This window comes from Luteimonas yindakuii, from assembly GCF_004803715.2.
GTDB classification, from domain to species: domain Bacteria; phylum Pseudomonadota; class Gammaproteobacteria; order Xanthomonadales; family Xanthomonadaceae; genus Luteimonas; species Luteimonas yindakuii.
Window position 1 is genome coordinate 570,799 of record NZ_CP039383.2, and the last position, 57,269, is coordinate 628,067.

Here is a 57,269-nt window from a genome sequence, read left to right on the forward strand (position 1 = left end):
TGTGGCGGTCCATCGTCGAGCTCACTGACAAGTTGGGCAGCAGCAATGAGTACGTCAGCGTCGCGGACATGGAGCGCGATCGGTTGGCGAACCACCCGTGGAGTTTGCAGGGCGGAGTAGCGCCTTCAGTGCTTGAGCAGCTTGAATCCACGAGTCAGGCGGCACTAGGCAGTGCTGTTGAGAACCCGATCGGACGGGCTGTCAGAATTGCTGAGGAAGACGTGTTTATTTTCCCGTCTTCGCGAAGAAAGTGTTCGCCGATTCCTCAGCAGCAATTCCGCGAATACCTTGTCGGGGACTCCGTACGTGACTGGAGCGTAGGATCGCTGGACAGTGTTTGGTATCCCTACCATCGGCCCTCGGGCAGAGAGTTTTATTCTGAACTTTGGGTGTGGCGTACCACTTTGGCGCGCAGGAGAACATTTCAGGGAGAAATGGAAGATGCCGGCTTGGAGTGGTTTGAGTACATGCAGCACACGTCTTCTGCATATCGGACCAAGCTGTCCATCACCTTCGCCTTCGTTGCCACCCACAACCACTTCGTGCTGGATCGCGGCGGCAAGGTGTTCAAGCAGAGCGCGCCGGTCATCAAGCTGCCGGCCGAGGCCAGCGAGGATGAGCACCTGGGGCTGCTCGGGCTGTTGAACAGCGCGTCGGGGTGCTTCTGGATGAAGCAGGTGTTGCACAGCAAGGGCGGTGGTGGGATTGGGGGCGGCCTGGCGTCTGAGGAGTGGGAGAAGTTCTACGAGCACACCGGGACAGGAATGCTGTCGTTTCCGCTTCCGGAAGAGCGACCGCTTCACCTGGCACGCCAGCTCGACGCGCGCGCCGTTGAGCGCGAGACCCATCTTCCGGCTGGGCTTGCCGCGCAACTTCCGCTGTCGCGAGTCGAATTGGATGCGCACCGCAATCAAGCCGATGCGCTGCTAGCGCGCATGATCGCGCTGCAGGAGGAGCTCGACTGGTGGAGCTACCGCGCCTACGGCCTGCTAGAGGATGACCTCACGTTTGCCGGCGACCCGCCCGGCATCGCCTTGGGCGAGCGCGCCTTCGAGTTCGTGCTGGCGCGCCGTATCGAAGGGGGCGAGGTCGAGAGCACTTGGTTCGCCCGCCACGGCTCCTCCCCGGTTACAGAAATCCCCGCCCACTGGCCGGCCGACTACCGCGCCCTCATCAAGCGCCGCATCGCCCTGATCGAATCCCACCCGTGGATCGGCCTGCTCGAGCGCCCCGAGTACAAGCGCCGCTGGAACCAGCCCGGCTGGGCCGAACTGGAGCAGGCCGCCCTGCGCGGCTGGCTGCTGGACCGGCTGGAGAGCCCGCACTACTGGCCCGAACCTGCACTGCAGCGCGTGAACGATCTCGCCGCCCGCGCCGAGCGCGACGCCGACTTCATGGCCGTGGCCGCCCTGTTGACCGGCCAGCAGGCCTTCGACGTCGCCGCCCTGCTGCGCGATCTGCTGGACGGCGAATCTGTGCCCGGGCTAAAGGTGCTGCGCTACAAGCCCGCCGGCCTGCGCAAGCGCGCCGACTGGGAGCACACCTGGGACCAGCAGCGCCGCGAGGACGCCATCGACGCCGCCGTGGCCGCCGAACACCCGCGCCGTGACGATGAAGACGAGGCCCAGTGGCAGGCCCGTATCAAACCCGAGCAGGAGAAGCGCAAGCTGGCCGAGGTCGGCCGCCTGCCGGCCCCGCCCAAGTACACCAGCGCCGACTTCCTGCGCCCCGGCTACTGGCGCCTGCGCGGCGGCCTGGACGTGCCCAAGGAGCGCTGCTTCACCGTCCCCGACCCGCAGGCGCCCGGCGACTGGCTCTACGGCTGGGCCGGCTGGAACCCCGCCCAGCGCGTGCGCGCCCTGGCCGGCGCCTGGATCGACGGCGAAGAGCGCAGCGGCGCCGACCCCGCCCAGCTCCTGCCCCTGCTCATCGCCCTCGACGAGGAGCTGCCCTGGGTGCTGCAGTGGCACAACGCCATTGACCCCGACACCGACGTCCGCCCCGGCGACTACTTCCGCGACTGGCTCGCCCAGCAGCTTAACCGCCATCACTGGACCCGCCAGACCCTTGCCGAGTGGCAGCCGCCCGCCGCCTCACGCCGGGGGCGGCGGGCCAAAGCCGGGAGTTAAACCTATCATGGCCGTGGTAGTTACCGTGGCCGTGTTATATATCATGGCCGTGGTAGGATCGCTGGCATGAATTCAGCCCCGCCCCCGCAGATGGCTCGCGTAGAAGAGCAGCTGGCAGCCTTGTTGGAGGAGGGCGGCTGGTCGGTGGATGTGGAACCGGTGGGACCGCAGCGGTACCGCCCTGACCTGGTCGCCGGGCGTGGTCCGCACCGCTACGCCGTGGAACTCAAGGCCGAGCCCGAAGGCCGCCCGGACCGGGCGTTGGCCCTGCTGTCGCAAGCGATCCTGCAGGCCAGCCGTTATGCCGCAGACCTGGGTATGCGACCGCTGGCGGTGGTCGGGGTGGGCAATGCCTCGCCCTCGCTGAGGCGCCGGTTCGTCGACTTCCAGCGCGACTACGCACCCGATGTGGCCGTGGGTCTGGTATCGGAGGCCGGTGGCAGCCTGTTCATCGGTCCGGGGCTTGATGGGCTGGACCGGGAGGAGCCGAAGGCGCGCCGCAGCGGCAGGGTCGCGCAGCCGCGCAAGGCCTCCAATCTGTTTTCCGACCTCAACCAGTGGATGCTCAAGGTGCTGCTGGCGCCCGAGCTGCCCGAACGGCTGCTGCATGCGCCCAGGGGCGAGTACTTCTCCGGTTCGGACCTGGCGCAGGCCGCCGGGGTCTCGCCCATGAGCGCCTCCCGGTTCCTGCGGCGCATGCAGGAAGAGGGCTTTGTGGATGACTCCGGGGGGCCGCTGCGCCTGGTCAGGCGCGGCGAGCTGTTTCGCCGCTGGCAGTCGGCCGCTATGCGCTCTTCGCCCGAGTTGCGCATGTCCTACCTGATTCCCGCTGCAGGCCCGCGGCAGTTGCACAAGCTGGCCTCGCGGCTGGAAGCCTGCATCGGCCTATTCGAGGCCGCTGACATGCTGGGGGTGGGGCACGTGAGCGGCGCGGTACCGCATGTGTACGTGCGGCGTCTGTCTCCGCCACGGGGAGTGGAATGGCCCGGCGTCGTGCCCTGCGCGCCAGGTGAGCCGCCGCAGGTGATCATCAAGCAGAGCAATGCGCCCGAGTCCCTGTTTCGTGGCGCCATCCGCGCAGGCGACGTTCTGGTGGCCGACGTGCTGCAGGTCTGGCTGGATGTGTCCGCGCATCCGTCGCGTGGTGCCGAGCAGGAACAGTTGCTGCGTGAGGGCGCGCTGGCGGATGTGCTGGGGGAACGGCCATGAACGATCTCGCGCCGTTCGTCAGGCTGGTCCAGGCGTTGGCGCCGTGGGAGTCGCGGCTGCTGTTCGTGGGTGGCTGGGCACATCGGCTGTATCGGCTGCACGAACGCGCGACACCGCTGAAGTACCAGCCGCTCGCCACCCTGGATGCCGATGTCGCGTACGCACAGCGCGAACGCCTTGACGGGGATATCCGGGCAGCATTGGAAGCCGAGGGATTCCACCAGCAGCTGACCGGCAGCCACCAGCCGCCTGTGTCGCGCTACACCCTTGGGGAGGAGAGCACCGCAGGGTTCTATGCCGAGTTCCTGACGCCGCTGGTGGGGCGCGCTTACACGCGCGAGGGTGTGCCGATGGCGACCGAGGCGCAATCGGGCATCACAGCCCAGCGCCTGCGCTATCTGGACCTGCTGTTCCTCACGCCCTGGTCGGTGACCCTGGGGGCGGACTGGGGTGCGGACGTGCCACTGGCCGCGCGCATTCCGAATCCGGTGGCGTTCATCGTGCAGAAGCTGTTGATCCACCCGGACCGAGCGGCCGGGAAGCAGGCACAGGATCTGTTGTACATCCACGATACGCTTGAACTGTTCGCAGCCCGCCTGGACGAGCTGCATGCGCTGTGGGACGAAGACATCCGGCCAAGCATGGATCCCGCCTGGGTGCGACGGGTCCTGCAGGCGAGGACTGATGTGTTTGGCACCTTGAACGACCGGATCCGCGACGCGGCCCGGATTCCGCAGGACCGGGACTTGGATCCGGAACGGATGCGGGCGATGTGTCTGGAAGCTTTGGGGGAAATACTGGAATGACCACCACGATCGGCGACATCTTCACCATCCCGGAGGCTGTCCATCAGGGTGATTTCGTCCTGCGGCTTACAGAGGGTCTGCAGGCTGACAAGCGTAGGCAGACGCTGCAGCAGTACGTGGTGACGCCGCAGCTGGTGCAGTCGTTCAAGCAAGCGCTGTCGCTGATCGGCAGCGCGGTGAACGGCAACTCGTCCAAGGGCGCCTACCTGCACGGCAGCTTCGGCAGCGGCAAGAGCCATTTCATGGCGGTGCTGGACATGATCCTGGAGGGCGATGCCGATGCGCGCGCCATTCCCGAACTGGCTGGCGTGGTCCGCGAGGCCAATGCGTGGTGGGAGGGCGGCAGCTACCTGGTGGTGCCGTTCCACATGATCGGCGCGCGCAGCATGGAGCAGGCGATTCTGGGCGGCTACGCGGCCCATGTCCGTGAGAAGCATCCCGATGCACCCACGCCCGGCTTCTACCGCAGCGCCGAGCTGATCCAGAACGCCCACCGCCTGCGCGGACAGATGGGCGATGAGAGCTTTTTCAAGGCGCTCGGCGGCAGCGGTGGTGGCGACGGCGGCTGGGGCAGCCTGGGCGGTGGTTGGGATGCGATGGCCTATGAAGCAGCAGCTGCGGCCAATCCGGACGACGCCGAGCACCGGCGGTTGGTGGGCGATCTGGTGGATGCCTTCTTCAGCCACCTGCATGCCAATGCCGACACCGACAACTACGTGAGCCTGGACCGCGGGTTGGCGGTGATGTCGCAGCACGCGCGGGATCTCGGTTACAGGGCGGTGGTGCTGTTCCTGGACGAGTTGATCCTATGGCTGGCAAGCCATTCCCAGGATCAGGGCTTCCTCAATCGCGAAGGCCAGAAGGTGGCCAAGCTGGTGGAAGCCGAGGCGGCCGACCGGCCGATCCCGATCGTGAGCTTCATCGCCCGTCAGCGCGACCTGCGCGAGCTGGTGGGTGCCTCGGTGCCCGGCGCACAGCAGTTGGCCTTCGCCGATGTCTTGCAGTGGTGGGAGGCGCGCTTCGACGAGATCAAGCTGGAGGACCGCAACCTGCCGGCCATCATCGAGCGCCGCTTGCTGCAGCCCCGCGGCGAGGCCGAGAAACAGCAGTTGCACGAGGCGTTCGAGAAAACCGCGCGCGTTCGCCAGGAAGTGCTGGACATCCTGCTCACGCACGAAGGCGACAAGCAGATGTTCGAGCAGGTCTATCCGTTCAGCCCGGCGCTGGTGCAGGTGCTGGTGGCGCTGTCGGGGCTGCTGCAGCGCGAGCGCACTGCCCTGAAACTGATGCTGCAGCTCCTGGTTCAGAACAAGGACCGGTTGCAGCTTGGCGACGTGATTCCGGTGGGCGACCTGTTCGACGCCATCATCGACGGCGATGAGCCGTTCACCCCGGTGATCAAGAACCTGTTCGACCGCGCGCGTCAAGTGTGGAACCGCAAGCTTGTGCCACTGTTGGAGGCCGATCACGGCGTTTCCAACCAGGACATCCTGGACGGCAATGCCGATCCCCAGGTGATCCGCCGCTACCGCGCCGACGCTGGCATCCTCAAGACCCTGCTGCTGTCGACCCTGGCGCCGGAAGTCGAGGCGCTGCGCAACCTGACCCCGACCCGGCTGGCGGCGCTGAACCACGGCACCATCCGCTCGCCACTGCCCAATGGCGAGGCAGGCACCGTGCTGGCCAAGGTGCGCGGCTGGGCCAGCCATGCCGGCGAGATCCAGCTCAGCGCGGACGCGGTGCACCCGGTGATCAGCATGCAGCTGAGCGGCGTGGACGTGGAAGGCGTGCTGGAAAACGCGCGTGCCATGGACAACTTCGGCAACCGCGTGCGGCTGGTGAAGGATCTGCTGTTCGGCGAAATCGGGATCGATGCGTCCACGGCGCTGCTGGCGCCCGAATACAGCTGGCTGTGGCGCGGCACGCCGCGGCGTACCGAAGTGTTGCTCCAGAACGTTCGCGAGCTGACAGACGAAAGCATGCGCCCGGGCGATGGCGTGTGGCGGCTGTTGATCGACTATCCCTTTGACGAGGATCCGGCGCGCACGCCGGCCGACGACCGGGCGCGATTGCAGACCTTCCGCGAGCGCGCCGAGTCGGTGCGCACGATCGCCTGGATTCCATCCTTTCTTAATGAGCGCGCGCTCGATGACCTGGGGCGGCTGGTGATCCTCAACCACGTGCTGTCCGGGCCGCGGCTGGACGAGTACGGGGCTCACCTGCAGCCGGTGGAACGCACCGAAGCTCGGGCGACGCTCAAGAGCCAGCGTGACCAGTTGGAGCTGCGCGTGCGCGGTGCGCTCAAACAGGCCTATGGGATCGCCCAGGGCACCGGCAACGACGTGCACACCAGCCACACCCTTGACGAACACTTCCAGTCTTTGGCTGGCGGGCTGAGGCTGCAGCCGCCCCCGGGCGGCGGCTTCAAGGAGAGCGTGGAGCATCTGCTGGACCAGGCACTGGCCCACCAGTATCCGGCCCACCCGAAGTTCGAAGGTGAGGTGCGGCGTGCCGCGTTGAAGTGGTCCCTCGATGCGCTGCGCGAGGCGGTGGATTCGCCCAATGGACGCGCAGACCTGGAGCGAGGCCGGCGCGACGAGATACGTCGCATCGTGCAGCCGCTCAACCTGGCCAGGTGCGGTGAGGCGCAGCTGTCGCCGGAAGACCACTGGCGCACCCACTTCACCCGGAAGATGGCCGCAGAGGGGGTTAAGAACCCCACGGTACGCCAGCTCCGGCAGTGGATCGATGAGCCGCAGGCCATGGGCCTGCAGGACGACGTATCGGATCTGATCATCCTGGGCTGGGCAGCACAGGCCGGTCGCACGCCGTACCTTCACGGTGGACCGGTGCAGGCCGAGGTCGGCGGCTTGCAGCGCGAGTGTGAGCTGCGCGAACAGGCGCTCCCGGATGAGGCACTGTGGAAGGAAGCGGTTCGCCGTGCCTCGGACATCTTTGGCGAGGTTGGCACCGGTGCCGGCCGGAATCCCGGCAACGTAGCCAGCATGGTGCAGGCGCTCCGCAGGCATGCTGGCGAAAAGATGGGCGCCGTGCGTGACTACCGCGCGGCGCTGGAAACGCGCCTCGGGGATTGGGGCGTGAAGGGTGACTGCGCCCGCATGCGCACCGCGCAGGCGTCGCTCGATCTGCTGATCGCCCTGGCCGATGCCAGTGCGGACACAGTGGCGGTGCTGGCGCAGGGACGGGTGGATACCTCCAGTGCCGCGATGGGTGCCGTGATGGCGTCTGCGCCGACGCTGACGGCGACGCTGCGTTCACCGCAGTGGCAGGTGCTGGAGACGTTCCGCGGCCTGGGCCGGAGCGACGCACCTGCGGTGGCCGTGATTGAGGCGGCGGTGGCGGCGCTGGCATCCGACGAGCATGTCATCCGGCTGGATGCGGAGCTGTCCCGCCAGCACGGGGCTGCGCTGAAGCTGATGGTCGCGCCGCCACCTCCGCTCCCGCCACCTCCACCGCCGCGGCCATCCCCCTCAATCCGCAATATCGAGCGGCGCTCCGCCGATGCCGCGGCGGTGACTGAAGTGATGCAGACGCTGCAGCAGGCCCTGCAGGAAGATGCTTCCCTGCGCGTGGACATCGACTGCCGCGTGTATCGCGAAGGCGACGGTGGGGCGTGAGCCTGACCCTGTCCCAACTGGCCAGCCATGCGGCCAGGGTGTTGGAGGAAGGTTCGCCGCGGCAGGCCCTGGCCTATGCCTGGCCGCACCCGTGGGCGGGCGGTGAGTCGATCGAAGTCGCCGGGCGCACCCTGCCGCTGCGCTATTGCCAGTCGAGCCTGGAGGTGCGTGAGGCGCTGGCGGCCGAAGGCGAAACGCCTGCGGTGTTGCTGGTCGGCTTACCGGAAAACGCACTGGGCCAGGACATCCTGGGGCGCCTGGCGCGCCATCGCCTGCTGCACGTGGACCGCTGGCAGTTGGTGCAGGACGCGTACGGCGTGCGCCAGGTGGATCCGAGGCTGTTTCCCATGCAGTGGCTGCCCGCGGTGCTGATGGATGCGGTGGCCGTGCGGCCGACGGCAACGTCGCCGGTGCTGACCCTGGAAGACGCCATGGGCACCTGCCTGGCGTTCGTGTTCGGCCTGCCTGCGGAACAGCCGGGGCTGGATGACCTGGCCCATGCCTGTGAAGACAACCATGCGCGCTGGCTGGCGATCGCGCCTGACCACCGCGAGCACTACCGGCAGCACCTGGTGGAGCAGTTCGGGCCGCTGGCCGAAGCATTCGTGGCGGCCATGGAGAACGGCAACGGGCACGCGATTGCCGCCATCGGCCTGGCCTGCGACGTGCTGTATGCGGACGAGGCCGAGAAGCTCCCGGAGCTGCGTGACGCCCGCGTGCGCCTCGAATCGCGCCTGGGTGGCCATCGCCTGAAGGTGGCGGACGGCAAGAGCTGGGCCCGACTGGCGCGCGATCTGGCCGCTCGTCTGCCGGAGGCCGGGCGGCTTGCCGCGGAACGCAAGGCCTCCGAGCTGCTGCAGGCGATCGGTGCGAGCGATCATCTGGAACTCAGCGGCGTGCTCTCCCTTGGCCTGGACGCGCGTCTGGACCAGCTTGGCGAGTCCATCGAACGATTCCTACGCACGCCCGATGCGCTTCTTGAGGTTGAAGCTGCTGCAGCGTACGTATTGGCCCATCGGCTTGCCCGGGGCGACCACCCCGGGCCGGCGGCGGCGCGGATGGCGGCGCGACTTTGCCGTTCCCTGGCAGTCGGCGCCACGGGCACGACGGTCAACGACTCCGTCGCCCACTATCTGGAGCACGGCGCGTGGCAGGACTGGGCGCGCAGGGCGCTGCGCGGCGTCCGCCCGGAGCGGTTCGCGCGGGCGGTGACGAAGCTGCTCGACCAGGTGGCAGTCGCGCGCCGGCCGCAGGACGAAGCCTTTGCGAGCAGCCTGCTGGCTACGCTGCGCTTGGGCGAGGTACCAGGCGGGCTGACGCCGGTGGAGTCGGCGCTGGACCACGTGGTCGCGCCGCTGGCGTCGCAGTCGCCGGTGCTGCTGGTGGTGCTCGATGGCATGAGCGCAGATGTGTCGCTTGCGATGTCGCAGTCGCTGCTGTCCCGAGGCTGGGGTGCCTGGGCCCGCCGCGGCGAGCCGCAGGCCCTGCTGGCCACCGTGCCCTCAGTGACCGAGTGCAGCCGCACCAGCCTGCTGTCGGGAAGGCTTGCGCGCGGCGTCGCTCGTCAGGAGGCCCAGGCGTTCGCCGCGCACGAAGGTCTCCGGCGGGCAAGCCGCTCGGGCCATCCGCCGCGGTTGTTCCACAAGGCCGGCGTGGAGCAGAGCCACCAGCTGGGCACTGAGGTGGCGGCCGCGATTGCCGACGCCAGCTGCCAGGTGGTGGCCGTGGTCATCAATGCCATTGACGATGCGCTGGCCAAATCGGACCAGGTCCGCATCGACTGGGACATCGAAACCATCCCCTTGCTGGCTGAGGTGCTGGATCATGCCAGCCGTGCCGGCAGGGCCGTGGTCCTGACCAGTGATCACGGCCACGTGCTTGAGCGTGATTCGATACTGCGGCCCGGTGGCGCAGGAGAACGCTACCGCACGGCCGAAGCGCCGGTCGCCGAGGGTGAGTTGCTGGCCGACGGGCCGCGCGTGCGGGCGCTGATGGACAGCGCGATCGTGGTGCCCTGGCGCGAGGACATCCGCTATGCGGTGAAAAAGAACGGATATCACGGCGGCGTGTCCCGCCAGGAAATGATCGTGCCGCTGGGTATCTGGACGCCTCCGGGCATGGAGCTGCCGGATGCCGGGTACCTGCCGACGAACATTGCCAGCCCAGCGTGGTGGGAGTCCGACGGCCAGGTGCCACCACCCCGGTCCGTGCCCGCGCAACCGCCTGTCAGGCGAAGGGCGGCGGAGGCGTCCGGCGACCTGTTTGCACCGCGGCAGGCCAGCGGCTTGGCTGATGCGCTGTTGGCCAGCAGCGTCTTCGGTCACCAGCAGGCGCGGGTCGGACGTGTGGCCCTTGAGCCTCAGCGGCTGGCCACGCTGGTGCGGAAACTGGAGGATGGTGGCGGGCGCGCCCGGATCGAACAGCTTGCGCAAGCGATCGAGATGCCCGCGGTGCGGATGCGCGGCGTGGTGTCGATCCTCCAGCGCACGCTCAATATCGATGGTTTCCCGGTGGTCACCTTTGAGCAGGCGACCGGGACCGTCCTGCTTGACCTGCCACTACTGCGCACACAGTTCCAGCTATGACGACGATCTCACCCGCCCGTGCCGATGAAATCCTGGATGCGCTGCGACGCGGCACCGTGCCCGAGTCTGCGCTGGACGCGTTTGCGGTCGGGCTGGACCCCTACCGCGACACCCTGCTGGCGGAGCTGAGCCAGGGTTCGACAGGCCGAGGCCGGTTCAAGGCCGTGCGCGGCGACTACGGAACGGGCAAGACCTTTTTTGCCCGCTGGTTCCAGGGGCTGGCGCGTGCGGAAGGATTCGCCAGTTCGGAAGTGCAGATCTCGGAGGCGGAAACACCGCTGCACCGGCTCGAAACAGTGTACAGGCGCCTGATCGAGCACCTGATGACCGAAGGCGGCGAGCGTGGCGCCATGCGCGCGATCATCGACGGATGGTTCTATGCGCTGGAAGAGGAAGTGCTGGCGCGCGAAAGCGACTGCGCCGAGGACCGGCTGCTGCAGGCCACCGAGGCATTGATGACCGAGCGGCTGCGCCCGATCGAGCGCCAGGCGCCTGCGTTCGGTGCCTGCCTGCGCGCGTATCGCCGTGCCGTGGCGGCCGGCGACGAAGCCTTGGCCAGCGGCCTGATTGCCTGGATGTCGGGTCAGCCGAACGTGGCCGCTGCGACCAAGCGGGCGGCCGGGATCAAGGGCGACATCGACCACTTCGGTGCGCTGGGCTTCCTGCAAGGTTTGCTGCTGATCCTGCGCGACAGTGGGTTTTCCGGCCTGGTGCTGGTGCTGGACGAGGTGGAGACCCTGCAGCGCGTGCGCGGCGACATCCGCGAGAAGAGTCTCAATGCGCTGCGCCAGTTCATGGACGAGATCGATGCCGGCCGCTTCCCCGGCCTGTACCTGATGATCACCGGCACGCCGGCGTTCTTCGATGGCCCGCAGGGCGTTCAGCGGCTGCCGCCGTTGGCGCAGCGGCTGCACGTGGACTTCGGTACCGACGCGCGCTTCGACAATCCGCGTGCGGTCCAGATCCGCCTGCGTGCCTTCGACATGGAGCGCCTGGTCGAGGTGGGGCGGAACGTGAGGGCCGTGTTTGTTCAACGCAGCGCTGTCGCTGATCGCGTGCTGACGCTTGTCGACGATGCACTGCTCCGGGACCTGGCCACTGCCGTGACCGGCAAGCTGGGCGGGAAAGTGGGCGTTGCGCCGCGGATCTTCCTGAAGAAGCTGGTGGCCGAGGTGCTGGATCGGGTCGACCAGTTCCCTGACTTTGATCCACGGAAGGATTACCAGCTTGTGGTGCAGGCTGCGGAGCTGAGCCAGGACGAGCGGCGCGCGCTGTCGCCCGACGACATCCAGCTCGACCTGTGAGCAGCGATCACCCCGAAGCAAGCGCGTTCGAGCTGCTGCATCCGGCAGTCCAGTACCACGTGGTCAATTCGCTGGGGTGGCCGGGGCTGCGGCCGCTGCAGGAGCAGGCGGTGGCGCCGCTGGTGCAGGGGCATCATGCGCTGCTGATCGCTCCTACGGCCGGTGGCAAGACCGAAGCGGCAGTGCTGCCCGTGCTGTCACGGATGCTGACCGAGGAGTGGCGCGGCCTCAGCGTCCTGTACGTCTGCCCGACCAAGGCACTGCTGAACAACCTGGAGCCGCGCCTGTCGTCGCTGGCAGGCATGGTCGGGCGCAGGGTGGAGGTCTGGCATGGCGACGTGAGTGCATGCGGCAAGTCGCGTACCCAAGGCGATCCGCCCGACATCCTGCTGACCACGCCCGAGTCGCTGGAAGGCATCATGCTCGGCAGCCGCCGCGACCACCGCCGGCTGCTGGGCGGCGTGCGCTGCGTGATCGTGGACGAGCTGCATGCCTTCGCCGGCGACGACCGCGGCTGGCACTTGCTGGCGCTGCTCGAACGCCTGCGCACGCTGGGCGCGCCTGTGGAGCAGCGGATCGGACTGTCGGCCACGGTGGGTGATCCAGCGGCGCTGCTGGAATGGCTTGCGGGCCACGCAAGCGGAACGGCCACCCTGGTCCACGTGTCCGCACCACCCGCCGAGTCCGAGATCGCCATCGACTACGCAGGAAACATCGCCAATGCCGCCATCCTCATCGGCCGGTTGCATGCCGGCGAGAAGCGACTGGTGTTCTGCGATAGCCGCACCAAGGTGGAAGAGCTTGCGCTTGCCCTGCGCGCGCTGGAGGTCGATGTCTTCGTCTCCCATGCAGCCCTGTCGGCCGACATTCGCAGGCAGGCCGAGCAGGCCTTCGCCGAGCGCCAGAACTGCGTCATCGTGGCGACCAGCACACTGGAGCTGGGGCTGGATGTGGGTGACCTGGATCGCGTGATCCAGATCGATGCGCCGGGGTCGGTTGCGTCCTTCCTCCAGCGGCTGGGGCGTACGGGCAGGCGGCGGGGCAGTCATCGCAACATGCTGTTCATTGCGACCAGCGGTGAAGGGCTGCTGCAGGCCCTGGCGATCAAGCAGCTCTTTGGCGAGGGCTACGTGGAGCCGGTGCTGCCCCCGCCCCTGCCGTACCACGTGCTGGTGCAGCAGCTGTTCGCGCTGATCTTCGAGCACGGCGGCGAGATGGCTGAAGCCGACTTCCTGGCACTGTCCGGTCGCATTCCCGGGATGGCCGAAGCCCTCGATGCTGGCTGGCCGGAGATCAGGGCGCATCTGGTTGCGGACGGATGGCTGATCGGCATCGGCATGCAGTTGGCGCTGGGGCCGAAGGCGGAAGCCAGGTTCCGCGGCAAGGGCCTGGCCGAGCTGTGCGTCTCCTTTGATTCGCCCAACGCTTTTGCGGCCATGCATGGCAACGTGCTGGTGGGCCATGTCGATCCCTTGAGCCTGGCAGGCAAGCGGGATTCGCCGGTGATCCTCGCCCTTGGAGGGCGCTCGTGGCGTGTGGTGTCGACCGACTGGTCACGCGCGCGAGTCCATGTCGTTCCCAGCGAGGAGAAGGGCAGCAGTCGTTGGCTGGGTGCGGCGCGCGGCGCATCCCGGGTGCTGTCGCAGAAGGTGCGCGACATCCTTGACGGCGCCGGTGCGGATAATGAGCCCGGGCTTTCGGGCAGGGCGCGGGCGAAGCTTGCCGAGCTTCAGGAGGAACTGCAGGACACCCTGCGGACGGTTCCATTCGAGCGACCCGACGGGGGCTACGTCTGGTGGACGTATGCGGGGCTGGCCGCAAACCTTCTGCTGGCCGGTCGCATCACAACGGCTGGAGGCAGCTACGGCGTGGTGACCGCGTGGAGCGTGAAGTTCACGCTGAGCCCCGTGGCCCTGGAGCGTGTCGGCGGCTGGAAGAGCCTGGCGGCGCTGGAGCCGTTCTGGGAGCCGGCGGCGAAGCCCAAGTTCGCGGAACTGCTGCCTGCTAGCCGGGTTCACGAAATGACGCTGCGTCGCGTTCAGGCTGTTGCGTCGATCAGGTGTCCCCCGGAGTGATCCGCGCCAGGGCGCTGGGCACGAGATGCCAAGCTCACTTTTGGGTCAGAGGCGCGTTGGCGGCTGCAAGAATTGGGCACGGAACCGGGCACGAACCGGGGCACAGGCAGTTTTCGGGCCGCGGCGGCTTGGGCTCGATCAGCCCGAAAACGCGACCCTGGTTTTTTCGTCCCGGTGATCTGGGCACAAAGAAGCCCGCATCCAATGGCGGGCTTTCTTCGTCTAAAGCGTTGTTTTTGCTGGAAAATCTGGTGGCTATGGGTGGAATCGAACCACCGACCTCGGGATTATGAGTCTCGCGCTCTAACCGTCTGAGCTACATAGCCAAATTTTCAGATTTCGTTCCTATGACCCCGACATTATGAGTCTCGCGCTCTAACCGTCTGAGCTACATAGCCATCGGTGCCCGGCCTGGATGGCCCGGGGAACGCGGAATTGTCTAACGGGACGGCCCTTCCGTCAACGGCCCGCGGGCCATGCTTGTCGCTTCATGCGGGGCATGGCAGAGTCGATCGCAGTGAATCTGGAGTCCGCATCGTGATCGATCCGGACGGTTATCGACCGAATGTCGGCATCGTGCTGATGCATCCCGACGGTCGGGTCTTCTGGGCCCGGCGAACGCGCCACGACGGATGGCAGTTCCCGCAGGGCGGCATGAACACCGACGAGACGCCGCTCGAGGCGATGTACCGCGAGTTGCGCGAGGAAACCGGCCTGCTGCCGGAACACGTTGCCGTGCTGGGCGCCACGCCGGGCTGGCTGCGTTACCGCCTGCCGCCGCGCGCGGTCCGCCGCAACGACCGCCTGGTCTGCATCGGCCAGAAGCAGGTGTGGTTCCTGCTGCAGTTCGCGGGGCGGGAAAGCGACCTGCAGCTCGACCTCTGCGACAAGCCCGAGTTCGACCACTGGCGCTGGGTGGACTTCTGGTACCCGCTCGACCATGTGGTGACCTTCAAGCGCGGCGTGTACGTCAGTGCGCTGCGTCACCTGGCGCCATTCGCGCGGCAGGTGGCGGGGCCGCAGGCGGTCCCGCACATGAGCCTGTCGCCTCCGTCCCCTCGGCACGCGCCCAGGCGCAACAAGCAGCGGCCACGCACCCGCCCGGGCGTCAGTGGCGGACCCAGCCAGGGCCAGCGGGGTGGCGATGGCATCCGCTGAATGGGTCGGGTTCTCAATCGTCGATTGACAATCATTCTCGTTTGCGATCGAATATGCCCCAGTTCGCCGACCGAGTCATTGCTGTGTACGTGTGCATCTGCAACGGAGTCACCGACCGCGATATCGCCGCCGCCGCTTCGGCCGGATGTGCAGGCGTCCACGAACTGACCATGCGCACCGGCTGTGGCGCCACCTGCGGCAGCTGCGTGGAGATGGCGGGAGAACTGCTGGCGCAGGCGCACCGCCGCCACGAGGCCGAACTGCGTCCGTTGCCGGGCATCGCCCGCGCGGCCTGAGTCCCGCCGGCACCGTCTGACCGACCCCACACCCCGTCCCCGACGGGGTGTTCGCGTTGTGGCGGATGCATGTGATTCGCGTTCCGTCGCCCGCGCCGGCGCACGGCTAGAGTAGGCGCCGTCCCCGCGTCACGGAGCCCGGCATGAAAGGCGATCCCAAGGTCATCCAGTACCTCAACAAGGCGCTCTACAACGAGCTGACCGCGATCAACCAGTATTTCCTGCATGCCAAGATGGCGCGCCACTGGGGGTTTGCCCGGCTGGCCAAGCACGAATACGACGAGTCGATCGAGGAGATGAAGCACGCCGACAGGCTGTCGGAGCGCATCCTGTTCCTCGAAGGACTGCCCAACTTCCAGCACCTCGGCAAGCTGCGGGTCGGCGAGAACGTGCAGGAGATGCTCGAGTGCGACCTCGCGCTCGAGATGGACGGCATCCCGCTGCTGCGCGAGGCCATCGAGCATTGCGAGCAGGTGCAGGACTACGTGAGCCGCGAACTGCTGGTGGAGATCCTCGCGAACGAGGAGGAGCACGTCGACTGGCTCCAGACCCAGCTCGACCTGATCGGCCGCGTCGGCATCCAGAACTACCTGCAGGAACAGATGGACGACTGAGCCGCCTCAGGCGGTGGTGGCGCGTCCTGCACGCAGGCGTGCCCGTGCACGCGCGAACTCGTTGGCGACCATCGCCACCGCCACCGCCGGCCGCTCGAGGGTGCCGGTGCGTGCGCCGGCCTCGATCCGCCGCGCGCTGGCCGACAGCAGCATCGCGCCAAGGTTGGCGCTGGATGACTTGAGCGAGTGCGCGGTGTCGCGCAACGCGTCGTAGTCGGGGCCGTCGACCGCCGCTTCCAGCCGCGCGATCAGCCGCGGCGTGTCTTCCAGGAACACATCGATCAGGTGGTCGACCTCGTCGCCGAGCATGGTGCGCAGTTCCTCGAGCACCTCCTCGTCGATGACCGGCGGCAGGTCCGTGGGTGCGACAGGGGCCGTCGGGGTCGGTGTTTGCGGGGGTGTGACTGCGGGCGAGGGTGCAGGCGCTGGAGCCATCGGCGACGCGGACATTGCTGCCGGCGCCGGGGTCGTTGCTGGAGCCGGGCCGCTCGCTGGCGCTTGCGGCGTGGTCTTGTCCACCGCTGGCATTGGCGACGCTTCGTTCGTAGCTGCAAGTGCACCCGCACCCGCACCCGCACCCGCACCTGTAACTGTGGTTGCACCTGTGGGCGCGGGTGTCGCTGGGGCGAGGTGCGCGGAGCCTGCCGGGATCGGCGTCGCGTCGTCTGGTGGCGCGGGTGCCGTTGCCGCGGATACCGGTGCAGCAGGTGCAGCCGCCGTAGGCCTCAGCAATGTGGCAGCGGGCGACGGCTGCGCGACGACCGCGGGTTCGTCCGGCGTCCCGCCCGGTGCCGCCGGCTGCGAGGTCATCGCGGTGCCCGACGACGCGGCTTCCCCCGCGCCCGCTGCCATCCATTCCACGCCAGCCGTCGCCAGCGGTGGCGCTGGTCGTTCGACGGTTGCCGCCGGTCGCTCGACCAACGCGATGACACGGGGTTCCTCCACCGGTGCCGGGATTGCCTCGATCGTCACCACCGGAGGCCCCTGCGGCGCAACAGCTGCCGCGGCGTGCTCCGCTTCCGCCGTACCGGTCCCGTCCGCATCGTCCGCAGCGCCCATCGCGACGAACTCGCCGAGCCCGGCGCCCGGATCCATCGCCGGTTCCGGCTGGTTGGGATTCCACCAGTGGTAGAGGCAGCGCTCGAGTTCGCTGCGCGTCACCGGCTTGGGCAGGTAGTCGTCCATGCCAGCGTCGAGGCAGCGCTGGCGGTCGCCGGCCATCGCGTTGGCCGTCATCGCGATGATCGGCAGGTGGCGGCCATCGCCCTCGGCGGTTTCCACCTCGCGCCAGCGGCGCGTGGCCTCGTAGCCATCCATCACCGGCATCTGGCAGTCCATCAGCACCACGTCGTAGCGCGAGGTGCCCATGCGCATCAAGGCGGCTTCGCCATTGCCGGCGGTATCACAGGTGATGCCGAGCATCGCCAGCAGGCGCTGGCCGACCATCAGGTTCACCGGGTTGTCCTCGACCAGCAGCACGCGTGGCGTGCGCAGCGGCGCATCTGCCGGCCCGGGCGCGGCGGGTGCCGGCGTGCTGGAGGCAACGGCGGTGGCGGACATCGGGAGCGCCTGCGTACCGGATGTGCCGGCGTCCACGTCCATGCTTTCGCGTAGCGACGGGTTGCCGCGGCCGAGCAGGGCGGCGCGCAGGTCGGCATCCGGCGCCTGCCGGCTGAGCAGGGTGGCGCCGGCCTGCATCTCGTCGGGAACCACGTCGTCGCCGTACAGGGCGATCAGCTCGAGTTCGCCATAGACCGCCTGCCGATTGAGGTTGCGGTACAGCGCAAGCGCGGTGTTGCGCATGCCGGCGAGGTCGGCGAGCACCAGCGAATATGCCCACGGCGCGCCCTGCGAGGCGGCGGTGCGCAGGCGGTTCAGCGCTTCCTGCGTGGTCTCCACCGAGGTCACCCGCAGGCCCCAGTTGGGCAGCAGCATCGACAGGCGCAGGCGCAGGCGCGGGTCCGCGCTCAGCAGCAACAGGCGCTTGCCGTCGGCCATGCGCTCCTGCGACGGCAGGTCGCCATGCACCTTCAGCAGCGGCAGTTCGAACCAGAACGTGGTGCCCTGGCCGGGCACGCTGTCGACGCCGATGTGGCCGTCCATCAGCTCGACGATGCGCTTGGAGATCGCAAGCCCGAGGCCGGTGCCGCCGTACAGGCGGGTGGTCGAGGCATCGGCCTGGCTGAAGGCCTGGAACAGCCGCGACTGCGCGGCCTGGGCGATGCCGATGCCGGTATCGCGGACCTCGAAGCGGAGCTGGTGCTGGGCGCTGCTTTCGCCGAGGCGACGCACGGTCACCGACACAGAGCCGCGTTCGGTGAACTTCACCGCGTTGCTGAGCAGGTTGCCCAGCACCTGGCGCAGGCGCACCGGATCGCCGCGCACCGGCAGGCGCACGCCGCTGTCGATCTGCAGGTGCACGCGCAGCCCCTTGCTCTGCGCCGGGCGTTCCATCATCTGAATCACGCCTTCCAGCAGCTCGCGCAGGTTGAAGCTGGTGATCTCGAGCTCGAGCTTGGCCGCCTCGAGTTTCGAGTAGTCGAGGATGTCGTCGACGATGCGCAGCATCTGCTGCGAGGACGTGTACGCGGTGCGCACCAGCTCGGCATGCTCAGGGGCCAGTGGTGCGTGGATCAGCAGGTCGAGCATCGGCACGATGCCATTGAGCGGCGTGCGGATCTCGTGGCTCATCGTGGCCAGGAACTCGCCCTTGGCGAGCACCGCCGATTCCGCGGCCTGCTTGGCATGGCGCAGCTGCGATTCGAGCTGGGTGTGCAGTTCCAGCTGCGCCTGCAGTTCGGCGCGCTCGCTTTCGTGCTGGCGTGCCAGCGCATCGGCCTCGTCGAGCTCCTGCTCGCGCCGGCGCGCGCCGTAGATCACCGCGGCGGTGGCGAAGGCGCCCAGCAGCACCAGCACCAGCGCGATGCCCTGCCAGGGACCGGACATCCCCGACATCTCCAGCACCAGCATCGCGGCCGCGCCGACGGCGGCCCCCAGCGCCAGCCACCGCAACATCAGAAGGGAGGGGCGTGAGTGGATGACCATCCTGGGTCCTCAGAGCACCGAGTGCTGGAAATCGAAGTCGACCTCGCGGCCGGCCCCATGCACGAGATTGCCCTGGATGTAATCGATGCCGCTCATCCAGAGCGTCGCCGCGGCCTGCGGGTTCTCCACCTGCTGGCCGATGACCTGCAATCCATAGCGATGCGCGCGTTCGATCGCATCGCGCATCTCGTCGCGCACCGCCTGCTCGGCGGCGCCGGTCGAGTAGTGCGCGGACAGCCGCACGTGGCTCAGCGGCAGCTGCGCCAGCAACGCGTCGGACTCGTTACCGCATCGGTAGCCGGACAGGCACAGCTGCACACCGGAGTTCTGCACCGCCGCGCAGAACTCCTGCAGCGATACCGCATGCACCAGCGCGTCGTCCTGGCGCACGTCCACCACCAGCTGCGAACCATCGAGTTCGCGTGCGCCGAGTTCGGCCAGCAGCCATGGGGCGTAGCCGTCGCAGCCCAGGCTGCGCGGCGACTGCGACACGAACAGCCGCAGCGTGCGCCCACGCTGGCGCTGCTGTTGCAGCATCGACATCGCCAGGTCGAGCACGTGGCGGTCGATCTCCTCCAGCACGCCGGTTGATTCCGCCGCCGGAAGGATCTCGGCGGCGGTGTGCAGGGTGCCGTCGCTATCGCGCAGGCGCAGCAGGGTCTGGAATTGCGGATCGTTGCCGCCGGCCACCGCCACGATCGGCTGGTAGGCCAGTTCCAGACGTCCTTCGGCAATCGCATGCGAAACCAGTTCATCCAGCGAGGGATCCGCCGAGCGCGCATCGGAGGCGACATAGCGCGCGATGCCGATGGGGTCGAGTCGCGCCAGCCGCAATGCGTGCTCGGCGGCCGCCAGCGCGCTGCCGGCATCGTTGAAGCCGTCGGCCAGTGCCAGCGCACCGATGCGGCCGCGCAGGCGGATGGTTTCGCCGCCAGCGGAGAACTCCTGGCGCGCGAGCCCGTCGCGCAGCTGGCGCGCCCAGGCCAGCAGGTCGTCCGGGGCGGTGTCGGCGTGGACGAGGAAGGTGTTGTCGTTGAGTCGGGCGGCCGCCTGGCCATCGCTGAGCGTCGCGATATGGCGGCTGGCCTCTACCAGCACCGATTCGAGCGCCGCATAGCCGAGGCGGTCACGCAACGCCGCGGTGCCCTCGAGCTCGACGAAGAACAGCGCGCCGCTGCCATCGCCGGGAATCCCTGCGGCCAGCCGCTGCAGCATGCGGTTGCGGGTGAGCAGGCCGGTCAGCGGGTGGCGGCCCTCGGGCGCCGGCGCCTGCGCCTGGCGCGCGCGGCGGATGCGGTTCTGCACTGCCGCGATCAGGTGCCGCGGCCGCACCGGTTTGGTGAGGAAGTCGTCGGCGCCGAGTTCGAGCACCTCGAACTGGCGCTCCGGATCCGGATCGCCGGTCAGGAACACGATCGGCGTCTGTGCGAACGCGCCGTGGCTGCGGATCATGTGGGTCAGTTCGGTGCCGTCGATCGACGGCATATGCAGGTCCATCAGCACCAGGTCGGGCTGGAATACCTCCAGCGTGGCGATCGCCAGCCCCGGGTCGGGCACCACCTGCGCCTGCATGCCGGCGCCATTGAGGATGCTTTCCGCGAACAGCGCCTGGCTGGGATCGTCCTCGACGATCATCACCCGGTAGGGCGCTTCGGTCGCGTCCGACTGCCCGGCCCGCGCCGCGGCCGAGGCGATCTCCGCCTGCGTGCGTGCGGTCTCGCTGTCGTCGTCGGCGGGCATCTTCGCCGGCGGGGCATCGCCTGCCCACCGGCGCCAGAAACCGGCCGGCGGAAACTCGGCGCGTCGGATGTCGTCAGCCCTCTCCATCATGAGACTCTGCGGCCATTCCCCGTCGAAAGGCAAACGCGCGCCCGGTCCCCGGCGCGGCCGCCGATTATGCCCGAGCCGGTGGCCGCCGACCCGTGCAGGGGTCGCATCGTGTTACCGGCGCGCTCGCTTCCTGCCGAAGAGCTTCCGCCACAGCCACCACATGCCGCCGAACGCAAATGCGGCCAGGCTAAGCACCAGGGCCAGCGCCAACCACGGGTTGGTGATGGCAAGTGCAAGCGCACCGACGGTGACGGTGTCCTCTGTGGCCGATGCCGCCCAGTTGCTGACCGGCTCCGGCGAGGTGTTGATCAGGGCGCGCGACCCGCTCTTCAGCAGGTGGCTGGCCAGTGCGACGCCGGCGCCGGTGGCGAGCATGCCCGCGCCGAGTTCGCCATCGGGCGACAGCGTGGCCGCGGCCAGGAACGCACCCGCCGGCACGCGCGCAAGCGTGTGCACGAGGTCCCACACCGAATCCACGCCGGGGATCTTGTCGGCGAGGAATTCCACGACCGCCAGGACACCGGCCACGCCCAGCACCCACGGTGACTGCGCCGCTTCCAGCGCCGGTGGCAGATCCAGCCAGCCGAACACCCCGGCGATGCCCACGCCGAACACCGTGAGATACACCCGCACGCCGGCCAGCCAGGCCAGCAGGATGCCAATCGCGAACAGCTGGGCTTCCGACATCATGGTTCCCCGGTGGCGTCGTTGACGCGCAAGTGTAGGCAGCGCGGCACGATCGCGCGTGGCCGCGGCGCTCACCGGTTTGAACACGACCCCACCCGCGCGCGCGGCGTTTTCTTGACCCGTCCCGCCGGCGCCGCTATATCCATGAACATGAACGAGCCCGAGCGCACCTCGCCGGCGAAGCCGGTGCCGTCCCCGGCCTCCAGGCCCGCTGCAGGCGTCGATGCCGATGTCACCGTCATGCGCCTGCAACCGCGGATGCTGGCGGCAGCCGCCGTTGTCCTGATTTCGCTGTTGTTCGGTGCCTGGGGGCTATGGGCCGGGTTGCGCGGGGGCGGTGCGGTGGGCGTCGACAGCGAGCAGGTTGCCCGCCTCGAGCAGGAGGTCACCACGCTTGCCCGCTCCGACCAGATCAGCCGCGAGGCCAACCTGAAGCTGCAGGGCACGCTTGCCGAGCGCGACGAGGAGATCGCCGCGTTGCGTGCCGATGTCGCCTTCTATGAACGGTTCGTCGGCGCGACCGCGCAGCGTCGGGGACTCACCGTGCACGAGCTGCGGCTGGCGCCGGGCACCGGGAGCGTCTGGCATTACACCGCCACGCTGACCCAGAACCTCAATCGCGACGCCTCCAGCGAAGGCGAATTGCGGCTCACGGTGGAAGGCACACGCGACGGCCGGTTGCAGCAGCTGGACTGGGACGACCTGCGCCAGGGCGAGGACGCGCCGCCGCTGCCGTACTCGTTCCGCTTCTTCCAGCAGGTCCAGGGCGACATCGTGCTGCCGCCGGGCTTCACGCCCACGCGGGTGACCGTGCGCCTGCAGCCGCGCGGCGGTCGCGTGGTCGAACAGTCGTTCCCATGGACCGAGGCGACAGCGCGTTCCGCACCGGACGCTTGAACCACCTCCACGTGGCCCCCATCCTTGGGCACATGGAACCCATGTCGCTCCCCCAAGCTCCCGGTTATCAGTCGCTGTCGCGCCCGATCGATTTCACCACCGCCGCCGCCTCCAAGGTGCGTGAGCTGATCGATGGCGAGGGCAATCCCGCGCTGAAGCTGCGCGTCTACATCCAGGGCGGCGGCTGTTCCGGTTTCCAGTACGGCTTCGAGTTCGACGAGCAGCAGGCCGAGGACGATCTCGCCATCGCCACCGATGGCGTGACCCTGGTGGTCGACCCGCTGAGCCTGCAGTACCTGATGGGTGCTTCGGTGGATTACGTCGAGAGCCTGCATGGCGCGCAGTTCACCATCCGCAATCCGAACGCGAAATCCACCTGCGGCTGCGGCAGCAGCTTCACCGTCTGATCCACCGCGCCCGGTCGCCGCATGGCGACGCCTGCAGCCGGTTCGGGCCTAAACTCCGGCGGCGCGATATCGCGTGCCGCCGGATGTGCCGATGACCGCTGCTGTTGCCGCGCCAACACCCGACTATGCCTTCGTGGCCGCATCGCTGGATCGCGCCGAGCACCTGCGCCTGCAGCCCGCCGCGCTCGAAGCCCTGCGCGCGGCGGCCCGGTGCATCGTGGTCGACGATGACGGGCGCGCACCGGTCGGTGATGGCGATGGGCTGTGGATGCCCGACGCAGGCGCGCTGCCGCGCGACGCGTGGCAGCACGCGGTGTTCCTTGGCCTCGACGGTGACGGCCACGGCTGGTTTGCCTGCGATGCCGCGGACGTGCCCGACACGCCGGACGGCACATGGGTCGACCTGCGCAGCGCGGCCGCGCAGTGGCCCGCGCTGCAGGCGACCGCGTTCGCGCAGGCGCGCGCGGTGCTGCACTGGCGGCGCCGGCACCGGTACTGCGGCGCCTGCGGGGCGCGGCTGGAATACGTGCGCGCCGGCTGGCTCGGCGTGTGCACCGGCTGCAGCGCCGAACACTACCCGCGCACCGACCCGGCGGTGATCGTCGCCGTTTCGGATGGCCAACGCCTGTTGCTGGGCCGCCAGCCGGGCTGGCCGCCGCGGCGCTGGTCGGTGCTCGCCGGCTTCGTCGAGCCGGGCGAGACGCTGGAGCAGACCATCACCCGCGAAGTGTGGGAAGAATCCGGCGTGCGCGTGCGCCGCGCGCGCTACGTCGGCTCGCAGCCGTGGCCGTTCCCGTCGTCGCTGATGCTGGGCTTCGAGGCACTGGCCGAACCCGACGAGCCGCGCCCCAACGATGACGAGCTCGAGGACGCGCGCTGGTTCACGCGCGAGGAGATCGGCGCCGCGCTCGATGGCACCGGCGGCGACGACGGACTGCTGCTGTCGCCGGGCATCTCGATTTCGCGCTGGCTGATCACGCACTGGCATCGCGAGGGGGCGCTGCGGGAGTAGTGGTCCGCCGCGGATCAGTCCGCAGCAGATCCTGGCGTGCGCCTACGCCGCCGCCCCGCGCAGCTCCCGCACCCGCGCTTCCAGTGATGCCGCGCTTGCCTGCGCGCCCTCCACCGGCGCGGCGGCGACCACTTCGACACGCGCACGCAGGCGCCGTGGCAGGCGCATGCGCCGCATCCTTGAATCGTGCCGGCTCCACATGCTGGTCCACATGTTGCGCAGGGCCATCGGTACCACCGGCACCGGGCGTCGGGCCAGGATGCGCTCGATACCGCTGCGGAACGGTGCGATCTCACCGTCCGCGGTCAGCCGTCCTTCGGGAAACACCAGCACCAGCTCGCCATCGGCGAGTGCGGCGTCGATGGCATCGAAGGCGCGCAGCATCAGTGCGGGGTCCTCCTTTTCCGGGGCGATCGGAATCGCCTTGGCGGTGCCGAAGATCCACGACAGCACCGGGATGGCGAAGATGCGGTGGTACATCACGAAGCGCACCGGCCGCGGCACGCTGGCCGCCAGGATCAGCGCGTCCATGTAGCTGACGTGGTTGCACACCAGCAGGGCCGGGCCCTCGTCCGGCACGTGGGCTTCGATGCCGTGCAGGCGCAGCCGGTAGAGGGTGCGCACAAGCACCCAGCTCAGGAAGCGCATCAGGAACTCGGGGACGATGCTGAAGATCCACACCGCCACCAGCAGGTTGGCGATCGCCAGCGCCAGCAGCAGGTGCGGGATCGTCCAGCCGAGCACGCCCTGGGTCACCAGCCCGACCACCGCGGCCAGCACGATGAAGCCGGAATTCTGGATGTTGAGCGCGGCGAACACCCGCGACATCTCCGAGTTCGGCGTGCGGCTCTGGATCAGCGCGAACAGCGGCACCACGAACACGCCGGTGAACATGCCGATGCCGACGAGGTCGACGACCAGGCGCAGGCTGCCCGGCTGTTGCAGGAACCCCGCGAGATCGAGCCCGCCCACGGGGGCCAGCCCGGGGCGTGCGAAGTAGAGGTCGAGCACGAAGGCGGTCATGCCGAACGCGCCCACCGGCACCAGGCCGATCTCGACCGTGCGCGCCGACAGCTTCTCGCACAGCAGCGAGCCGACGCCCACGCCGATCGAGAACAGCGCCAGCGCGAACACGTACAGCGTCGCCGATCCGGCGGCGCCGCCCAGATGCACTTCGGCGTAGGCCGGCAACTGCGAGGTGATCAGGGTGCCGAAAAACCAGAACCACGACACCCCGAGCATCGCGTTGCGCACCGCCGGCTGCCGGCGCGCCATCCGCATGACCTCCAGCGACACCGGTACCGGATTCCAGCGCACCCGCAGCGTGGGGTCGCCGGCGTCGATGCGTGGAATCCGCCGCGCCATCAGGTTGCCGACGATCGCAAGCGCCACGATCGCGCCGGCCGCGGCCTGCGGGCCGTGGCTGCCCGCCAGCTGGAAGATCAGCCCGCCGGTGATCATGCCGAGCAGGATCGAGATCGACGTGCCCATCTCGACCAGGCCGTTGCCACCGGTCAGTTCCTCAGGTTTCAGGATCGACGGCAGCACCGAGTACTTCACCGGGCCGAACAAGGTGGACTGCACGCCGGTGCAGAACAGCGCCACCAGCAACAGCGGCATGTTCTGCAGCAGGAAGCCGACCGCCGCCAGCGACATGATCGCGATCTCCATCGTCGTGGTGATCACGATCAGCCGCTGTTTCTCGAGCTTTTCGGCGACCTGGCCGGCCAGCAGCGCCGAGAACAGGAAGTACGGCAGGATGAACACCGCCGGCGCCAGCATCGCGTACAGCGCGCGTTCCCGGGTGCTGGCGCCGAGGAAGATCAGCAGGCCGATGATGGCCTGGCGGTAGACGTTGTCGTTGAACGCCCCCAGCGCCTGCACGATGAAATAGGGCACGAAGCGCCGCTGCCGCAGCAGGTCGAACTGGCTATGGGCCATGCGGGCGTGCCTCAGCCGCGTTCGCGTTCGATCGCGCGCCAGCCGATGTCGTGGCGGTGGAACTCGCCATGCCAGGAAATGCCGGCGACCGCGGCGTAGGCGCGCTGCTGGGCATCGGCCACGGTGTCGCCAAGCGCGCACACGCACAGCACGCGGCCGCCGGCGGTCACCACGTGCTGGCCTTCGAGCGCGGTGCCGGCGTGGAACACCCTGGTGTGCTCGGGCTCGGGCACGTCCCAGGTGTTGATGACATCGCCGGTGCGCGGCTTGCCGGGGTAGTGCTCGGCTGCCATCACCACGCCCAGCGAGGGGCGCGGGTCCCACTGCGCTTCGATGCTGTCGAGGCGGCCGTCGATCGCGGCGTCGACCAGGTCGGCAAGGTCGGACTGCAGGCGCAGCATCACCGGCTGGGTTTCCGGATCGCCGAAGCGCACGTTGTATTCGATGACCTTCGGCGCGCCGTTGCGGTCGATCATCAGGCCGGCGTACAGGAAGCCGGTGAACGGAATGCCGTCGGCGGCCATGCCGGCAACGGTGGGCTCGACCACGTCGCGCATGATCCGCGCATGCACCTCGGGCGTGACGACCGGCGCCGGCGAGTACGCGCCCATGCCGCCGGTGTTCGGGCCGGTGTCGCCGTCGCCGACCCGCTTGTGGTCCTGGCTGGTCGCCATCGGCAGCGCGGTGCGGCCGTCGACCATCGAGATGAAGCTGGCCTCCTCGCCGTCGAGGAATTCCTCGATCACCACCCGCGCGCCGGCGGCGCCGAAGGCGTAGTCGGCCAGCATGTCGGTGATCGCGGCTTCGGCGTCCTCCAGCGTCATCGCCACGATCACGCCCTTGCCGGCGGCCAGGCCATCGGCCTTGATCACGATCGGCGCACCGCGTTCGCGTACGTACTCCAGCGCCTCGTCGACGTGGGTGTGCACCGCGTAATGGGCGGTGGGAATGCCGTGGCGGGCGAGGAAATCCTTGGCGAAGGCCTTGCTGCCCTCGAGCTGGGCGGCGGCCGCACTCGGCCCGAAGATGCGCAGCCCGGCGTCGCGGAAGCGGTCGACCACGCCGGCCACCAGCGGGCCCTCCGGCCCCACCAGGGTGAAGGCGACGCCCTCGTCGCGCGCCAGCGCCAGCAGCGCATCGATATCAGTCGCGGCCACGTCGACGTTGCGGCACTTGTCCTCGGTGGCGGTGCCGGCATTGCCCGGTGCCACCAGCACTTCGTCCACGCGCGGCGACTGCGCGAGCTTCCAGGCCAGCGCGTGCTCGCGGCCGCCGGATCCGATCACCAGGACTTTGGACATGGGCATCAGCCACTCGTATGTGCGGACGACGATTCTAACGGGCGCGACGCCCGCGCCTGCCGTTAACCGGGGCGAGGGCGGTCGCGGTGTAACCTGTGCGCCTTCCGCTGCCGACGACCGCCCGCGCACCTGCCTGCGCCGCGGCCATGACCCGATGAACGCATGCCACCCCCGCCATCCGCCCGAGGGCACGCCGTCCGTGCGCGTGGCGACGCCGCATGCGCGTGCGCTGCGTCTCTCGGTGGCGCCGATGATGGACTGGACCGACAGCCAGTGCCGGGTCTTCCACCGCCTGCTGGCACCGGATGCGCTGCTGTACACCGAGATGGTCCACGCCAACGCGGTCATCCATGGCGACCGCAGGCGGTTGCTGGCGATGGATCCCGTCGAGCATCCGGTGGCCCTGCAGCTCGGCGGCAGCGAACCGGCGCTGCTGGCCGAGGCCGCGTGCATCGCCGCGGCGCATGGATTCGACGAGGTCAACCTCAACTGCGGCTGTCCCTCCGATCGCGTGCAGGCCGGGCGCTTCGGTGCCTGTCTGATGCGCGAGCCGACACTGGTCGCCGAGTGCGTGGCGGCGATGCGCGCGGCGTTGGCGGCCGATGGCCATGCCGTGCCGGTCACCGTGAAGTGCCGCCTCGGCGTCGATGACGACAGCGAATACGCGCGCTTCCGTGCGTTCGTCGACGCGGTGGCGGCCGCGGGTGCCACCCAGGTGATCGTGCATGCACGCAACGCCTGGCTCAAAGGCCTGAGCCCGAAGGAGAACCGGGAAGTGCCGCCGCTGCGCTACGACTGGGCCTATCGGCTCAAGCAGGAGCGCGCCGACCTCACCGTGCTGCTCAACGGCGGCATCGCCGACGAAGCCACCGCGCTCGCACACCTCGATCATGTCGACGGCGTGATGCTCGGCCGTGCCGCCTACCACGATCCCCATCTGCTGCACCGACTCGACTGCGCGCTCTCGGGCCGCGCGCCGCAGCCGCGCGGCGCGTTGCTGGCGGCGCTGCGCCCGTATGTCGAAGCGCAGCTCGCGGCGGGCGTAGCGCTCAAGCACATCGTCCGCCACGTGCTCGGCCTGTTCCATGGCCAGCCTGGCGGCCGCCAGTTCCGCCAGGTGCTGAGCGAGGGCGCGCACCGCCCGGGCGCCGACTGGGCGCTCGTCGAGCGCGCGCTGCAGGCGACGGAGACCGCGGCCCGGAGCGTGCCGGCATGATCACCCGCGACGTGGACGCGTTCCTTGCGGTGGCGCGTGCCGCAGCCGCCGATTTCGGACCCGCGACCGCGCGCGGCGCGTTCCTGGTCAGCCCTGACGGCTTCAGTCGCGCCGCGGAATCCGCGCGCGACAACAGCTACATGGCCGATGCCGGCTTCGATGCGCGGGCGGCCTGCGCGGAGCACGCCGAACTCGTGCGGCGTATCCGCCAGCACCTGCCCGTGGAAGTGTTCCCGGGCGATCCGGCCGCGCCCGACGGGGTGTTTCCGAACAACGTGTTCGGCACGAGTGCCGATGCGCTGGTCATCGGCCGCATGCGCCATCCGGTGCGCCGGCGCGAAGCCGCGCGCCGCGACATCCGCACCTCGCTCGGCGAGGGCCGTCGTATCGTCGACCTTTCGCTGCAGCCACATCCGTGCGAACTGACCGGCGCGCTGGTCATCGACCGGTCGCGCGGTCTTGGCATCTGCGGCCTGTCCGAGCGCTGCAGCGCCGAGGGCGCGGCGCTGATGCACACCGCGTTCGGGCTGCGTGCCACGCTCGTGCTCGATCTCGCGCCGGGCGAATACCACACCAATGTCGTGCTGGCCGTCCTGGCCGGGCGCGCGGCGCTGCTGTGCCCGGATGGCTTCGCGCAACCCGCGGTCGCCCATGCGGTCGTGCAGGCGCTCTACGGCGACGCCGCCATCGTCCTCGATGCCGACGCGCGCGCCGCGTTCGTCGCCAATGCGATCGCGCTGACGCCGTCCACCGTCTGGATGAGCGCGCGTGCCGCCGCAGCGCTGCCGGCGGCGGCGTCGGCGCAGCTGGCCCATGTCGGCTTCCAGGTCGAAGCGGTGCCGCTGCCGGCCATCGAGGCGGCCGGCGGCTCTCTGCGCTGTTGCGTGGCCGAAATCTTCTGACCCGCCACCCCAGCTGAACATCGTCAGGGTGTTGACGAAAAAGTTAAGGACGGATTCACTGCATGGCTTCGAGACTGGACCCCGTGCTCCGCGATGCGGCGCCGTTCCTTCGCTTCCCCGGATGCCTCGATCATGCCCGTGCCGTTTCGTCTCACGTTGCCCTGCCTGATTGCCGTTGCGATGGCGGCTGCCGGGGGCGCGCAGGCGCAGACGCGAGAGCAGGGGCGCGGGCAGCAGCAGTCGCAATGGCCGCGTGGCGGACAGGACGCGATGGGTGATTCCATCCGTCGTGTGCGCAGCGAGGCCCGCGGCCAGGTGCTCAGCGCGGAACGGATGCACATGGACGGCCGTGAGATCAACCGCATCAAGGTGATGGACGATCGGGGCCGGGTCAGGGTCTACGAGGACGATCCGCAGCAGCGCGTGCGCAGTGAATCGCCACGTACACGCAGCCGCGACGATTGAGTTCAGATACTTGAACGCATAGGGTCAGCTCCCTGACCCTCTCTGACACGGAGTTCGACCCATGCGTATCCTCCTCGTCGAAGACGAAGCACCGCTGCGCGAGACCCTCGCCGCCCGCCTCAAGCGCGAAGGCTATGCCGTCGATGCCGCGCAGGATGGCGAGGAAGGCCTGTACATGGGCCGCGAGGTGCCGTTCGACGTCGGCATCATCGACCTCGGCCTGCCGAAGATGTCGGGCATGGAGCTGATCAAGGCCCTGCGCGACGAAGGCAAGCAGTTCCCGGTGCTGATCCTCACCGCGCGTTCGAGCTGGCAGGACAAGGTCGACGGCCTCAAGCAGGGCGCCGACGACTACCTGGTCAAGCCGTTCCATGTCGAGGAACTGCTGGCGCGCATCAACGCACTGGTGCGCCGCGCTGCCGGCTGGAGCAAGCCGACGCTGGAATGCGGCCCGGTCACGCTCGACCTCGCCGCGCAGACCGTCAGCGTGCACGGACAGAACGTCGACCTCACCAGCTACGAGTACAAGGTGCTCGAGTACCTGATGATGCATGCCGGCGAACTGGTCTCGAAGGCCGACCTCACCGAGCACATCTACCAGCAGGATTTCGACCGCGATTCCAACGTGCTCGAGGTCTTCATCGGCCGCCTGCGCAAGAAGCTCGACCCCGACGGCATGCTGAAGCCGATCGAGACGGTGCGCGGTCGTGGTTACCGGTTCGCGATCCCGCGCAGCAACGAAGGCTGATCGCGTACGCGATCAGTCGCGTCCGTGTTTTCCACGCCGCGTGCGTCGCGTGGCATCCTGCGCTGATCCATGAGCCCTGAAACCCGTCCCCGACGCGCACTGGCGTGGCGGCCGCGCTCGCTGCAATCGCGGCAGATGCTGGCCGCCAGCCTCGGCCTGGTGGCATTCCTGGCGGCAGCCGGCTATTCGCTCGACAGTGCGTTCGTCGACGTCGCAAGCCAGGGCCAGCGCGACCGCCTGCGCGGCTTCGCGCTCACCTATGCCGGCGATGTCGAGTTCGCCCGCGACAACAGCATCATCCCGCCGGATGCACCGCCGGACGAACGTTTCGAGCGCCCCGGCAGCGGCACCTATGCGGCCATCGTGCTCGACGGCAGCGTGTGGATGTCGGGTTCCGCGCACGGCCCGCGCCTGCCGGAACTCGAGCTCCTCGAGCCCGGGCAGGAGAAGATCGACGGCCCGCTGCCGATCAGCGACAGCGCCAACCAGCCGGGCGAGGTGATACGTTACGGCCGCGGCTTCGCGCTGGTGCGCGAGAGCGCCGGCGTCGAGACCGAGCTGCCTTACACGGTGTACATCCTCGAGGATGCCGGCACGTTGCCGCGCCAGGTGCAGGTGTTCCGCCAGGCGTTGTGGCGCTATCTCGGCGTGGCCGGCGTGGTGCTGCTGATGCTGCAGGCGCTGGTGCTGCGCTGGAGCCTGCGCCCGTTGCGAAAGGTCATCAGCGAACTCAAGCGCGTGCAGCGCGGCCAGGCCAATCGCATGGGCGAACTGCATCCGCGCGAGCTCGAGCCGCTGACCGACAGCATCAACGCGCTGATCGAGAGCGAGCGGCAGAACCTCGAGCACCAGCGCAACACGATGTCCGACCTGGCGCACAGCCTGAAGACGCCGCTGGCGGTGCTGCGCACGCGGCTCGAGGCCGGGGCCAGCGACGAGGAGCTGCGCGATGAACTGCAGATCCAGCTGCGGCGGATGAACGACCTCGTCGGCTACCAGCTGGGTCGCGCGGCCTCGAGCGGGCACAAGCTGTTCGCGGCACCGGTGGAGATCGAGCCGTATGCCGAGGAGATCGTGCGCGGGCTGGAGAAGATCTACGCCGCCCAGGGCGTGATCTGCGAGTTCGATATCGATCCGGTGGCGCGCTTCCATGGCGAGCCCGGCGACCTGCAGGAACTGCTCGGCAACCTGCTCGAGAACGCCTTCAAGTGGGCCCGTGACCGCGTGCTGCTGACGGTGAAATCCGGTGCGCCGCAGCCCGACCGTCGTCCCGGCATGACCCTGGCGGTCGACGACGATGGCGAAGGCATCGCGCCCGACCGCATCGCCCATGTGCTGCAGCGTGGTGTACGTGGCGACGAGCGCGTGCACGGCCACGGCATCGGCCTGGCGATCGTGCAGGACATCGTTGGCAGCTACCGCGGCGAGCTGCGCGTCGGGCCATCGGCGGAACTGGGTGGCACGCGGTTCGAGGTGGTGTTCCCGCCGGGCCTCTGACCCGGGTCAGGCGTCCAGCGGCGAGCGTCCGTAGAAGCGCTGCAGGTGCTGCGCCACGCCCGGGAGCTCCTCGCGCAGCAGGGCCGGGGCGCTGAAGTGGTATTCGCTGCACACCGCGAAGAATTCCTCCGGCGCCTCCGCGGCGTAGGGATCAATCCCGCTCTCGCCACCACCGTCGAGGTGGGCGACGAAACCGTCGAACGCCTGCTGGAAATCGCGCGCCCAGTCGCGTTGCCACGCGCGCGGCAGCGCGGGCGTGCCGTCAAGCACGCCATCGAGTGCGTCGAGCTTGTGCGCCATCTCGTGCACCGCCACGCAGAAGCCGGCATCCGGGGTGTCGAGGTCGGACTGGATGTCGGCCCAGGACAGGATCAGCGGACCGGCCTCCCAGGCCTCGCCGATCAGCTCGTCCTCCCATTCGTGCAGCACGCCGGCGGCATCGACATGGGTGCGGTTCACCCGGAACGCGTCGGGGTAGACGATGAGCTGCGACCAGCCGTGCATGCCCTCGCGGCCGAATTCCAGCAGCGGCAGGCAGCACAGGGCGGCAAGCAGCGCGCGCTGTGCGTCGTCGAGGACGAGTCCGGCCATCGGGGTGATCGTCTTGCGATGCAGGAATTCGCCGGTCAGCGATCGCAGGCGATCTTCCCGGCCGGCATCGAGCCGGGCCACCAGGGTGGCGCGATCGCGGACCGCATTCCACAGCGCCGCGGGCGGCGCCTCCGGGCGCGGCCACAGCCGTTGCAGCCAGCGTGTCATCGAACCCGCACCACCATCAGCGGTGCCGCGCGAACCGCGATCCGGTCAGCGGAACATGCCCGGAAGGAAGCTGTGCCAGCGTGGCATGCGGGCGCCGCCTTCGGGGCCACCGCGGCCACCAGGGCCACGTTCGACGGCCTCGGCCGGGCCGGCCGGCAGGCGCTCCGCCGCAGGACGCGGATTGGTCGGATCTTCCTCGGCCACCGGACAGCCCTCGCGGCCGGGCGCCTGGCGTCCCTCGGCAGCCAACAGCGGGAGGCTGGCGGAAGCGATCAGCAGCATCAGTGCGATTCGCAGGAGCATGGGGGCGGCCGTTGCAGGGCAGGGTCGACCACGGACTATACCGCGGTTGCACCGCGTGTGCAGGCTGGGCATCCTGCCCGGCCACCGTGGCGCCGCCGCGGCCTGCGAGGATGCCGGATGAGCCTGGAGCGTGCACTTCTCCAACGCCTCGCCGCGGGACCGGTGTCCGGCGACGTCCTGGCGCGCGAGTACGGCCTGAGCCGGGCCGCGGTGTGGAAGCGCATCGAGGCGCTGCGTGCCGCGGGCCTGGGCATCGAGGCGCGTGCCGGTCGCGGCTACACGCTCGCCGAACCGCTCGACCTGCTCGACGCGGACGTCATCCGCGACGGCCTGACCGCCGACGCCACCGCGTTGCTGGGTGCGCTCGGCGTCGCCTGGACGCTGGATTCGACCAACAGCGAGTTGCTGCGACAGCCCTTGCCCGCCCGTGGCGCCGCGGTGCTGCTTGCCGAACGCCAGACCGGCGGGCGCGGTCGCCGCGGCCGCGACTGGGCGTCGCCGCTGGCGACCAACCTCTACCTGTCGGTTGCGCTCGGCTTCGATGGCGGGCTTGCGCGGCTGGGTGGCCTGAGCCTGGTGGCGGGGGTCTGCGTGGCCGAGGCCGTCGCCGCACTGGGAGTGCCGGCGCGGCTGAAATGGCCGAACGATCTGGTGGTCGAAGGCAGCGACGGCCTGCAGAAACTCGGCGGCCTGCTGATCGAAGGCGGTGGCGAACACGCGGGGCCGGTGCGCGCGGTAATCGGCATCGGCATCAATGTCGCAATGCCGGCCGCGGCGGGCGCGGCCATCGGCCAGGCCTGGACCGACCTGCGCCGCCTCGGCGTAGCCACACCGGTGCGCAACACGCTTGCGGCGGGTGTCATCTCACGGTTGTTGCCGGCGCTGGATGCCTTCGCCCGCGAAGGCCTGGCGCCGTTCCTGCCGCGTTACAGCACATTCGACGCGCTGCGCGACATGGCGGTCGACATCCACGACGGCGGTCGCGTGACCACCGGCATCGCGCTCGGCATCGCAGCCGATGGGGCATTGCGGGTGCGCACGGACGCGGGCGAGCGCGGGCTGCACGCGGGTGAAGTCAGCCTGCGCAGGCGCGCGCATGGCTGAGTGGCTGTTCGACCTCGGCAACACGCGGCTGAAGTGCGCCCCACTCGAGCAGGGGCGGGTGGGCGAGGGCTTTGCCGTCGCCCATGACGGACGCGCCTTGCCCGGCGACTGGACCCACGCGCTACCGGCGCGGATCGACTCCGCGGTGCTGGCCAGCGTCGCCCCGGCACCGTTGCGCGCCTCGCTGCTCGCGGCGCTGGGTGGGCGCTGCGGACGCGTCTCGCGCGTGCACACCGAACCCGGGTTCGCCGGCATGCGCATCGCCTACGCGCATCCCGAACGCCTCGGAGTGGACCGCTTCCTCGCCCTGCTCGGCGCGCATGCGCGCGGTCCGGGGCCATGGCTGCTGGTCGGTGTCGGTACCGCCCTCACCATCGACCTGCTGGATCGCGACGGGCACCACCGCGGAGGGCGGATCGCGCCGTCGCCGGCGCTGATGCGCGAGAGCCTGCACCGGCGCGCGCCGCACCTGCCGCTGCAGGGTGGGCGGCATGTGGCGTTCGCCGATGACACCGACGACGCGCTGGCTTCCGGTTGCGAAGGGGCCGCCTGCGCACTGGTCGAGGCGAGTCGCCGCGACGCGATGCAACTGGTGGGCGCCAGCCCCACCGTGCTCGTGCATGGCGGCGGTGCAGCGGCGGTGCTCGCGGGCATCGAGGGCGCGCTGGCCGCGCCGACCCTGGTGCTGGAAGGCATGGCCCGCTGGGCGCGCGGACAATGACGGGTGTGCCGCGTCGCATCGCGGCCTAGAATCCGGGCATGTTCGCGCGCGCAACCATCGTCCTGCTGATCGCACTCAACCTCGGGGTCGGGCTGTGGTGGCTGTTGCGACCCGAGCCCATGCCAACTGCACCGCCCGACCAGCCGGTCGGCGTGCCGCGCCTGCGACTGCTGGCGGAGGCCACCCCGCAGACGCGCGAGACCGCGGCGCTGGCGGCGGACGCCACGCCTGCCACCGACGCGCCGCTGGTGGAGCTGGCGGCGGATGACCCCGCCACCGGTGACGCTCCAGCGGCCGCCCGGCCGCGCGCCTGCCATCGCATCGGTCCATTCGCAGATGACGCTGCGCTGGCACGGGCCCGCGGGGTACTGGCGCCAGACGTGCGCCGGCTTGCCGTGCACGTGCCACGCGCCGGCGGCGGACGCGGCTGGCGCGTGCTGTTGCCCGCGCAGGTCGACCGCGCCGCGGCGCAGGCGGTCACCGGGCGGCTTGCGGCGGCCGGGTTCAACGACCATTTCATCCTCGGTGGCAGCGAGGCCAACGCGATCGCGCTGGGTCGCTTCGGCAGCGAGGATGGTGCGCGCCGCCATGCAGCCGCACTGCAGGCCGCAGGCTTTCCCGCGCAGGCCGAGGCCATCGCTGCCGCCGATGCCCGTCGCTGGCTGGATATCGAAGTGGATACGGGCTTCGACGCCGATGCGGCGCGGCGCGCCACGGGCGCGGCACAGGCCACGCCACTGGATTGTGCGGCATTGCATTGAGGTGGCCGCGGTGGCCGTCGCCTGCGTCGGGCACCGGCGCGGCTGCTAGAATCGCCGCCGGCATGTCTGCAGCCGCGCTGACGTGCAGCCGCCATACGCCGCTTTAGCTCAGTTGGTAGAGCAACGGTCTTGTAAACCGTAGGTCGTCCGTTCGATTCGGACAAGCGGCACCACTTCTTGCAGAAGGCGACCTCGACGGGTCGCCTTCTGCGTTGCGGCACGAAGTTTCCGCTGTCGCGCCTGGCGCGCTAAGCCGTCGATGCCCGCCTCCATCATCGACAGCGCGGGTTGCGTGTGCCGCGCCTCAGGCGCCGCCGGCGTCGAGCACCTGCAGCAGCTGCCGCACGTGGTAGGGCTTGGGCAGGAAGCTGACGTCGGGCGGAAGGTTGGGCAATTGCGCGCGCTGGTAGCCCGACGCCAGGGTCACCTTCGCCTGGGCCTGCAGCCGGGCGGCGGCCGCCGCCACGTCGATGCCGCTGAGTCCGTTGGGCATGCTGACGTCGGAGATCACGTGGTCGAAGCGCGGCTCGCCCTCGAGCTGGGCGATCGCCTCATGGCCGTCGGCGGCGGTGGTGACCTCGAAACCGAGGTCGGTCAGCACCTCCGCGATCAGGTTGCGCAGGTCGGCTTCGTCCTCGACGAACAGGATTCGGGCCCGGGTCATCAGTGCTCTCTCGCCGGCAGATGGATGGTGACGGCGGTGCCGTGTCCCGGCTGGCTGCGCAGCTGGACGAACCCGCCCGATTGCGAAGCGAAGCCGAACACCTGGCTGAGCCCGAGCCCGCTGCCCTGGCCGACTTCCTTCGTGGTGAAGAACGGTTCGAACACCCGCGCCTGGTGCTCGAGCGGAATCCCCGGGCCGTCATCGACCACTTCCACCACCACGAAGTGCCCGGTCCGGTCGTGGCGCGACGCGGGGTCGCGGGTCTGCTGGCAGGAGGCGGTGATCGTGATGGAGCCGCCGGAGGGCGGCAACGCATCGCGACTGTTGCTGACCAGGTTCAACACCGCGGCCTCGAACTGTGCGCGGTCGATGTCCGCGACCAGGGGGTCGTCCGCGAGTTCCAGCTGCACGTGGACCAAGTCCCCGGCAGCGCGTTGCAACAGTTCGATGTTCTCCGCCAGCAGCTCGTTGACGTCGGTGGTCTCGAGTGCCAGCGTCTGGCCGCTGCCGAACGTCAGCAGCTGGCGGGTCAGCAGTACGCCACGCTCGGCGCCGCGCATCGCGGTCATCACGTAACGGCCGATCGCCTCGTCCCGGGTGCGTGCACCGATCAGGTCGAGGCTGTTCACGATCACGGTCAGCAGGTTGTTGAAATCGTGCGCCAGGCCGAGGGTCAGCTTGCCGATGGCTTCCATCTTCTGCGCCTGCATCAGCGCCTGCTGCGCTTCCTGCAGTTGCAGCTCGGCCTTGTAGCGCTCGGTGATGTCGCGGGTGACTTTGGCGTATCCCAGCAGCCGGTCGTCCTTCCAGATCGGGTCGATCACCACGCTGGCGCGGAAGCGCGAGCCGTCCTTGCGCACGCGCCAGCCCTCTGCCTCGAAGCGGCCGTCGCGGGAGGAGGTTTCCAGGTTGCGTGCCGGCACCCCGCGTTCGACCTCCGGGGCGGTGTAGAAACGCGAGAAGTGGGTGCCGATGACGTCGGCGGCGTCGTATCCCTTGATCCGGCTGCCGCCACGGTTCCACGTGCGGATATAGCCGCGCGGATCCAGCATGTAGATGGCGTAATCGGTTACGGAGTCCAACAACAGCGCGAACTGCCGCGACTCATCACCCAGCTCGTCGGCCGGCGAAACTTCATTGTGCTGCATCGGAACCCCCGTCAGGGGTGCCGACCCTAGGAGCGGCCAAGTTAAGACTCCGTCAAGACGTCCTTGTCGGATGGTCCGGTGCGGGCACGTATTCAGCCGGTCGGTGATTCGTCCTCGATGACCCCCGCCGCCACCAGCATGGTGTGGATGCGCTCCTGGATGTAGGCGTCCAGTTCGGCGGGCGGGTCCCTGGTCAGCGGTTCGGCTTCGCGGGCAAACGCTTCGCGGACCTGGTCGGGTGGCAGTTCCGCGCATAGCACGAGCAGTCGCTGCTGCAGGTGGCCGAGCTCGGTGTCGATGTCGGATCGGGATCGCATGCAGGGACGGTGCGACGACCGCCGTCATGGCTGCGTGCATGCCGGCCGCGCGTGGACAGCGCTGGTACAGCGGGGTTTCCCCCATTCAGGTCGGGGAAATCCCGACTGACCGGGTGCGCGCGCCGCTCCATCATGTGCGGACCGGCGGACACGGTGTCGCGACTCCCCATCCCCTTGTCGCCGTCACGCTCCACGTGGCCATGCCCCCGCAACGGGGGCAGCCGGTTCCTTTTTCCGGGCGCTGCGACGTTCCGCGTCGCGGCGTACCGTCGTCGGTCCCAGCCCGTCCGGGCGCGCGGAGGCCGGTGCTAGACTCGGCCCCCGCCCAGCGGGGACGTGGTCGCTGCACCACGGTGCCGCGGGCCTGCCCCGGCACACAGGACCCCGCGCATGCGTCGCATCTTCCCACCCGTCTCCCTGATCGGCGTGCCCACCGACATCGGCGCAGGCCATCTCGGCGCGCGCCTGGGTCCGGATGCGCTGCGCATCGCCGGGCTGGCGCAGGCGCTGCGGGGGCGCGGGATCGAGGTCGAGGACCGCGGCAACCTCGCCGGCCCGCCGAACCCGGTGGAGCCGCCCATGGATGGCTACCGCCATCTGGCGGGCGTGGTGGCGTGGAACGAGGCGCTGATGCAGGCGTCGCTGCGCGAGCTCGAAGCCGGGCGGATGCCGGTGGTGCTGGGCGGCGACCACTCGCTTGCGATCGGCTCCATAGCCGCGGTCGCCGCGCATTGCCGCGCAACCGGCCGCAGGCTGCGCGTGCTCTGGCTTGATGCGCATGCCGACTTCAACACCAGCGACGTGACCCCGTCCGGCAACATCCACGGCATGCCGGTGGCCTGCCTGTGCGGGATCGGTCCGGACGTGCTGACGGGCATCGGCGGCCACGTGCCGGCGATCACCCCGGCGCAGGTCACCCAGGTCGGCATCCGCTCCGTCGACCAGGACGAGAAGCGCATGGTCAAGGAACACGGGCTCGACATCTACGACATGCGCTACATCGACGAGGTCGGGATGAAGCGCACCATGGAAGCCGCGCTCGAAGGCCTCGACGACGACACCCACCTGCACGTGAGCTTCGACGTCGACGTGCTCGACCCCAGCATCGCGCCGGGGACCGGCACCCGCGTGCCCGGTGGCCTCAATTACCGTGAAGCGCAGCTGGTCATGGAGATGATTGCCGACAGCGGTCGCATGGGCTCGCTCGACGTGGTCGAGGTCAGCCCGGCGCTGGACGAGCGCAACCGCACCGCGGAACTGGCGGTCGACCTCGTCGAGAGCCTGTTCGGCAAGTCCACGTTGATGCGCGACTGAATCACGGTGTGCTGGCGCGGTTGGCGGAGCGAGCAACGCGCGCCAGCACAGCCTGAACACGACAGGTGCCGGACTGCGGCGCGCAGGCGGAATCGACGTGGCGTTCACGCCTGACTGCGCTTACTTGCGCCACGGGCCGCACCGCAGCGACCCACCCCATTCCGACCAGGAGACTTCCATGAAGCGTTTTACTGCCCTGCTGCTGCTCGCCCTCTTCTCCGTCGGCACCCTTTCGGCGTGCAACACCATGAAGGGCGCCGGTCAGGACGTGCAGAAGGCCGGCGGCAAGCTCGAGGATGCGGCCGACAAGACCGGTGGTACCGGCACCGAGTGATCGCGCGGTCACAGTGACGCCTGAAAGAGCCGGCGAAAGCCGGCTTTTTCTTTGGTCTGCAGACCTCGCCTTGCGTCACGACTGGCCAGGACTTCACCCGGCGCTGAGGTTGCTGGCTGGGCGTTTATCGAGTTGATTTCCGGCCAACAGAATTTTGACCGGGCCTGAAGGGTGGCTGCGCGAAGTTGGAGCCGTCATCCACAACACAGAGGCAGCTCAATGAACAAGGACATCATTTCCGGCAAGTGGACGCAGCTCAAGGGCAAGGCCCAGGCACGCTGGGGCGACCTGACCGACGACGTCTTCGACGTTGCCGAGGGCGACGGCAAGTACCTCGCCGGCAAGCTGCAGGAGAAGTACGGCTGGGAGCGCCAGAAGGCCGAGGACGAAGTGCGCGACTTCGAACGCAGCCTGTAACCTCGCAACGTGCACGAAGGGACCGGCTCCGACCGGTCCCTTTTTTATGCGCGATCGCACCCGGGGCAAGCGCCGGGAGGGGCCGGTAGACTTGTCGCTTTCCGTATCGCCTGGCCCCTGCCGATGTCCGCCACCCGCGCCACCCGTGTCCTGACCGGTATCACCACCTCCGGTACGCCCCATCTGGGCAACTATGTCGGCGCCGTGCGTCCGGCGATCGCCGCCAGCCGCGCGCCCGCGACCGAGAGCTTCTACTTCCTTGCCGACCTGCACAGCCTGATCAAGGCGCAGGACCCGGCGATGACGCAGCGTTCGACGCTGGAGATCGCCGCAACGTGGCTTGCCGCAGGGCTGGAACCCGACAAGGTGTGGTTCTACCGCCAGAGCGACATCCCGGAAATCACCGAACTCACCTGGCTGCTGACCTGCGTGGCCGGCAAGGGCATCCTCAACCGCGCCCATGCGTACAAGGCCGCGGTCGACCGCAACCGCGCCGACGGCGAGGACGACGATGCGGGCGTCAGCGCGGGGCTTTTCATGTACCCGGTGCTGATGGCCGCCGACATCCTGATCTTCAATGCCGACCGGGTGCCGGTCGGGCGCGACCAGATCCAGCACATCGAGATGGCGCGTGACTTCGGCCAGCGCTTCAACCATGTCTATGGCCGCGACTGGTTCAGCCTGCCGGAAGCCGTCATCGACGAGCAGGTGGCGACGTTGCCCGGGCTCGACGGCCGCAAGATGAGCAAGAGCTACGGCAACACCATTCCGCTGTTCGTGCCGCGCGAGGAGCTGCGCAGGCTGGTGTTCTCGATCGTTACCGACTCGCGTGCGCCGGGTGAGCCCAAGGACACCGGAGGCTCGGCGCTGTTCCAGCTGTTCCAGGCCTTTGCATCGGCCGACGAGACCGCGGCATTCGCGCAGGCGTATGCCGACGGCATCGGCTGGGGCGATGCCAAGCAGCGCCTGTTCGAGCGCGTGGATGTGGAACTCGCGCCGTTGCGCGATCGCTATGACACGCTGATGGCGCGGCCGGGCGATATCGAGGACATCCTGCGCGACGGCGCGCGCCGCCTGCGCGAGCGCTATGCAACGCCGCTGCTCGCGCAACTGCGCCATGCGGTCGGGTTGCGCGATCTTGCGGCGCAGGCCGTCGACGAACGCACGGCCGCGGTGGACGCGGTGCGCGCGTTGCCGGTGTTCAAGCAGTACCGCGAGGATGCGGGCTTCTCGTTCAAGCTCGTCGATGGCGACGTGCTGCTGCTGCAGGGCGCACGCTTCGACGCACCGCGCGATGCCGGGCAGCTGATCGCGCGACTCAGGCGTGGCGAGGGCGCGCTGGGCGAAGGCGAGGGCGGTGCGGTGCTGCTCGACGGCCAACGCGTCGGCGAACTCGTCGACGGACAGCCCTTCGCTTCGCTCACCGACGCACTGGCGCGTCTGCGCGAGGCGGAGGCCGCGGCATGAATGCACTGGTCGAGATCAACCTCGCGTTGATCCTGTTCCTGCCCTGGTTCCTGATCCTGAGCGTGCTGTTCTGGGTGTACCCGCGGCAGCCGCGTGGCGTGTCGCGACGGCTGTTCGACCTCGTCGCGATCGCGATGTCGGTGGTGGCATTCGTGGCCAGCATCCACTGGTCGTTCCGTGTCGCCGATCCGACCTATGGCGGCATGTGGCGGCAGGTCCTCGCCACCGCGGTGGGCTACGGCGTGTACCTCGCGGTGATGACGCTTGCGTTCTTCGTCCGCGCGGCGTGGCTGCGCCGGCACCGGCGCTAGTCGATCCCGCCGCCGTCGCGGGTCGGCCGTCACAGCACATGCACCCGGCTTCCGGCAGTGGTCGCCGTCGAGGCGATGCCTGCGACCAAAGCCCAATTCCGGCATCCTGCCGCGCTGCCTACACTGGCCGCGTGTGCCCGCAACAGGTGGTGACATGAGCGAGTCCGACGGCATCGTCACCATCGATACCGGCTACCAGCGGACGGCCTTCTGTGCGGCCTACATGGTGGTAGAAGCGGGGCGCGCGGCGTTCGTCGACAGTGGTACCAGCCGCAGCGTGCCGCAGCTGCTGGCGGCCCTCGACGCCCGGGGCCTGCCGCGCGACGCGGTGGACTGGGTCATCCTCACCCATGTCCACCTCGACCACGCCGGCGGTGCGGGTGGCCTGATGCGTGAACTGCCGAACGCCACGCTGGTCGTGCACCCGCGCGGCGCGCCGCACATGATCGATCCGGAACGGCTGTCGGCCAGCGCACGCGCGGTCTACGGCGACGAGGAATTCGAGCGCAGCTATGGCGCGCTGCTGCCGGTGCCGGCCGGGCGCGTGGTCGCGGCAACCGACGGCCAGGTGGTCGAGCTGGCGGGGCGCAAGCTGGCCTGCGTGCATACGCCCGGACATGCGATGCACCATCTGTCGGTGTGGGATGCACGCGCGCGCAGCTGGTTCAGCGGCGACGTGTTCGGCATCTCCTACCGCGAGTTCGACACCGCGCGCGGTCCGTTCGTGATCCCGACCAGTTCGCCGGTGCAGTTCGATCCCGAGGCGATGAAGGCTTCGGTGCGACGGATGCTCGCCGAGGCGCCCGCGCAGGTGTACCTGACCCATTTCGGCGGCGTCTCCGACTGCCAGCGCCTGGGTGCCGACCTCATCGCGCAGGTCGACGCGATGGTGGCCCTCGCACGGTCGCTGGCACAGGCGCCCGACCGTCATGCGCGTCTGCTGGACGGCCTGCAGGCGCTGTACGTCGAGCGCGCGCGACGCCACGGCATCAAGGACGCCGCCCGGCGCATCCCCGAACTGCTGGGAATGGACATCGAACTCAACGCACAGGGGTTGGCGGTGTGGCTTGACCGCGCCAGACGCGACGCGACGCGGGGCAATGGATGAACGCGTTGCCACGCGCGCAGAAGGCGCACACCGGGGGCTTCTGCCGCCCACACCCCGCGATGCCGCCGGCCTCATTCCCAGCGGTTGAGGTGTGGCCCGAACGACTCGCGTTGCGGGCGCACCACGCAGAAGCGGTGCCCACTCGGGGCTTCCATTACCCACCAGCGTTTGACGAAGCCGATGCGGCGCGCACCAAGACGTTCGAGACGATCGGCCTCGGCATCGATGTCGTCGCTTTCGATGTCGAGGTGGATGCGCGAGGCATGGTCGACCTTCTGCAGCAGCAGGATTGGCTCGTCATCGGCGGTGGCCAGCGTCGCGTAGCGGCCGTCGCCGTCCTCGTCGGCGCTCTGCACGGACTTGCCGAGTGCCTGCGACCAGAAGGCGACATGGGGGGCGAGATCATCGACCTCGCAATCGAGCACGAACGTGGACAGGCGGCTGTGGTGGGGCATCGCGGCGGCTCCTCGCGGGCGGGGAGCCACAGCATGCGCCGGTCCGGACGCGACTGGCGAGAGACCCGCCGCTAAGACGCCGGGCGTCTGTCCGCCGTCCACCGGCAGCGCCCGGCCGGTGATCCAACAGGCCTGCGGCGAGAACGGGACCAGCGCCGCGGCGGCGAACGCTTCCGCGATCGCCTGGCCGATGCCGCGGCTGCCGGCGGCCACCCGCACGCGGCGTCCGGTGCCACCGCGTGCCGGCGTACCCGTCAGTTCGGCAGCGAGAGGTCGTCCAGCAGCGCGCGCAGGAAGCGCGCCGCCTCGCCGCCGGTGCAGGCGCGGTGGTCGAAGGTCAGCGAGATCGGCATGCGGCGGTGTACCTCGATGCCGCCCATCACCGCGACCACGTCCTGCGACAGCTTGCCGGCACCGATAATGGCCACGGTCGGCGGCACCACCACCGGCGTCGCGTAGCGGCCGGCGAACATGCCGAAGTTCGACAGGCTGATGGTGTAGCCGGACAGCTCGCTGGCCGGGATGCTGCGATCCTCGACCTGCGCACGCAGGCGCTGGATCGCCGAGCGCACGCCGGCGGCATCGAGCACGTCGGCGTTGCGCAGTGCCGGCACGAACAGGCCGTCGTCGGTGTCCACGGCGATGCCGATGTCGACTTGCGGATGCAGCGTGCGCACCAGCTTGTCGCCGTCGAACCAGGCGTTGAGCGCGGGCACCGCCTTGCAGGCGGCGCAGATCGCGCGCACCAGGCGGGCGGTGATGTCCTGCTTGCCGATCCAGCTATGCAGGTCGGCATCGTCCACCAGCGTGGTCGGGACGACCTTGGCGTGGGCATCGGCCATGACCCGCGCCATGTTGCGGCGCACGCCCTTGAGCTGTTCGGGCTGGCCGCTGGCGGACACCGACGGCGGCTGCGTGCGCATCGGCTTGCCGGAGGCGGACATCGCGGTGCGCTGGTCGGCGTCCCTTCTCCCGCCTGCGGGAGAAGGTGCCCGCAGGGCGGATGAGGGCGACGATGCGGCATTGCCCTCACCCCCAGCCGCGCGGGCGCTGCCCATCGGCGCACTGCCATCGGCGGCGGCCTGCTTGACGTCGGCCATGGTCACCACGCCATCGCTGCCGGTGGCGCGCACACGGGTGATGTCGACCTTGAGCTTGCGCGCCATCGCGCGCACCGCCGGCATCGCCCTGACGCCGCCAACCGAGCTCGCCTGCTCGGTGAGCACGGCATCCGACGACTGCATCGCCCCGACCACCGTGCCGCTGTCGGCACGCGCGCCTGGCTCGGACTTCGCTTCCGGCTGGATCTCGTCGGTGGCCTCGATCGCGCCACCTTCGCTGGAGGCGACAACGCGATGGTCCGGAGCCGGGTCCTGCGAGCCCACACCCTTGCCCGGGGTCGGGCCATGGTGGTGGCCGGTGTCCTGGCCTTCCGCGCGCTGCGGCAGGTTGGGGTCGATCTCGAACTCGGCCAGCACCGCGCCGGTCTCGATCACGTCGCCGGCAGCGCCGGCGAGCTTCAGGACCTTGCCGGAAAACGGCGACGGCACGTCGACCACCGCCTTCGCGGTCTCCATCGACACCAGCGGCTCGTCGAGGCGGATGGTGTCGCCGACCTTGACCGCCCATTCGACGATGGTGGCGTCGGGCAGGCCTTCGCCCAGGTCGGGAAGCTTGAAGGATTTGGTGTCAGCCATGTCGGTCCTCGCAGGAACATTGTGTGACGCGAAAGAACAACCCCCCGCCCGCGTGCGGGAGAGGGGCAGGAATGAGGGCAGGAGCGGCCGGCAGTGCCCTCATCCGCCCCGCCGGGGCAGCCCCGACCAGAAGCACTCCGGGGCAGGCTCTTCCCCGCAAGCGGGAGAGAGGCCATGCAACGCGGCATCCGCACGGCGGGCGTCGCGCCGCAACGCCCGGGCTCAGCCCGCCGCCATCACGCGCTTGGCCGCCTCGACCACGCGCTCGGTCGTTGGCAGGTACTTCATTTCCAGCCGGAACAGCGGGATGTGGGTGTCGTAGCCGGTGACGCGCTCGACCGGTGCCAGCAGGTCGTACATGCAGTCCTCGGCCAGGCGCGCGGCGATCTCGGCGCCGAAGCCCGCGGTGCGCGGCGCCTCGTGCACGATCACGCAGCGGCCGGTGCGGGTGACCGACTCGGCGATGGTGTCGAAGTCGAGCGGCTTGAGCGTGGCGACGTCGATGACCTCGGCGCTGATGCCGTCGGCCGCCAGCTGGTCGGCGGCCTCGAGGGCTTCCTTCACCTGCGCGCCCCAGGTCACCAGGGTCACGTCGGTGCCGTCGCGCAGCACGTAGCACACGTCCAGCGGCAGCGCCTCGCCGTCGTCGGGCACGAGTTCCTTGTACTGGCGGTAGATGCGCTTGGGCTCGAAGTAGATCACCGGGTCCGGATCGCGGATCGCCGCCAGCAGCAGGCCGTAGGCGCGCGCCGGGGAGGACGGCATGACCACGCGCAGGCCCGGCACGTTGGTGAACATCGCCTCGTTGGCCTCGGAATGGTGTTCCGGTGCGCGGATGCCGCCGCCCCACGGCACGCGCAGCACCATCGGGCAGTGCAGGCGGCCGCGGGTGCGGGTGCGGAAGCGCGCGGCGTGGCAGATGATGTGGTCGAGCATCGGGTAGACGAAGCCGTCGAACTGCGCCTCGGCTACCGGCTTCATGCCCTGCAGCGACATGCCGACGGTGAGGCCGGCGATGGTGGTTTCGTCGAGCGGGGTGTCGATCACGCGGTTCGAGCCGAACTGCGCATGCAGGCCGGCGGTGGCGCGGAACACGCCGCCATTGACGCCGACGTCCTCACCGAGCACGACGACGGAATCGTCGTTGCGCATCTCCCAGGCCAGCGCCTGGGTGACGGCCTCGATCAGGGTGATCGGCGCGGCCGCATCCGTGGTCTTCGCGACGGCGCTCATCGGCGCTGCTCCCGGGCAATCGCGTCTTCGCGCTGGGCCAGCAGTTCGGCAGGTGGATCGGCGTAGAGGTAATCGAACATCGCTTCGACCGGTTGTACTTTCGATTCGAGGTAGGCGTTGATCTCGGTGTCGACGCGCTTGCCGCAGTCCTCGGCCCAGGCCTTTTCCTGTGCCTCGTCCCACACGCCCTGTGCGGTGAGCCAGGTGCGCAGGCGGGTGAACGGTTCCTTCTCCCACGCCGCCTTGACCTCGGCCTCGTCGCGGTAACGACGGGCGTCGTCGGCGGTGGTGTGGTCGTGCAGGCGGTAGGTCATGAACTCGATGACGCTGCCGCCGCCGCCGTTGCGGGCGCGATCCATGGCGCGGCGCATCCCTTCCAGCACCGCGAACAGGTCGTTGCCGTCCACCTGCAGGCAGTGCAGGCCGCCGGCCAGGCCCTTCTGCGCCAGCGTCTTTGCGCCGGTCTGTGCCGAGCGCGGCACCGAGATCGCCCAGCCGTTGTTGACGATGCATTGCACGAACGGCAGTTCGTAGGCGCCGGCGGAGTTGATCGCGGCGTAGGTATCGGTCTTGGAGCTGCCGCCATCGCCGCAGCAGGTCACGGCCACGCGGGCTTCGCCGCGCAGCTTGAACGCCAGCGCGGCGCCGGCCGCGTGCAGGCACTGGGTGGAGATCGGCACGCACCACGGCAGGTCGTGGCGGGGGATCTCGAAATCGTTGCCGCGCTCGTCGCCGCCCCAGTACATCAGCACGTCGCGTGGCTTCACGCCGCGCATGAACTGCGCACCGTATTCGCGGTAGCTGGGCGCCAGCAGGTCTTCGGGCCGCATCGAGGCGCCGATGCCGATATGGGTGGCTTCATGGCCCAGGCAGGCGGCATAGGTGCCGAGCTTGCCGGTGCGCTGCAGGGCGATCGCCTTGCTGTCGAAGGTGCGGACGAACAGCATTTCCTTGAAGAGTTCGAGGATGCGCTGGGGATCGGCGAGATCGGCCGGCGGCTCGGCGACGAAGCGTCCGTCCGGGCCCAGGTACTGCAGGTATTCGATCTCGAAGGTGGCGGCGACAGTCATGCGAAAGGGTCTCGGCACACGCGACGGGGCCGGAGATGATAGCCAGCGCGCCGTAAACTCGCGTTGCGCAATGCGTCATGACAGGCGCAGCCCGACATGGCATCGCCCGGGCGTGGCGTGCCCCGGATCGTTCGCCGGTACGCATTCAGTAATCCGGAGTGGCGATGACCCGACTGCAACTCGAACGCCACCAGGTCTGGATCTACCTGGCCGCGATCGCCGGTGGCCTGGTGCTGGGGACGTCGCACGCCGGGCGACGCGACGCCTTCGAGCTCCTGCTGTGGCCGGCTCTGGTGGTGCTGCTGTACGCCACCTTCGTGCAGGTGCCGTTGCTGCAATTGCGCGAAGCTTTCGCCGACCGTCGCTTCCTGGTTGCCGTGGTGACTGGCAACTTCGCGCTGGTGCCGCTGCTGGTGTTCGCGATGCTGCAGCTGCTGCCCGCCGATCCCGCGTTGCGGCTGGGCGTGGCACTGGTGCTGCTGGTGCCGTGCACCGACTGGTTCATCGGTTTCGCGCAGATGGGCGGTGGCGATACGTCGCGCGCGATCGCGGTCACCCCACTCAACCTGGTGCTGCAGTTGCTGCTGTTGCCGCTCTACCTGTGGTGGCTGCCGGGGGCGTGGCGGTCCGACGGACTGCCGGCGGCGTCCGTGGTCCCGGCGGTGCTGGTGGTGCTGGTGCCGCTGGTCGCGGCGGCGATCACCGCGCGGTGGGTCGATGCACGGTCCACGCGCGCATGGCTGCGCGAGCGGCTGGCGTGGTGGCCGGTGCCATTGCTGGCGCTGGTGGTGCTGCTGGTGGCGGCGTCGCAGGTGGCGACGGTGCGCGCCGCGCTCGACGTGCTGCCGGTGGTGGTGCCGTTGTTCGCGGGTTACCTGGTGGCGGCGGCGATGATCGCGAAAGTGTTGGGGAGCGGGTTCCGCCTGCCCGCACGGCATGGCCGCACGCTGTGCTTCAGCCTCGGCACGCGCAATTCGTTCGTGGTGCTGCCGCTGGCGCTCGCCCTGCCGGATGGCTGGGCGGTGGCGGCGGTGGTGATCGTGACCCAGTCGCTGGTGGAACTGCTGGGCATGCTGGCGTACCTGCGCTGGGTGCCGCGGCTGTTTCCGGATTGAGGGGTAACGTCGGAAGGGAGCAGGCCGCAGGCGAAACGAGGTGTTTGAAACCCCGCTCCCGCGTGCGGGAGAGGGGCAGGGGTGAGAGGCAATCCGCGTGTCGCGTCGGCTAGGGCTGCCAGCGTGCGGCGAGGGTGAGGCGGGCGAAATCGCGCACGCCTTCGACGCGGACATACCAGATGCCGTCGACCGGGCGCGCAATCTGCACGACCTCGTTGTTGCCCGGGCGGGCGGAGCGCGCGTCCCAGGTGTCGGCGGTGGGTGGTTCGTCGCGACGCAGCAGCAGGGTCACGTCGCCGCTGCCGCCATAGCTCGTCACCCGCAGGTTGCGCGCACCCGGCGGTAGCTCGATGCGATAGAGCAGCGAGGTGCCGGCATCACCGGACAGCGCGATGACCGGCACGCCGTTGGCGAGCAGCGGCGCGGCCTGCGGATCCTCGACCACGCGGGTGCTGGCGCTGGCGGCGTTGTCGCTCTCGTCGGGATCCGCGGTCTGCGAGGTCGCGGCCACCGCCAGGGTCACGTCGCGACCGAGTGCATCTTCCGGTGCGGTGGCGGCAAGGCCGAACACCGCGTCCGCACTGGCCGCGAGGCTGTCCGTGGTGCAGGCCAGCGAGGTATTGGCGGCGCCCTGCACCGGCGCGTCGCAACTCCAGCCTGCGGGTGCATCGACCTCGAGGTCGTCCAGGGGTGCGTCGAGCGCGAAACCGATACCGGCGAACTGCGCCACATCAGGCCCGGCGTTCGACAGCGTCGCCGCGAACGCCATCGTCCGGCCAACCGCGGTCTCGGCCGCATTCGCTTCGGCGGTCACCGCGAGGTCGGCGTGCTGCACCGGCGCCATCCGCACCAGCAGCAGGGTCGGATCGTGGTCCGACAGCCGGGTGGGTGTGTCGGCTTCGTTGCGGGCGATTTCCGGGAAGTCCGCGTTGATGCGCGCGTGGCTGATGGTATGGCCGACCACGTCCGGAAACTCCAGCAGCGCGCGGTTGACCAGGATGTGGTCGAGGGTCTGCGCCTGGTAATCGAACACGAACGAGTAGCGCTGGTCCGGGGTCGCATCCAGCGTGGTGTTGCGCAGGTCCGGTTCGACCAGGTCCACGCCGTCGCCGTCCACCGCGGTTGCGTTATCCGGGCTTGGCTGGCCGGTGACCACGCCCATCGCGTCGACATGGCCGTCGTTGAACTCGAACGCGTTGAAGTCGCCCAGCACCACCAGCCCCCGCTGCGGATCGGCCTGCTGGATGCCCTGCACGAGCCCGGCGAGGAACTCGGCCTGCGCCTGGCGCTTGGCGCGCACGCGGGCTCCGGCACTCACCCAGCCGTTGGCACCACCGGCGTCGTCCTCGATGCCGCTCAGCGAACGCTGGTGGACGACGATCGCGGTCACCGGCAGCGTGCGACCGTCGGCGAAACGGATCGTGGCGTCGAGCCGCGGCGGCGGGCGGTCGTTGAGCAGGCTGCTGCTGCCGTCGGGATTGGCCAGCACGACGTCGGCGCCTTCCTGCGTCACCGCGTGCACCTCGACGCGTGACGCGCCGGCGCCGTTGTCGCCGCCACGCACCAGCAAGCCGACATCGATGCCGCCGACGTCATTGCCTTCGATCAGGTGCGCCACATAGCCCGGATCACCCTGGCCACTGGCGATCGCGTCGGCATTGATGCGCGTGGCCAGCGTCTGCAGCGTGGCGAGGTTTTCGACTTCGGTCACGCCCAGGATGTCGGGGAGATGCAGGTAGCCGCGCACCGCCAGCGAAGCCTTGCGCAGGCGCCGTTCGAAGGCCTCGGCGGTCAGTACCGGCTCGCCGATCGCCGGGTCGTTGATGACGTCGAAGAAGCGCTCGAGGTTGTAGGTGGCGAACGTGGCGTGGTCCGGCCCCGGCAGCTGCGCCGGACGCGGCTGGTCCGCACCTTCACAGGCCACCGACAGTTCGGCTTCCGGATAGATCGTGTAGCGGCGGAAGCTGTAGTCGAGCGGACCGACGAGGCTGCCGTCGACGATGCGGCAGCCGGCGGCGAGGTTCGCGGTCGGCGCACCGATGGTGCTGCTGTTGACGGCGATCAGCTCGGGGTTGAAGTCCCAGCGCGGGATCATTGGTGCGCTGCTGCCCAGCGGATCGGGATCCATCCGCGGCAGGCCCGCTTCGCGGAATGGCCGCGGCGTGCCGGTCACCACCACCGCGAAACGGCCGTTGCTGGTGGCGGTGGCCTGAGTCTCGTTGACATTGCCGCCGGTGGGCGCGACCACGGTGAAGTCCGCCGCGCTGACCCGCATGCCTTCGAGCGGTTCCAGCTGCTCGAGCGCGCCATCCGGATGCGGCAGCGCGGTGGTCAGCTGCGCCGGCGCCGGCAGCGCATGGCTGCTGGACAGCTGCACCACGCTTGCGTTGGTGATCTCGGTCAGCGGCAGCTGGTACGGGTCGGCGGCCGGCACGTATTCGATCACCGTGCCCTGCACCAGCACGCGGTTGCCGACCGACGCCGCGTCCGGCGGCGCAGTCGAGGTGAACACGAACACGCCCTCCGATGTCGCCGGGTTGCCGTCGTCCTCGCCGTCGGCGGTCTGCAGGAAGAAGCCGTTGTTGCGGCGCGCGGTGACGATGCCTTCGGTCGCGACCGCGAGATTCTCGTACGGCGAACGCGCACCCGCGCCCTGGATCGCGTGGATCGCCAGCCGGGTCACGTCGTCGTTGAGGATGGTGCCGGTGGCCTCGGCGCGCTGCAGTTGCGCACCGTCCGGGCTGGACAGCGTGACCACGAAGGTCTCGTCGGGCTCGGTGGCGGTGTCGCCGCGCACCTGCACGACCACCGTCTTCGACGTTTCACCTTCGGCGAATTCGACGGTCCCGGTGGCAGCGATGTAGTCGTCGCCGGACACCGTGGCGGTGCCATCGGCGGTTGCGTAGCCGACACGGACGCCACCCGCAGGGGCCGGCCGGTCCAGCCGGACATTGAAGAAGAATGGCGTGTTGCCGCTGTCGCCCTCGGCAGCCGCGGTGTCGGCGATGGTCAACCATGGCGTGCCGCCACCTGCGCAGGGCAGGGCCGGCGTGGCGCGGTTGCGCGGTGCAGGCGCCCGCGCGGAGAAGTCGGCCGCGTTGTCGTTGCTGTCGGTGCAGCCATCGTCGGCGCGCCAACCCGCCAGCGCCGCTGACAACGCTGGCGCCGGGCCGCTGCCTTCGAACCAGTTCGCACTGCCGAAGCCAACGAGATCGACGATACGTGCCGACTGATCCGACGTGCAGGGCGTGCTGCCGCCATTGCAGCCGAGGCTGGTGGTGCCTTCGACCAGCGCGACCTTGCCGGCCGCCGCGGCCATGTTGATGGTGCCGCTCGCATCCACTGCCGGCAGCGGCGCGCCGTTGGCCCCGCCGGCCAGGCCGACCAGGAAATACTGGCCCGGAGCGAGGCTGACATCGGGCAGGGCGACCAGCTGGGTGGCGCTGGCGCCGAAGTTGCCGGTTCCGGTGGCGCTGGCGTACTGCAGCGACCTGCCGCCCAGCGGTTCGGGCGTGTCGCCGCGATTGAGCAGTTCCACGTAATCGGCGTCATGGACCGCGCCGCTGTTGCCGCCGGCCCCGTACACCTGGCTGACCACCACCTGGGCATGGGCGGTGGCGCCCAGGCCGCACCCCAACGCCATGGCCAGCAACAGCCGGCCCGCGAGCATGCGCATCGCGCCTCTCCCTGTCTGGCCCCCCGGTCCCGGGCCGATTCTGCACCCATCCCGTGGCTGCTGCATGACAGCGGGGCGCGGAGTCGATCGGGTACGCTTTCGCCGATGAGCACCGACCGCAAACCGCCGGTTTCCGACCTGTCGTCCCCGGGCCAGCCTCCATCGCAGCCGGGAGCGCCTGGCGCCCCCGTGCCCGCCCCGCCAGCCTCCAGCCAGCCGGCCTCCAGCCAGCCGGCCTCCAACCAGCCGGCCTCCAACCAGCCGGCCTCCAACCAGCGTGACCTCGAAGCCGGCATCCACACCGACCTCGAAGGCCGCATGACCTATGGCGGCTACCTGCGGCTGGACCGGCTGCTGTCGGCACAGGTGCCGCTGTCGGATCCGCCGCACCACGACGAGATGCTGTTCATCGTGCAGCACCACGTCTCGGAGCTGTGGATCAAGCTGATGATCCACGAGCTCGGCGCGGCGATCGTGCACCTGCGGCGCGACGAGGTCGGACGTTGCCGCAAGGTGCTGGCGCGCTGCAAGCAGGTGCTGCGCCAGCTGACCGAGCAGTGGTCGGTGCTGGAGACGCTCACCCCGTCGGAATACATGGAGTTCCGCGAGATCCTCGGGCCGTCGTCGGGCTTCCAGTCGCTGCAGTACCGCACGGTGGAATTCCAGCTCGGCAACAAGAACGCGCAGATGCTCCAGGTGTTCGCGCATGACCAGGACGGCCGGGCCGCGCTCGAAAGCGTGCTGCGCGCGCCCAGCCTGTACGACGAGTTCCTGCGCTACCTCGCGCGCTGGGGCCATGCGATTCCGCCCGCGCATCTGGAGCGCGACTGGAGCCAGCCGCATGTCATGGACCCGGCGCTGGTGGAAGTGATGCGGGCGATCTACGCCGATACCGGCACCTGGTGGCGCGAGTATTCGCTGTGCGAGGACCTCGTCGACCTGGAGTCGCAGTTCCAGCTGTGGCGCTTCCGCCACATGCGCACGGTCATGCGCATCATCGGCTTCAAGCGCGGCACTGGCGGCTCCAGCGGCGTCGGCTTCCTGCGCCAGGCGCTGGACCTCACGTTCTTCCCCGAGCTGTTCGAGGTGCGCACGCATCTCGCCCCGCCCGCAGGCGCAACCGACCGTTACTGACAGGCGCCCGCGGTAAAGCGGCTGCTAGGATGCGGGCGGTTCGTCAGTCCGCACAGGGGATTCCCGCATGCAACAGCCAGTTCCGGAAGCCACGTCCCAGCGTGGCGTGATGTCGCGTTTCCTCGATTCTGTGGAGCGCGTCGGCAACCGGTTGCCGGATCCCGCGATGCTGTTCCTGCTGCTGATGCTGGCGGTGTGGGTGTTGTCGTGGGCACTGTCGGGCGTGTCCTTCCAGGCGCTCGATCCGCGCACCGGCGACCCGATCCGGATCGTCAACCTGCTGGCCGGCGAATCGCTGACCGCGTTCATGGCCAACATGGTCAGCGTGTTCCTCGGTTTTGCGCCGCTGGGCGTGGTGCTGGTGGCGATGCTCGGCCTCGGCGTCGCCGAGCACACCGGCTTCATCAATGCCGCGCTGCGCCGCGCGCTGTCGGTGACGCCGAAGCAGCTGCTGACGCCTGCACTGGTCGCGGTGGCGGTGCTCAGCCACGTCGCGGTGGATGCCGGCTACGTGCTGGTGATCCCGCTGGGCGGGGTGATCTTCTACGCCGCGGGGCGGCATCCGATCGCCGGCATCGCCGCGGCGTTCTGCGGCGTATCCGGTGGCTTCTCGGCGACGCTGCTGGTGCCCTCGTCGCTGGACCCGATGCTGGCCACCTTCACCCAGAGCGCGGCGCAGATCCTTGATCCGGATCTGGTGGTCAATCCGCTCAACAACTGGATCTTCACCACGGTGTCGTCGCTGCTGATCATCGCGATCGGCTGGTTCGTCACCGACCGCATCGTCGAGCCGCGACTGGCGCGGATGCAGGTCGACGGCGATACCAGCCAGCTGCCGACGATGGAGCCGCTGACCGTCGCCGAGCGTCGCGGCCTGTTCTGGGCGCTGGTGGCGATGACGATCGCCGCGGTGCTGTTCGCACTCAGCCTGATGCCCGGGACCAGCCCGTGGCGTGCAGCGCCGCACCTGGTGCCGGATGGCAGCCACCCGCTGCTGGTGGCCGCGGCGCCGGTGATGCAGTCGATCGTGGCGCTGATCTTCGTGTTCTTCCTGCTGCCCGGCGTGGTCTACGGCTATGTCGCAGGCACGGTGAAGACCCACCGCGACGTGATCGCGGCGATGACGAAATCGATGGCCGGCATGGGCTACTACATCGTCATCGCGTTCTTCATCGCGCAGTTCCTGGCCGGCTTCAATGGCTCCGGGCTGGGCACGCTGATGGCGGTGGAAGGCGCGGACTTCCTGCGCGCGCTGGGCCTGCCGATGTGGATGACCATCCTCGGCCTGATCGTGATGACCGGCATCGTCAACCTGTTCATCGGCTCGGCCTCGGCGAAGTGGGCGCTGCTGGCGCCGATCATGGTGCCGCTGATGATGCAGCTGGGCGTCTCGCCCGACCTCACCCAGGCGGCCTACCGCGTCGGTGATTCGATGACCACGATCCTGACGCCGCTGATGCCGTACTTCCCGCTGATCGTGGTGTTCTGCCAGCGCTACGTGAAGTCGGCCGGCATCGGCACGCTGGTGTCGGTGATGATCCCGTACTCGATCGCGCTGTCGATCCTGTGGACGCTGCTGCTGCTGGCGTTCTGGGGCTTCGGCATCCCGCTCGGCATCGGCGCCAGCTACGAATACGCGCCGGGCTGAGCAACGCGCCCCCGAGGCCGGTCGCGCGCTGTTTGACGCGGGCCGGCCTGGCGATCCATCCTCGCGCGTCCGCCGCGGCGGACCGCAACAGCCCTGTACCGAATTCCACTGGGGGAGTCCCGTCGCATGAGTTCCACGCCCACTGTCGAGCCGGCCGGTCCCGGCATGCACAAGCCGGTTTCCGGCTCCCCACCCGATTTCCCGCAGGTCATGGGTCATCCGCGTCCGCTGTGGATGCTGTTCATGACCGAGTTCTGGGAACGCTTCGCGTTCTACGGCATGCGCTGGGCGCTGGTGCTGTACATCGTGGCGCAGTTCTACCGCGGCGATTCCTCCGGCGAGGCGCCTGCCAGCGAGCTCTACGGTGCGTATCTCGCACTGGTGTACGCCGCCGCGATCTTCGGTGGCTACGTCGCCGACAAGCTGATCGGCTACCAGCGTTCGATCCTGCTGGGCGCGGTGTTCATGGCCGCCGGCCTGTTCCTGATCGCGCTGCCCAGCGAACAGTGGCTCAAGCTCGGCCTGGCCACGGTGATCGTCGGCAACGGCCTGTTCAAGCCGATCATCTCGACGATGGTGGGCAAGCTCTACGCCACCGGTGACCACCGCCGCGACTCGGGTTTCACCATCTTCTACATGGGCATCAACATGGGCGCGTTCATCGCGCCGATCCTGACCGGCCTGCTGGCCGAGAAGGTGTTCGGCAGCGACGGCATGCCGGCCTACACCGCGGTGTTCATCGCTTCCGGCATCGGCATGCTGCTGAGCCTGGTGTGGTTCTGGTTCGGCCGCAGCCAGCTGCAGGGCGTCGGCGCGGCACCGGTGGCCGCCTCCGGCAACGGCATGGGCCGGGTGCTGATGGTGGCGATCGGCACGGTGCTGGCGATCCCGGTGTTCTACTTCCTGCTCACCATCGAGGCCGGCCTGCTGAACTGGATCCTGCTGGCGCTGTTCGTGGTGCCGGCGATCATGCTGCTGGTGGAAGGCATCCGCGAGGGCTCGAAGCAGCGCGACATGGTGATCGCGATGCTGATCATCTTCGGCTTCAACGTGCTGTTCTGGATGTTCTTCGAACAGGCCGGCAGCTCGTTCAACTTCCTCGCCCAGAACATCGTCAACCGCGACCTCGGCGGCTGGATCTTCCCGGTGGGCTGGTTCCAGTCGGTGAACTCGATCGCGATCATCACCCTGGCGCCGATCATCGCCTGGCTCTGGGTGAAGATGGGCAGCGCCAATCCGTCGATCCCGCGCAAGTTCGGCCTCGGCCTGATCTTCAACGGCCTGGCCTTCCTGCTGCTGATGCTGGCGCTGTCGAGCATGGTCGATCCGGAGACGCTGAAGCTCCCGTTCTGGACGCTCTTCATGGTCTACGTGATCCAGTCCGTCGGTGAGCTCTGCCTGTCGCCGATCGGCCTGTCGATGACCACCAAGCTGGCGCCGTCCAAGCTCACCGGCCTGGCGATGGGCGGCTGGTTCCTGTCGATCGCGATCGGCAACAACCTGTCGGGCATGTTCGCCTCCAGCGTCAGTGGCGAGGGCGGCATGACGGTCGCCTCCGCGCATGCCGGCTACACCTTCGGCTTCTGGGCGCTGCTGGGCGCCGGCGTGCTGCTGTTCCTGATCGCGCCGCTGATCCAGCGCCTGATGCACGGCGTGAAGTAACCGCCGTCGCCTGCCCGCGACGCGGGCAGGTGCTGCATGTCGCCGGCCCCGCGCGGGCCGGCGACGATATCCCTGCTGCCTTGTCCCGAGCCATCGTCCGATGACCGATCACGCCGCCAACGTCCTGCCCCGTCCGTCGCCGCTGCAGCGCTGGGTCGCGCTGGTGCTGGTCAGCGTGGCCATGTTCGGCAACTACTACGTCTACGACGCGTTCGGCCCGGTGGTCGACCTGCTCCGCGAGCAGGAAGGCTTCACCTACGACCAGATCAGCATGATCTTCAGCGCCTACAGCATCGCCGCGGTGGTGGTGCTGCTGATCGGCGGCTACGTGATCGACCGCTGGGGCACCAAGCGCTCGATCACCCTGTTCGCGCTGATCTGCCTGGCCGCGGCCGCGCTGATGGCGTCCACCGCGCGCTTCGAGACGATGCTGGCCGGCCGCTTCCTGCTCGGTATCGGCGCCGAGCCGCTGATCGTCGCCGCCACCGCGGCGCTGGCGAAGTGGTTCAAGGGCAAGGAGCTGTCGTTCGCGTTCGGCATCAACCTGTCGATCGCGCGACTCGGCTCGGCCTCGGCCGACTGGTCGACCTCGTTCGCCAGCCCGCTGTATTCGAACTGGCAGGACCCGCTGTGGCTGGCCACCGGCGTGGCCACCGTGGGCGTGACCGCGGCGATGCTGTACTGGATGGCCGAGTCGCGTGCCGAGGGCCGGTTCGATCTCGGCCAGGTCGACCAGACCGACAAGCTGCAGCTCAAGGGCATGTACGCCTTCAGTGCGTCGTACTGGTACATCGTCGGCCTGTGCGTGGTGTTCTACGCCACCGTGTTTCCGTTCCGCGCGTTCGCGATCGACTACTTCCAGCAGGCGCACGGGCTGGATCGCGAAACCGCCGGCATGCTGAGCAGCCTGCTGCCGATGGCCGCGATCGTGGTGACGCCGCTGTTCGGCCTGTGGGTGGACCGGGTCGGGCGCCGCTCGCTGTTCATGGCGGTCGGATCACTGGTGATGCTGCCGCTGTTCCTGCTGGTCACCTATGCGCCCCCAGGGCCGGCGATCGGCATCTGGATCCCGTTCGCCGGCAGTGCCGA

At 69.1% G+C, this 57,269-nt stretch carries 47 protein-coding genes and 2 tRNA genes (2 of these 49 only partly in view); 33 read left to right on the top strand and 16 right to left on the bottom strand.

Annotation, left to right across the window (positions count from 1 at the left end; translation table 11 throughout):
- The 7 genes from pglX to E5843_RS02590 all read left to right on the top strand — a co-directional run.
- Positions 1-2,129 carry the 3' portion of a BREX-2 system adenine-specific DNA-methyltransferase PglX gene (gene pglX, locus E5843_RS02560; RefSeq protein WP_141065638.1) on the top strand. 1,483 nt of this gene lie to the left of the window's left edge, so the window shows 2,129 of its 3,612 coding nt (coding positions 1,484-3,612); its start codon lies beyond the left edge, outside the window; its stop codon occupies positions 2,127-2,129.
- Positions 2,130-2,195: 66 nt separating this feature from the next.
- Entirely contained in the window at positions 2,196-3,338 is a 1,143-nt protein-coding gene (locus E5843_RS02565) for a helix-turn-helix domain-containing protein (RefSeq protein ID WP_136411733.1), read from the top strand.
- Positions 3,335-4,144 (top strand): GSU2403 family nucleotidyltransferase fold protein, encoded by an 810-nt coding sequence (locus tag E5843_RS02570; protein ID WP_141065639.1) that lies wholly within the window; start codon positions 3,335-3,337, stop codon positions 4,142-4,144. Before E5843_RS02565 ends, E5843_RS02570 begins: the two co-directional genes overlap by 4 nt.
- Positions 4,141-7,782 carry a BREX-2 system ATPase PglY family protein gene (locus E5843_RS02575; RefSeq protein WP_136411735.1) on the top strand — a complete coding sequence of 1,214 codons (3,642 nt, stop codon included), beginning with the start codon at positions 4,141-4,143 and terminating at the stop codon, positions 7,780-7,782. The genes E5843_RS02570 and E5843_RS02575 overlap by 4 nt, the downstream gene beginning before the upstream one ends.
- Positions 7,779-10,367, top strand: a complete 2,589-nt coding sequence (gene pglZ / locus E5843_RS02580; RefSeq protein ID WP_166815858.1) for a BREX-2 system phosphatase PglZ — start codon at positions 7,779-7,781, stop codon at positions 10,365-10,367. The genes E5843_RS02575 and pglZ overlap by 4 nt, the downstream gene beginning before the upstream one ends.
- The gene (gene brxD, locus E5843_RS02585) at positions 10,364-11,671 is read left to right on the top strand and encodes a BREX system ATP-binding protein BrxD (protein ID WP_141065641.1); all 1,308 of its coding nucleotides are present in this window, start codon (positions 10,364-10,366) and stop codon (positions 11,669-11,671) included. Before pglZ ends, brxD begins: the two co-directional genes overlap by 4 nt.
- Complete coding sequence (locus E5843_RS02590; protein ID WP_141065642.1) at positions 11,668-13,746, top strand: DEAD/DEAH box helicase; 2,079 nt, start codon at positions 11,668-11,670, stop codon at positions 13,744-13,746. The genes brxD and E5843_RS02590 overlap by 4 nt, the downstream gene beginning before the upstream one ends.
- Positions 13,747-13,995: 249 nt before the next feature.
- On the opposite strand, the gene E5843_RS02595 is transcribed toward E5843_RS02590, so the two are convergent.
- A tRNA-Met gene (locus E5843_RS02595) sits at positions 13,996-14,072 on the bottom strand.
- A 211-nt stretch (positions 14,073-14,283) separates the two neighbouring features.
- Here E5843_RS02595 and E5843_RS02600 point away from each other — a divergent pair.
- From E5843_RS02600 to bfr, 3 genes are all read left to right on the top strand, one after another.
- Positions 14,284-14,904: an RNA pyrophosphohydrolase gene (locus tag E5843_RS02600; protein WP_136411740.1), complete on the top strand. Its 621-nt coding sequence runs from the start codon at positions 14,284-14,286 to the stop codon at positions 14,902-14,904.
- Between the two features lie 83 nt (positions 14,905-14,987).
- On the top strand, positions 14,988-15,200 hold the full coding sequence (locus E5843_RS02605) for a (2Fe-2S)-binding protein (protein ID WP_136411741.1): 213 nt from the start codon (positions 14,988-14,990) through the stop codon (positions 15,198-15,200).
- Positions 15,201-15,343: 143 nt separating this feature from the next.
- Complete coding sequence (gene bfr / locus E5843_RS02610; protein WP_134675005.1) at positions 15,344-15,814, top strand: bacterioferritin; 471 nt, start codon at positions 15,344-15,346, stop codon at positions 15,812-15,814.
- 6 nt (positions 15,815-15,820) lie between these two features.
- On the opposite strand, the gene E5843_RS14330 is transcribed toward bfr, so the two are convergent.
- The 3 genes from E5843_RS14330 to E5843_RS02625 all read right to left on the bottom strand — a co-directional run bounded on the left by E5843_RS14330 (position 15,821) and on the right by E5843_RS02625 (position 21,376).
- Positions 15,821-18,829 (bottom strand): hybrid sensor histidine kinase/response regulator, encoded by a 3,009-nt coding sequence (locus E5843_RS14330; RefSeq protein WP_244240819.1) that lies wholly within the window; start codon positions 18,827-18,829, stop codon positions 15,821-15,823.
- Positions 18,830-18,868: 39 nt separating this feature from the next.
- Positions 18,869-20,599, bottom strand: a complete 1,731-nt coding sequence (locus tag E5843_RS02620) for an EAL domain-containing protein (RefSeq protein ID WP_244240820.1) — start codon at positions 20,597-20,599, stop codon at positions 18,869-18,871.
- Positions 20,600-20,800: 201 nt separating this feature from the next.
- On the bottom strand, positions 20,801-21,376 hold the full coding sequence (locus E5843_RS02625; protein WP_141065643.1) for a DUF4126 domain-containing protein: 576 nt from the start codon (positions 21,374-21,376) through the stop codon (positions 20,801-20,803).
- Positions 21,377-21,526: 150 nt separating this feature from the next.
- On the opposite strand from E5843_RS02625, the gene E5843_RS02630 reads away from it, so the two are divergent.
- From E5843_RS02630 to nudC, 3 genes are all read left to right on the top strand, one after another.
- The gene (locus E5843_RS02630) at positions 21,527-22,273 is read left to right on the top strand and encodes a DUF6776 family protein (protein ID WP_244240821.1); all 747 of its coding nucleotides are present in this window, start codon (positions 21,527-21,529) and stop codon (positions 22,271-22,273) included.
- Positions 22,274-22,305: 32 nt separating this feature from the next.
- Entirely contained in the window at positions 22,306-22,680 is a 375-nt protein-coding gene (erpA, locus tag E5843_RS02635) for an iron-sulfur cluster insertion protein ErpA (RefSeq protein ID WP_134675379.1), read from the top strand.
- 91 nt (positions 22,681-22,771) lie between these two features.
- A complete protein-coding gene (gene nudC / locus E5843_RS02640; protein WP_136411743.1) occupies positions 22,772-23,692 on the top strand; it encodes an NAD(+) diphosphatase in 921 nt (306 codons plus the stop codon).
- A 42-nt stretch (positions 23,693-23,734) separates the two neighbouring features.
- Here nudC and E5843_RS02645 read toward each other — a convergent pair whose 3' ends face one another.
- Positions 23,735-25,633 carry an MFS transporter gene (locus tag E5843_RS02645; protein ID WP_141065644.1) on the bottom strand — a complete coding sequence of 633 codons (1,899 nt, stop codon included), beginning with the start codon at positions 25,631-25,633 and terminating at the stop codon, positions 23,735-23,737.
- Between the two features lie 11 nt (positions 25,634-25,644).
- Entirely contained in the window at positions 25,645-26,934 is a 1,290-nt protein-coding gene (purD, locus tag E5843_RS02650) for a phosphoribosylamine--glycine ligase (RefSeq protein ID WP_136411744.1), read from the bottom strand.
- A 154-nt stretch (positions 26,935-27,088) separates the two neighbouring features.
- On the opposite strand from purD, the gene dusA reads away from it, so the two are divergent.
- The 5 genes from dusA to E5843_RS02675 all read left to right on the top strand — a co-directional run bounded on the left by dusA (position 27,089) and on the right by E5843_RS02675 (position 31,762).
- Positions 27,089-28,150: a tRNA dihydrouridine(20/20a) synthase DusA gene (dusA, locus tag E5843_RS02655; protein ID WP_136411745.1), complete on the top strand. Its 1,062-nt coding sequence runs from the start codon at positions 27,089-27,091 to the stop codon at positions 28,148-28,150.
- Entirely contained in the window at positions 28,147-29,052 is a 906-nt protein-coding gene (locus E5843_RS02660; RefSeq protein ID WP_141065645.1) for an arginine deiminase-related protein, read from the top strand. Before dusA ends, E5843_RS02660 begins: the two co-directional genes overlap by 4 nt.
- Positions 29,053-29,184: 132 nt before the next feature.
- Positions 29,185-29,517 carry a hypothetical protein gene (locus tag E5843_RS02665; RefSeq protein WP_136411746.1) on the top strand — a complete coding sequence of 111 codons (333 nt, stop codon included), beginning with the start codon at positions 29,185-29,187 and terminating at the stop codon, positions 29,515-29,517.
- Between the two features lie 61 nt (positions 29,518-29,578).
- Positions 29,579-30,265: a response regulator transcription factor gene (locus E5843_RS02670; protein WP_134674996.1), complete on the top strand. Its 687-nt coding sequence runs from the start codon at positions 29,579-29,581 to the stop codon at positions 30,263-30,265.
- A gap of 69 nt (positions 30,266-30,334) precedes the next feature.
- On the top strand, positions 30,335-31,762 hold the full coding sequence (locus E5843_RS02675; RefSeq protein ID WP_141065646.1) for an ATP-binding protein: 1,428 nt from the start codon (positions 30,335-30,337) through the stop codon (positions 31,760-31,762).
- A gap of 6 nt (positions 31,763-31,768) precedes the next feature.
- Here the strand turns inward: E5843_RS02675 and E5843_RS02680 are convergent, their stop codons facing one another.
- Positions 31,769-32,521, bottom strand: coding sequence for a M90 family metallopeptidase (locus E5843_RS02680; RefSeq protein ID WP_136411747.1), 753 nt, complete (start codon positions 32,519-32,521; stop codon positions 31,769-31,771).
- Positions 32,522-32,566: 45 nt separating this feature from the next.
- Entirely contained in the window at positions 32,567-32,824 is a 258-nt protein-coding gene (locus E5843_RS02685) for a hypothetical protein (protein ID WP_136411748.1), read from the bottom strand.
- A gap of 117 nt (positions 32,825-32,941) precedes the next feature.
- Between E5843_RS02685 and birA the strand changes: the two genes are divergently transcribed.
- From birA to E5843_RS02705, 4 genes are all read left to right on the top strand, one after another.
- Positions 32,942-33,928 carry a bifunctional biotin--[acetyl-CoA-carboxylase] ligase/biotin operon repressor BirA gene (gene birA, locus E5843_RS02690; protein WP_136411749.1) on the top strand — a complete coding sequence of 329 codons (987 nt, stop codon included), beginning with the start codon at positions 32,942-32,944 and terminating at the stop codon, positions 33,926-33,928.
- A complete protein-coding gene (locus E5843_RS02695; protein ID WP_136411750.1) occupies positions 33,921-34,649 on the top strand; it encodes a type III pantothenate kinase in 729 nt (242 codons plus the stop codon). Before birA ends, E5843_RS02695 begins: the two co-directional genes overlap by 8 nt.
- A 38-nt stretch (positions 34,650-34,687) precedes the next feature.
- Complete coding sequence (locus E5843_RS02700) at positions 34,688-35,410, top strand: SPOR domain-containing protein (RefSeq protein WP_136411751.1); 723 nt, start codon at positions 34,688-34,690, stop codon at positions 35,408-35,410.
- A 97-nt stretch (positions 35,411-35,507) separates the two neighbouring features.
- Positions 35,508-35,583: transfer RNA gene (locus tag E5843_RS02705), tRNA-Thr, on the top strand.
- A 131-nt stretch (positions 35,584-35,714) separates the two neighbouring features.
- Here E5843_RS02705 and E5843_RS02710 read toward each other — a convergent pair.
- The 3 genes from E5843_RS02710 to E5843_RS02720 form a co-directional block, all read right to left on the bottom strand.
- A complete protein-coding gene (locus E5843_RS02710; RefSeq protein WP_134674989.1) occupies positions 35,715-36,074 on the bottom strand; it encodes a response regulator in 360 nt (119 codons plus the stop codon).
- Positions 36,074-37,222: a two-component system sensor histidine kinase NtrB gene (locus E5843_RS02715; RefSeq protein WP_136411752.1), complete on the bottom strand. Its 1,149-nt coding sequence runs from the start codon at positions 37,220-37,222 to the stop codon at positions 36,074-36,076. Before E5843_RS02715 ends, E5843_RS02710 begins: the two co-directional genes overlap by 1 nt.
- A gap of 92 nt (positions 37,223-37,314) precedes the next feature.
- On the bottom strand, positions 37,315-37,539 hold the full coding sequence (locus E5843_RS02720; RefSeq protein ID WP_136411753.1) for a hypothetical protein: 225 nt from the start codon (positions 37,537-37,539) through the stop codon (positions 37,315-37,317).
- Between the two features lie 390 nt (positions 37,540-37,929).
- Between E5843_RS02720 and rocF the strand changes: the two genes are divergently transcribed.
- The 6 genes from rocF to E5843_RS02750 all read left to right on the top strand — a co-directional run bounded on the left by rocF (position 37,930) and on the right by E5843_RS02750 (position 42,490).
- Entirely contained in the window at positions 37,930-38,853 is a 924-nt protein-coding gene (rocF, locus tag E5843_RS02725) for an arginase (RefSeq protein WP_141065647.1), read from the top strand.
- A 178-nt stretch (positions 38,854-39,031) separates the two neighbouring features.
- Positions 39,032-39,187, top strand: a complete 156-nt coding sequence (locus E5843_RS02730) for an entericidin A/B family lipoprotein (RefSeq protein WP_134674985.1) — start codon at positions 39,032-39,034, stop codon at positions 39,185-39,187.
- Between the two features lie 219 nt (positions 39,188-39,406).
- Entirely contained in the window at positions 39,407-39,604 is a 198-nt protein-coding gene (locus tag E5843_RS02735; protein WP_134674984.1) for a CsbD family protein, read from the top strand.
- 123 nt (positions 39,605-39,727) lie between these two features.
- Positions 39,728-41,071, top strand: a complete 1,344-nt coding sequence (locus tag E5843_RS02740; RefSeq protein ID WP_136411754.1) for a tryptophan--tRNA ligase — start codon at positions 39,728-39,730, stop codon at positions 41,069-41,071.
- On the top strand, positions 41,068-41,382 hold the full coding sequence (locus E5843_RS02745) for a hypothetical protein (RefSeq protein WP_134674982.1): 315 nt from the start codon (positions 41,068-41,070) through the stop codon (positions 41,380-41,382). The genes E5843_RS02740 and E5843_RS02745 overlap by 4 nt, the downstream gene beginning before the upstream one ends.
- A gap of 154 nt (positions 41,383-41,536) precedes the next feature.
- Positions 41,537-42,490, top strand: coding sequence for an MBL fold metallo-hydrolase (locus E5843_RS02750; protein WP_136411755.1), 954 nt, complete (start codon positions 41,537-41,539; stop codon positions 42,488-42,490).
- 71 nt (positions 42,491-42,561) lie between these two features.
- Here the strand turns inward: E5843_RS02750 and E5843_RS02755 are convergent, their stop codons facing one another.
- The 4 genes from E5843_RS02755 to pdhA all read right to left on the bottom strand — a co-directional run bounded on the left by E5843_RS02755 (position 42,562) and on the right by pdhA (position 46,945).
- Entirely contained in the window at positions 42,562-42,945 is a 384-nt protein-coding gene (locus E5843_RS02755; protein WP_134674980.1) for a VOC family protein, read from the bottom strand.
- A 254-nt stretch (positions 42,946-43,199) separates the two neighbouring features.
- Positions 43,200-44,642 (bottom strand): dihydrolipoamide acetyltransferase family protein, encoded by a 1,443-nt coding sequence (locus E5843_RS02760; protein WP_136411756.1) that lies wholly within the window; start codon positions 44,640-44,642, stop codon positions 43,200-43,202.
- A 222-nt stretch (positions 44,643-44,864) separates the two neighbouring features.
- The gene (locus tag E5843_RS02765; RefSeq protein WP_141065648.1) at positions 44,865-45,875 is read right to left on the bottom strand and encodes an alpha-ketoacid dehydrogenase subunit beta; all 1,011 of its coding nucleotides are present in this window, start codon (positions 45,873-45,875) and stop codon (positions 44,865-44,867) included.
- Entirely contained in the window at positions 45,872-46,945 is a 1,074-nt protein-coding gene (pdhA, locus tag E5843_RS02770) for a pyruvate dehydrogenase (acetyl-transferring) E1 component subunit alpha (RefSeq protein ID WP_134674977.1), read from the bottom strand. The genes E5843_RS02765 and pdhA overlap by 4 nt, the downstream gene beginning before the upstream one ends.
- A 164-nt stretch (positions 46,946-47,109) precedes the next feature.
- Between pdhA and E5843_RS14505 the strand changes: the two genes are divergently transcribed.
- Entirely contained in the window at positions 47,110-48,060 is a 951-nt protein-coding gene (locus E5843_RS14505; protein ID WP_136411757.1) for an arsenic resistance protein, read from the top strand.
- A 109-nt stretch (positions 48,061-48,169) separates the two neighbouring features.
- On the opposite strand, the gene E5843_RS02780 is transcribed toward E5843_RS14505, so the two are convergent.
- Positions 48,170-51,736, bottom strand: a complete 3,567-nt coding sequence (locus E5843_RS02780) for a Calx-beta domain-containing protein (protein ID WP_166815860.1) — start codon at positions 51,734-51,736, stop codon at positions 48,170-48,172.
- A gap of 294 nt (positions 51,737-52,030) precedes the next feature.
- Here E5843_RS02780 and E5843_RS02785 point away from each other — a divergent pair, with 294 nt between their 5' ends.
- The 4 genes from E5843_RS02785 to E5843_RS02800 form a co-directional block, all read left to right on the top strand.
- A complete protein-coding gene (locus tag E5843_RS02785; protein ID WP_244240860.1) occupies positions 52,031-52,870 on the top strand; it encodes a tryptophan 2,3-dioxygenase in 840 nt (279 codons plus the stop codon).
- A gap of 67 nt (positions 52,871-52,937) precedes the next feature.
- Positions 52,938-54,518: an AbgT family transporter gene (locus E5843_RS02790; RefSeq protein ID WP_136411759.1), complete on the top strand. Its 1,581-nt coding sequence runs from the start codon at positions 52,938-52,940 to the stop codon at positions 54,516-54,518.
- Positions 54,519-54,683: 165 nt separating this feature from the next.
- Positions 54,684-56,180 carry a peptide MFS transporter gene (locus E5843_RS02795; RefSeq protein ID WP_141066121.1) on the top strand — a complete coding sequence of 499 codons (1,497 nt, stop codon included), beginning with the start codon at positions 54,684-54,686 and terminating at the stop codon, positions 56,178-56,180.
- 100 nt (positions 56,181-56,280) lie between these two features.
- Positions 56,281-57,269 carry the 5' portion of an MFS transporter gene (locus E5843_RS02800; protein ID WP_134674972.1) on the top strand. Its footprint extends 355 nt past the window's final position, so the window shows 989 of its 1,344 coding nt (coding positions 1-989); it begins with the start codon at positions 56,281-56,283; its stop codon lies off the right edge, out of view.

Bases quoted from the DNA above. Each gene is read 5' to 3' on its own strand.
- E5843_RS02735 (WP_134674984.1), top strand. From the start codon at position 39,407: ATGAACAAGGACATCATTTCCGGCAAGTGGACGCAGCTCAAGGGCAAG.
- E5843_RS02795 (WP_141066121.1), top strand. From the start codon at position 54,684: ATGCACAAGCCGGTTTCCGGCTCCCCACCCGATTTCCCGCAGGTCATG.
- E5843_RS02565 (WP_136411733.1), top strand. From the start codon at position 2,196: ATGAATTCAGCCCCGCCCCCGCAGATGGCTCGCGTAGAAGAGCAGCTG.
- brxD (WP_141065641.1), top strand. From the start codon at position 10,364: ATGACGACGATCTCACCCGCCCGTGCCGATGAAATCCTGGATGCGCTG.
- dusA (WP_136411745.1), top strand. From the start codon at position 27,089: ATGAACGCATGCCACCCCCGCCATCCGCCCGAGGGCACGCCGTCCGTG.
- E5843_RS14505 (WP_136411757.1), top strand. From the start codon at position 47,110: ATGACCCGACTGCAACTCGAACGCCACCAGGTCTGGATCTACCTGGCC.
- birA (WP_136411749.1), top strand. From the start codon at position 32,942: ATGAGCCTGGAGCGTGCACTTCTCCAACGCCTCGCCGCGGGACCGGTG.
- E5843_RS14330 (WP_244240819.1), bottom strand. From the start codon at position 18,829: ATGTTGCGGTGGCTGGCGCTGGGGGCCGCCGTCGGCGCGGCCGCGATG.
- E5843_RS02780 (WP_166815860.1), bottom strand. From the start codon at position 51,736: ATGCGCATGCTCGCGGGCCGGCTGTTGCTGGCCATGGCGTTGGGGTGC.
- E5843_RS02695 (WP_136411750.1), top strand. From the start codon at position 33,921: ATGGCTGAGTGGCTGTTCGACCTCGGCAACACGCGGCTGAAGTGCGCC.
- E5843_RS02630 (WP_244240821.1), top strand. From the start codon at position 21,527: ATGAACGAGCCCGAGCGCACCTCGCCGGCGAAGCCGGTGCCGTCCCCG.
- E5843_RS02740 (WP_136411754.1), top strand. From the start codon at position 39,728: ATGTCCGCCACCCGCGCCACCCGTGTCCTGACCGGTATCACCACCTCC.
- E5843_RS02680 (WP_136411747.1), bottom strand. From the start codon at position 32,521: ATGACACGCTGGCTGCAACGGCTGTGGCCGCGCCCGGAGGCGCCGCCC.
- E5843_RS02625 (WP_141065643.1), bottom strand. From the start codon at position 21,376: ATGTCGGAAGCCCAGCTGTTCGCGATTGGCATCCTGCTGGCCTGGCTG.
- E5843_RS02665 (WP_136411746.1), top strand. From the start codon at position 29,185: ATGCCCGTGCCGTTTCGTCTCACGTTGCCCTGCCTGATTGCCGTTGCG.
- nudC (WP_136411743.1), top strand. From the start codon at position 22,772: ATGACCGCTGCTGTTGCCGCGCCAACACCCGACTATGCCTTCGTGGCC.
- E5843_RS02765 (WP_141065648.1), bottom strand. From the start codon at position 45,875: ATGAGCGCCGTCGCGAAGACCACGGATGCGGCCGCGCCGATCACCCTG.
- rocF (WP_141065647.1), top strand. From the start codon at position 37,930: ATGCGTCGCATCTTCCCACCCGTCTCCCTGATCGGCGTGCCCACCGAC.
- E5843_RS02670 (WP_134674996.1), top strand. From the start codon at position 29,579: ATGCGTATCCTCCTCGTCGAAGACGAAGCACCGCTGCGCGAGACCCTC.
- E5843_RS02750 (WP_136411755.1), top strand. From the start codon at position 41,537: ATGAGCGAGTCCGACGGCATCGTCACCATCGATACCGGCTACCAGCGG.
- E5843_RS02700 (WP_136411751.1), top strand. From the start codon at position 34,688: ATGTTCGCGCGCGCAACCATCGTCCTGCTGATCGCACTCAACCTCGGG.
- erpA (WP_134675379.1), top strand. From the start codon at position 22,306: ATGGAACCCATGTCGCTCCCCCAAGCTCCCGGTTATCAGTCGCTGTCG.
- E5843_RS02790 (WP_136411759.1), top strand. From the start codon at position 52,938: ATGCAACAGCCAGTTCCGGAAGCCACGTCCCAGCGTGGCGTGATGTCG.
- E5843_RS02645 (WP_141065644.1), bottom strand. From the start codon at position 25,633: ATGGCCCATAGCCAGTTCGACCTGCTGCGGCAGCGGCGCTTCGTGCCC.
- pdhA (WP_134674977.1), bottom strand. From the start codon at position 46,945: ATGACTGTCGCCGCCACCTTCGAGATCGAATACCTGCAGTACCTGGGC.
- E5843_RS02710 (WP_134674989.1), bottom strand. From the start codon at position 36,074: ATGACCCGGGCCCGAATCCTGTTCGTCGAGGACGAAGCCGACCTGCGC.
- E5843_RS02720 (WP_136411753.1), bottom strand. From the start codon at position 37,539: ATGCGATCCCGATCCGACATCGACACCGAGCTCGGCCACCTGCAGCAG.
- E5843_RS02760 (WP_136411756.1), bottom strand. From the start codon at position 44,642: ATGGCTGACACCAAATCCTTCAAGCTTCCCGACCTGGGCGAAGGCCTG.
- E5843_RS02730 (WP_134674985.1), top strand. From the start codon at position 39,032: ATGAAGCGTTTTACTGCCCTGCTGCTGCTCGCCCTCTTCTCCGTCGGC.
- E5843_RS02620 (WP_244240820.1), bottom strand. From the start codon at position 20,599: ATGCCCGCCGACGACGACAGCGAGACCGCACGCACGCAGGCGGAGATC.
- E5843_RS02675 (WP_141065646.1), top strand. From the start codon at position 30,335: ATGAGCCCTGAAACCCGTCCCCGACGCGCACTGGCGTGGCGGCCGCGC.
- purD (WP_136411744.1), bottom strand. From the start codon at position 26,934: ATGTCCAAAGTCCTGGTGATCGGATCCGGCGGCCGCGAGCACGCGCTG.
- E5843_RS02575 (WP_136411735.1), top strand. From the start codon at position 4,141: ATGACCACCACGATCGGCGACATCTTCACCATCCCGGAGGCTGTCCAT.
- E5843_RS02715 (WP_136411752.1), bottom strand. From the start codon at position 37,222: ATGCAGCACAATGAAGTTTCGCCGGCCGACGAGCTGGGTGATGAGTCG.
- bfr (WP_134675005.1), top strand. From the start codon at position 15,344: ATGAAAGGCGATCCCAAGGTCATCCAGTACCTCAACAAGGCGCTCTAC.
- E5843_RS02755 (WP_134674980.1), bottom strand. From the start codon at position 42,945: ATGCCCCACCACAGCCGCCTGTCCACGTTCGTGCTCGATTGCGAGGTC.
- E5843_RS02570 (WP_141065639.1), top strand. From the start codon at position 3,335: ATGAACGATCTCGCGCCGTTCGTCAGGCTGGTCCAGGCGTTGGCGCCG.
- E5843_RS02660 (WP_141065645.1), top strand. From the start codon at position 28,147: ATGATCACCCGCGACGTGGACGCGTTCCTTGCGGTGGCGCGTGCCGCA.
- E5843_RS02685 (WP_136411748.1), bottom strand. From the start codon at position 32,824: ATGCTCCTGCGAATCGCACTGATGCTGCTGATCGCTTCCGCCAGCCTC.
- E5843_RS02745 (WP_134674982.1), top strand. From the start codon at position 41,068: ATGAATGCACTGGTCGAGATCAACCTCGCGTTGATCCTGTTCCTGCCC.